At 72.7% G+C, this 56,114-nt stretch carries 55 protein-coding genes (1 of these 55 only partly in view); 30 read left to right on the forward strand and 25 right to left on the reverse strand.

The annotated features are described in order from the left end of the window. The 4 genes from BGP03_RS34800 to BGP03_RS34815 form a co-directional block, all read right to left on the reverse strand. A partial coding sequence (locus BGP03_RS34800; protein ID WP_299738926.1) for an iron-containing alcohol dehydrogenase occupies nt 1-578 on the reverse strand: 578 nt, incomplete at its 3' end. 225 nt (nt 579-803) lie between these two features. Next, nucleotides 804-1,919 carry an XdhC/CoxI family protein gene (locus tag BGP03_RS34805; protein ID WP_296377594.1) on the reverse strand — a complete coding sequence of 372 codons (1,116 nt, stop codon included), beginning with the start codon at nt 1,917-1,919 and terminating at the stop codon, nt 804-806. Next, nucleotides 1,912-3,054, reverse strand: coding sequence for a VWA domain-containing protein (locus BGP03_RS34810; RefSeq protein WP_296377593.1), 1,143 nt, complete (start codon nt 3,052-3,054; stop codon nt 1,912-1,914). Before BGP03_RS34810 ends, BGP03_RS34805 begins: the two co-directional genes overlap by 8 nt. A gap of 3 nt (nt 3,055-3,057) precedes the next feature. Continuing rightward, a complete protein-coding gene (locus BGP03_RS34815; RefSeq protein ID WP_296377592.1) occupies nt 3,058-3,954 on the reverse strand; it encodes a MoxR family ATPase in 897 nt (298 codons plus the stop codon). A gap of 505 nt (nt 3,955-4,459) precedes the next feature. On the opposite strand from BGP03_RS34815, the gene BGP03_RS34820 reads away from it, so the two are divergent. Continuing rightward, nucleotides 4,460-5,083, forward strand: coding sequence for a transglycosylase family protein (locus BGP03_RS34820; protein ID WP_298801060.1), 624 nt, complete (start codon nt 4,460-4,462; stop codon nt 5,081-5,083). Nucleotides 5,084-5,137: 54 nt separating this feature from the next. Here the strand turns inward: BGP03_RS34820 and BGP03_RS34825 are convergent, their stop codons facing one another. From BGP03_RS34825 to moaC, 3 genes are read right to left on the reverse strand one after another with little or no spacing between them, the layout of a single operon-like run. Further along, nucleotides 5,138-5,569, reverse strand: coding sequence for a molybdenum cofactor biosynthesis protein MoaE (locus BGP03_RS34825; protein ID WP_296377590.1), 432 nt, complete (start codon nt 5,567-5,569; stop codon nt 5,138-5,140). Next, nucleotides 5,566-6,042 carry a MogA/MoaB family molybdenum cofactor biosynthesis protein gene (locus BGP03_RS34830; RefSeq protein WP_296377589.1) on the reverse strand — a complete coding sequence of 159 codons (477 nt, stop codon included), beginning with the start codon at nt 6,040-6,042 and terminating at the stop codon, nt 5,566-5,568. Before BGP03_RS34830 ends, BGP03_RS34825 begins: the two co-directional genes overlap by 4 nt. Further along, complete coding sequence (gene moaC, locus BGP03_RS34835) at nt 6,039-6,545, reverse strand: cyclic pyranopterin monophosphate synthase MoaC (protein WP_298801066.1); 507 nt, start codon at nt 6,543-6,545, stop codon at nt 6,039-6,041. Before moaC ends, BGP03_RS34830 begins: the two co-directional genes overlap by 4 nt. A gap of 362 nt (nt 6,546-6,907) precedes the next feature. On the opposite strand from moaC, the gene BGP03_RS34840 reads away from it, so the two are divergent. Then, nucleotides 6,908-7,525 carry a transglycosylase family protein gene (locus tag BGP03_RS34840; protein WP_298801059.1) on the forward strand — a complete coding sequence of 206 codons (618 nt, stop codon included), beginning with the start codon at nt 6,908-6,910 and terminating at the stop codon, nt 7,523-7,525. Here BGP03_RS34840 and BGP03_RS34845 read toward each other — a convergent pair. Beyond that, nucleotides 7,497-8,090: an NTP transferase domain-containing protein gene (locus tag BGP03_RS34845; protein WP_296377599.1), complete on the reverse strand. Its 594-nt coding sequence runs from the start codon at nt 8,088-8,090 to the stop codon at nt 7,497-7,499. The two genes, BGP03_RS34840 and BGP03_RS34845, sit on opposite strands and share 29 nt — an antisense overlap. After that, complete coding sequence (locus BGP03_RS34850; RefSeq protein WP_296377587.1) at nt 8,090-8,269, reverse strand: hypothetical protein; 180 nt, start codon at nt 8,267-8,269, stop codon at nt 8,090-8,092. Before BGP03_RS34850 ends, BGP03_RS34845 begins: the two co-directional genes overlap by 1 nt. Nucleotides 8,270-8,364: 95 nt before the next feature. On the opposite strand from BGP03_RS34850, the gene BGP03_RS34855 reads away from it, so the two are divergent. Further along, the gene (locus tag BGP03_RS34855; RefSeq protein ID WP_296377586.1) at nt 8,365-10,602 is read left to right on the forward strand and encodes a helicase-associated domain-containing protein; all 2,238 of its coding nucleotides are present in this window, start codon (nt 8,365-8,367) and stop codon (nt 10,600-10,602) included. Here BGP03_RS34855 and BGP03_RS34860 read toward each other — a convergent pair. From BGP03_RS34860 to BGP03_RS34875, 4 genes are read right to left on the reverse strand one after another with little or no spacing between them, the layout of a single operon-like run. Next, nucleotides 10,599-11,198, reverse strand: coding sequence for an ATP/GTP-binding protein (locus BGP03_RS34860; RefSeq protein WP_296377585.1), 600 nt, complete (start codon nt 11,196-11,198; stop codon nt 10,599-10,601). The two genes, BGP03_RS34855 and BGP03_RS34860, sit on opposite strands and share 4 nt — an antisense overlap. Further along, a complete protein-coding gene (locus BGP03_RS34865; RefSeq protein ID WP_296377584.1) occupies nt 11,179-11,838 on the reverse strand; it encodes a DUF742 domain-containing protein in 660 nt (219 codons plus the stop codon). Before BGP03_RS34865 ends, BGP03_RS34860 begins: the two co-directional genes overlap by 20 nt. A 59-nt stretch (nt 11,839-11,897) precedes the next feature. Then, nucleotides 11,898-12,320 carry a roadblock/LC7 domain-containing protein gene (locus BGP03_RS34870; RefSeq protein ID WP_296377583.1) on the reverse strand — a complete coding sequence of 141 codons (423 nt, stop codon included), beginning with the start codon at nt 12,318-12,320 and terminating at the stop codon, nt 11,898-11,900. Further along, nucleotides 12,317-15,994 carry a nitrate- and nitrite sensing domain-containing protein gene (locus BGP03_RS34875; RefSeq protein WP_298801058.1) on the reverse strand — a complete coding sequence of 1,226 codons (3,678 nt, stop codon included), beginning with the start codon at nt 15,992-15,994 and terminating at the stop codon, nt 12,317-12,319. The genes BGP03_RS34870 and BGP03_RS34875 overlap by 4 nt, the downstream gene beginning before the upstream one ends. A gap of 452 nt (nt 15,995-16,446) precedes the next feature. Here BGP03_RS34875 and BGP03_RS34880 point away from each other — a divergent pair, with 452 nt between their 5' ends. The 9 genes from BGP03_RS34880 (at nt 16,447) to BGP03_RS34920 (ending at nt 25,824) form a co-directional block, all read left to right on the forward strand. Beyond that, entirely contained in the window at nt 16,447-18,108 is a 1,662-nt protein-coding gene (locus BGP03_RS34880; protein WP_296377581.1) for a DNA repair helicase XPB, read from the forward strand. Between the two features lie 369 nt (nt 18,109-18,477). After that, nucleotides 18,478-19,668, forward strand: a complete 1,191-nt coding sequence (locus BGP03_RS34885) for a GAF domain-containing protein (protein ID WP_298801056.1) — start codon at nt 18,478-18,480, stop codon at nt 19,666-19,668. Nucleotides 19,669-19,682: 14 nt separating this feature from the next. After that, nucleotides 19,683-20,288: a response regulator transcription factor gene (locus tag BGP03_RS34890; protein WP_296377598.1), complete on the forward strand. Its 606-nt coding sequence runs from the start codon at nt 19,683-19,685 to the stop codon at nt 20,286-20,288. Between the two features lie 122 nt (nt 20,289-20,410). Beyond that, the gene (locus BGP03_RS34895; protein ID WP_296377579.1) at nt 20,411-21,220 is read left to right on the forward strand and encodes an ABC transporter ATP-binding protein; all 810 of its coding nucleotides are present in this window, start codon (nt 20,411-20,413) and stop codon (nt 21,218-21,220) included. Further along, nucleotides 21,217-22,017: an ABC transporter ATP-binding protein gene (locus BGP03_RS34900; protein WP_296377578.1), complete on the forward strand. Its 801-nt coding sequence runs from the start codon at nt 21,217-21,219 to the stop codon at nt 22,015-22,017. The genes BGP03_RS34895 and BGP03_RS34900 overlap by 4 nt, the downstream gene beginning before the upstream one ends. After that, nucleotides 22,017-22,895 (forward strand): branched-chain amino acid ABC transporter permease, encoded by an 879-nt coding sequence (locus tag BGP03_RS34905; RefSeq protein ID WP_298801054.1) that lies wholly within the window; start codon nt 22,017-22,019, stop codon nt 22,893-22,895. Before BGP03_RS34900 ends, BGP03_RS34905 begins: the two co-directional genes overlap by 1 nt. Next, on the forward strand, nt 22,888-24,042 hold the full coding sequence (locus BGP03_RS34910) for a branched-chain amino acid ABC transporter permease (RefSeq protein WP_298801053.1): 1,155 nt from the start codon (nt 22,888-22,890) through the stop codon (nt 24,040-24,042). Before BGP03_RS34905 ends, BGP03_RS34910 begins: the two co-directional genes overlap by 8 nt. Then, on the forward strand, nt 24,042-25,301 hold the full coding sequence (locus tag BGP03_RS34915) for an ABC transporter substrate-binding protein (protein ID WP_299738938.1): 1,260 nt from the start codon (nt 24,042-24,044) through the stop codon (nt 25,299-25,301). Before BGP03_RS34910 ends, BGP03_RS34915 begins: the two co-directional genes overlap by 1 nt. A gap of 304 nt (nt 25,302-25,605) precedes the next feature. Next, complete coding sequence (locus tag BGP03_RS34920) at nt 25,606-25,824, forward strand: PspC domain-containing protein (RefSeq protein WP_296377574.1); 219 nt, start codon at nt 25,606-25,608, stop codon at nt 25,822-25,824. A 3-nt stretch (nt 25,825-25,827) separates the two neighbouring features. Here the strand turns inward: BGP03_RS34920 and BGP03_RS34925 are convergent, their stop codons facing one another. Both BGP03_RS34925 and BGP03_RS34930 read right to left on the reverse strand, forming a co-directional pair. Next, the gene (locus BGP03_RS34925; RefSeq protein WP_296377573.1) at nt 25,828-27,033 is read right to left on the reverse strand and encodes a low temperature requirement protein A; all 1,206 of its coding nucleotides are present in this window, start codon (nt 27,031-27,033) and stop codon (nt 25,828-25,830) included. A 142-nt stretch (nt 27,034-27,175) separates the two neighbouring features. Then, nucleotides 27,176-27,754 carry a TIGR03086 family metal-binding protein gene (locus BGP03_RS34930; protein ID WP_298801051.1) on the reverse strand — a complete coding sequence of 193 codons (579 nt, stop codon included), beginning with the start codon at nt 27,752-27,754 and terminating at the stop codon, nt 27,176-27,178. Nucleotides 27,755-27,816: 62 nt separating this feature from the next. Between BGP03_RS34930 and BGP03_RS34935 the strand changes: the two genes are divergently transcribed. From BGP03_RS34935 to BGP03_RS34945, 3 genes are read left to right on the forward strand one after another with little or no spacing between them, the layout of a single operon-like run. Then, nucleotides 27,817-28,809: a WYL domain-containing protein gene (locus tag BGP03_RS34935; protein ID WP_296377571.1), complete on the forward strand. Its 993-nt coding sequence runs from the start codon at nt 27,817-27,819 to the stop codon at nt 28,807-28,809. Then, nucleotides 28,806-29,075, forward strand: a complete 270-nt coding sequence (locus tag BGP03_RS34940) for a type II toxin-antitoxin system prevent-host-death family antitoxin (protein WP_298801049.1) — start codon at nt 28,806-28,808, stop codon at nt 29,073-29,075. The genes BGP03_RS34935 and BGP03_RS34940 overlap by 4 nt, the downstream gene beginning before the upstream one ends. Next, nucleotides 29,072-29,509 carry a type II toxin-antitoxin system VapC family toxin gene (locus tag BGP03_RS34945; protein ID WP_298801048.1) on the forward strand — a complete coding sequence of 146 codons (438 nt, stop codon included), beginning with the start codon at nt 29,072-29,074 and terminating at the stop codon, nt 29,507-29,509. The genes BGP03_RS34940 and BGP03_RS34945 overlap by 4 nt, the downstream gene beginning before the upstream one ends. Before the next feature lie 252 nt (nt 29,510-29,761). Here BGP03_RS34945 and groL read toward each other — a convergent pair whose 3' ends face one another. Next, the gene (groL, locus tag BGP03_RS34950) at nt 29,762-31,393 is read right to left on the reverse strand and encodes a chaperonin GroEL (RefSeq protein ID WP_296377568.1); all 1,632 of its coding nucleotides are present in this window, start codon (nt 31,391-31,393) and stop codon (nt 29,762-29,764) included. Between the two features lie 193 nt (nt 31,394-31,586). Between groL and glp the strand changes: the two genes are divergently transcribed. The 4 genes from glp (at nt 31,587) to BGP03_RS34970 (ending at nt 37,241) form a co-directional block, all read left to right on the forward strand. Then, the gene (glp, locus tag BGP03_RS34955; RefSeq protein WP_296377567.1) at nt 31,587-32,801 is read left to right on the forward strand and encodes a gephyrin-like molybdotransferase Glp; all 1,215 of its coding nucleotides are present in this window, start codon (nt 31,587-31,589) and stop codon (nt 32,799-32,801) included. A gap of 422 nt (nt 32,802-33,223) precedes the next feature. Then, entirely contained in the window at nt 33,224-33,952 is a 729-nt protein-coding gene (locus BGP03_RS34960) for a phosphatidylserine decarboxylase (RefSeq protein WP_296377566.1), read from the forward strand. Nucleotides 33,953-33,955: 3 nt separating this feature from the next. Next, nucleotides 33,956-34,957, forward strand: a complete 1,002-nt coding sequence (locus BGP03_RS34965) for a phosphatidylcholine/phosphatidylserine synthase (protein ID WP_296377565.1) — start codon at nt 33,956-33,958, stop codon at nt 34,955-34,957. Between the two features lie 25 nt (nt 34,958-34,982). After that, nucleotides 34,983-37,241, forward strand: coding sequence for an AAA family ATPase (locus BGP03_RS34970; RefSeq protein WP_298801047.1), 2,259 nt, complete (start codon nt 34,983-34,985; stop codon nt 37,239-37,241). Here BGP03_RS34970 and BGP03_RS34975 read toward each other — a convergent pair. Beyond that, complete coding sequence (locus BGP03_RS34975) at nt 37,238-37,915, reverse strand: LytR C-terminal domain-containing protein (RefSeq protein ID WP_296373000.1); 678 nt, start codon at nt 37,913-37,915, stop codon at nt 37,238-37,240. The genes BGP03_RS34970 and BGP03_RS34975 overlap by 4 nt on opposite strands. A 107-nt stretch (nt 37,916-38,022) precedes the next feature. After that, entirely contained in the window at nt 38,023-38,322 is a 300-nt protein-coding gene (locus tag BGP03_RS34980; protein WP_296373002.1) for a DUF3263 domain-containing protein, read from the reverse strand. A gap of 139 nt (nt 38,323-38,461) precedes the next feature. Between BGP03_RS34980 and BGP03_RS34985 the strand changes: the two genes are divergently transcribed. Both BGP03_RS34985 and BGP03_RS34990 read left to right on the forward strand, forming a co-directional pair. Next, nucleotides 38,462-39,034, forward strand: coding sequence for a peptide deformylase (locus BGP03_RS34985; RefSeq protein ID WP_296373004.1), 573 nt, complete (start codon nt 38,462-38,464; stop codon nt 39,032-39,034). Between the two features lie 52 nt (nt 39,035-39,086). Next, complete coding sequence (locus tag BGP03_RS34990; RefSeq protein WP_296373006.1) at nt 39,087-40,004, forward strand: trypsin-like peptidase domain-containing protein; 918 nt, start codon at nt 39,087-39,089, stop codon at nt 40,002-40,004. A gap of 133 nt (nt 40,005-40,137) precedes the next feature. On the opposite strand, the gene BGP03_RS34995 is transcribed toward BGP03_RS34990, so the two are convergent. Both BGP03_RS34995 and BGP03_RS35000 read right to left on the reverse strand, forming a co-directional pair. After that, a complete protein-coding gene (locus BGP03_RS34995) occupies nt 40,138-40,299 on the reverse strand; it encodes a hypothetical protein (RefSeq protein ID WP_298801046.1) in 162 nt (53 codons plus the stop codon). Between the two features lie 202 nt (nt 40,300-40,501). Beyond that, entirely contained in the window at nt 40,502-40,942 is a 441-nt protein-coding gene (locus BGP03_RS35000; RefSeq protein WP_296373008.1) for a nitroreductase family deazaflavin-dependent oxidoreductase, read from the reverse strand. A 67-nt stretch (nt 40,943-41,009) separates the two neighbouring features. Between BGP03_RS35000 and thiD the strand changes: the two genes are divergently transcribed. The 5 genes from thiD (at nt 41,010) to BGP03_RS35025 (ending at nt 46,613) form a co-directional block, all read left to right on the forward strand. After that, nucleotides 41,010-41,840, forward strand: coding sequence for a bifunctional hydroxymethylpyrimidine kinase/phosphomethylpyrimidine kinase (gene thiD, locus BGP03_RS35005; protein WP_298801065.1), 831 nt, complete (start codon nt 41,010-41,012; stop codon nt 41,838-41,840). A 51-nt stretch (nt 41,841-41,891) separates the two neighbouring features. Then, nucleotides 41,892-44,183 carry a xanthine dehydrogenase family protein molybdopterin-binding subunit gene (locus BGP03_RS35010; RefSeq protein WP_298801044.1) on the forward strand — a complete coding sequence of 764 codons (2,292 nt, stop codon included), beginning with the start codon at nt 41,892-41,894 and terminating at the stop codon, nt 44,181-44,183. Continuing rightward, complete coding sequence (locus BGP03_RS35015) at nt 44,180-44,737, forward strand: (2Fe-2S)-binding protein (RefSeq protein WP_296373012.1); 558 nt, start codon at nt 44,180-44,182, stop codon at nt 44,735-44,737. The genes BGP03_RS35010 and BGP03_RS35015 overlap by 4 nt, the downstream gene beginning before the upstream one ends. Continuing rightward, nucleotides 44,734-45,546 carry a xanthine dehydrogenase family protein subunit M gene (locus BGP03_RS35020; RefSeq protein WP_298801043.1) on the forward strand — a complete coding sequence of 271 codons (813 nt, stop codon included), beginning with the start codon at nt 44,734-44,736 and terminating at the stop codon, nt 45,544-45,546. Before BGP03_RS35015 ends, BGP03_RS35020 begins: the two co-directional genes overlap by 4 nt. Before the next feature lie 92 nt (nt 45,547-45,638). After that, complete coding sequence (locus BGP03_RS35025; RefSeq protein WP_298801042.1) at nt 45,639-46,613, forward strand: serine/threonine-protein kinase; 975 nt, start codon at nt 45,639-45,641, stop codon at nt 46,611-46,613. 112 nt (nt 46,614-46,725) lie between these two features. Here BGP03_RS35025 and mftM read toward each other — a convergent pair whose 3' ends face one another. The 5 genes from mftM to BGP03_RS35050 form a co-directional block, all read right to left on the reverse strand. Then, on the reverse strand, nt 46,726-47,475 hold the full coding sequence (gene mftM, locus BGP03_RS35030) for a mycofactocin oligosaccharide methyltransferase MftM (protein ID WP_296373018.1): 750 nt from the start codon (nt 47,473-47,475) through the stop codon (nt 46,726-46,728). Nucleotides 47,476-47,639: 164 nt separating this feature from the next. Continuing rightward, nucleotides 47,640-49,169 (reverse strand): VWA domain-containing protein, encoded by a 1,530-nt coding sequence (locus BGP03_RS35035; protein ID WP_298801041.1) that lies wholly within the window; start codon nt 49,167-49,169, stop codon nt 47,640-47,642. A gap of 2 nt (nt 49,170-49,171) precedes the next feature. Continuing rightward, nucleotides 49,172-50,383 (reverse strand): MoxR family ATPase, encoded by a 1,212-nt coding sequence (locus BGP03_RS35040; protein ID WP_298801040.1) that lies wholly within the window; start codon nt 50,381-50,383, stop codon nt 49,172-49,174. A gap of 80 nt (nt 50,384-50,463) precedes the next feature. Continuing rightward, nucleotides 50,464-51,756, reverse strand: a complete 1,293-nt coding sequence (mdo, locus tag BGP03_RS35045) for an NDMA-dependent methanol dehydrogenase (protein ID WP_296373024.1) — start codon at nt 51,754-51,756, stop codon at nt 50,464-50,466. Between the two features lie 170 nt (nt 51,757-51,926). Next, a complete protein-coding gene (locus BGP03_RS35050) occupies nt 51,927-53,033 on the reverse strand; it encodes a GNAT family N-acetyltransferase (protein WP_296373026.1) in 1,107 nt (368 codons plus the stop codon). A gap of 120 nt (nt 53,034-53,153) precedes the next feature. Here BGP03_RS35050 and mftA point away from each other — a divergent pair, with 120 nt between their 5' ends. The 4 genes from mftA to BGP03_RS35070 all read left to right on the forward strand — a co-directional run. Next, nucleotides 53,154-53,255, forward strand: coding sequence for a mycofactocin precursor MftA (mftA, locus tag BGP03_RS35055; protein WP_296373027.1), 102 nt, complete (start codon nt 53,154-53,156; stop codon nt 53,253-53,255). Between the two features lie 4 nt (nt 53,256-53,259). Continuing rightward, complete coding sequence (mftB, locus tag BGP03_RS35060; protein ID WP_296373029.1) at nt 53,260-53,571, forward strand: mycofactocin biosynthesis chaperone MftB; 312 nt, start codon at nt 53,260-53,262, stop codon at nt 53,569-53,571. Then, nucleotides 53,568-54,794, forward strand: a complete 1,227-nt coding sequence (mftC, locus tag BGP03_RS35065) for a mycofactocin radical SAM maturase (protein WP_296373031.1) — start codon at nt 53,568-53,570, stop codon at nt 54,792-54,794. Before mftB ends, mftC begins: the two co-directional genes overlap by 4 nt. A gap of 68 nt (nt 54,795-54,862) precedes the next feature. Continuing rightward, nucleotides 54,863-56,114 carry the 5' portion of a mycofactocin system FadH/OYE family oxidoreductase 1 gene (locus tag BGP03_RS35070; RefSeq protein WP_298801039.1) on the forward strand. The gene runs 743 nt beyond the window's last position, so 1,252 of the gene's 1,995 nt are visible here — the first part of the coding sequence; its start codon is at nt 54,863-54,865; the stop codon falls past the right edge of the window.

Here is a 56,114-nt window from a genome sequence, read left to right on the forward strand (position 1 = left end):
ATGCCCTCGTAGTCGAGGATGCGCCCGCCGTTGGCCGCGAGCAGGGCGATGCCTTTCGCGGCGTCGATGACCGAGCCGCCGCCGATGCCGAGCACCACGTCGCAGCCGGCTTCGACGTAGCGCTCGTGGCCCGCTTCGATCTCGTGGTCCTTCGGGTTGGGCGTGACGTCGGTCCACACGACCGGCGAGAGGCCGGCCTCGCGGAGCTGGTCGAGCAGCTCCGACGGCCAGCCCGCCTCGGTGAGCCCGGGGTCGGTGACGACGAAGGGGCGACGCGCGCCGAGCCGGACCGCGGCATGGGCGGCCTCGGCGAGGGAGTTGGGCCCGAACACGATCTCCGGGGCGTGGAACTTCGATAGCCGCAGCGAGCCGGTGTCGCCCCCGACCGTTCGCTGTTGATCATCCGGACTGCGCCGCGCTAGCAGGACCGAATCACCGGCCCTTCGAGCTTCATCGACGAGGACCACACTGCCCTCCCGCACCACATCGTCCGCTGCCGCAGCCGAGGTGTCCCGGGCGACGACGTGACCCAGGCTACAAGAGCGGGAGGTGGCCGGGCAGGTGCGAACGGTGCGCACTGCATCCGATCGGGTGCGCCGACCCGCCGCCGGGACGGCCCTTCTCGTCCGGTCGGCGGGTCTGGGGCAGGTCACGGACCGACGCTAGCCACGGATGGGCGCAACCGGACCCTGCCCCGTGACGGGAGGTGGCCCTGTCCCATCGGGCAGGCAGACCGGTACCCCCCGACCGATGGCGCGGCCGGTACCGGTGCCGTGGTGTTGGTCGGCGAGATGACGGGCCCGTCAGCTCGCGTGGATGGGGCCCGCGCGGTGCGCGAGGCGGGTGCCGTCGCCGCCCCAGTGCTGGGCGATCATCTCGGCCGCGATCGACACGGCCGTCTCCTCCGGGGTGCGGGCGCCGAGGTCGAGCCCGATCGGGCTCGACATGCGGGCGATCTCGGCCTCGGTGATGCCGCGCTCGCGGAGCCGCTCCAGCCGGTCGTCGTGGGTGCGCCGCGACCCCATGGCCCCGATGTAGCCCACCTCGGGCAGCCGCAGGGCCACCTCGAGCAGCGGCACGTCGAACTTCGGGTCGTGGGTGAGTACGCACAGCGCGGTGCGCTTGTCGATGCGGCCGGCCTCGGCCTCGGCGGCGAGGTAGCGGTGCGGCCACTCGACGACCACCTCGTTGGCCCCGGGGAACCGGGTGGCGGTGGCGAAGACCGGGCGCGCGTCGCAGACCGTGACGCGGAAGCCGAGGAACGTGCCCATCCGCGCGACGGCGGCGGCGAAGTCGATGGCCCCGAACACGATCATGCGGGGCGGCGGCGCGAACGACTCGACGAACACGTCGAGGCCCTCGCCGCGGCGCTGGCCGTCGACGCCGTAGTGCAGGATCGCGTTGCGCCCGGCGTCGAGCAGGCCGCGGGCGTCGTCGCGGACGGCGTCGTCGAGGCGGGACGAGCCGGTGCTGCCGTCGACGCGGTCGGCCCACACGATCAGCCGCCTGCCGAGCTTCTCCGACGGCCCGCCCACCACCGTGGCGACGGCGACGGGCGTCTCGTCGCGGATGGCCTGGGCCACCGAGCCGAGCTGGTCGTAGGTACCGGGGCCGACCTTCTCCACGAAGATGTCGATGATGCCGCCGCAGGTCAGGCCGACGGTGAAGGCGTCCTCGTCGGACACGCCGTAGCGCTGGAACACCGGACGGCCGTCGCCCAGCACCTGCTGCCCGAGCTCGTACACCGCGCCCTCGACGCAGCCGCCGGACACGCTGCCGACAGCCTCTCCGTCGGGCCCGATGAGCATCGACGCGCCGGGCTGGCGGGGGGCCGAGCTGTAGGTGCCGACGACCGTGGCGAGCGCCGCGGTCTCCCCGTTCTTCCACCAGCCCTCGAGCCGGTCCATGACGTCACGCATTGCGGATCACCTCGAGAAGCTCTTCCAGGGTGGCCAGACTGTGCCCGGCCAGCAGTTGGTCCAAGTACGGCAGGGCCGCAACTATTCCACCCTGCACCGGGGCGTAGCCGTCCTTTCCCGCGTGCGGGTTGACCCAGACCACCTTGTGGGCCAGCCGGGACAGCCGCTGCATCTGCACGCCGAGCAGGTCGGTCTCGCCGCGCTCCCAGCCGTCGGAGAACACGACGACCACCGCGCGGCGGGCGGCGCCGCGCTGCCCCCACCGGTCGACGAACGCCTGCACCACCTCGCCGAGGCGGGTGCCGCCCGACCAGTCCGGGATGGCCTTGCCCGCGGCCGCCAGCGCGCGGTCGGCGTCGCGCATCCGCAGCTCACGCGTGATGCGGGTGAGTCGCGTGCCGAGCGTGAACGCCTCCACCGCGTTCGGCGACCGGCGGACGACGACGTGCGCGAAGCGCAGCAGCGCGTCGGCGTAGGGCTCCATCGACCCGGAGATGTCGACGAGCAGCACGATCTTGCGGGGCCGCCGCGAGTGGTCGCGGTGCAGCATGTCCCGCACCTCGCCGCCGTTGTGCAGGGCGGCGCGCAGCGTCCGGCCCGGGTCGGCCGGCCCGTGCCGCGACGGGCGCAGGCGCCGCGACGGCCGGGTGGGCGGCTCGGGCCGCAGCAGCGCCAGCAGCCGGCGCAGGTGCTCGCGCTCGCCGGGGGTGAGCTCGGCGAGATCGCGGTTGCGCAGCACCTCGCTGCCGCTGGCCCGCGCGTGCACCTGCGGCGTCTCGCGGTCGTCGTCGCCGTCCTCGGACTCCTGCGACTGGGACGGCGTCAGCGCGGCCAGTCGGGGCGGCGGGGGCTTGCGCTCGTCGACGATGCGGGTGCGGCCGCCACCGCGCGGCGGCGTGAACCAGGCGTCGAAGGCCTGGTCGTAGCGCGGCAGGTCGTCGGGGTCGGAGCAGAGCGTGAGTCGGCCGGCCCAGTAGGTCTGCATCCGGCTGGTGACGTCGAGCGTGTCGAGTGCGCCGAGGAACGTCGCGACGCGGTCGGTGGTGATCGAGAGCCCGGCGTTGCGCAGCACGACGGTGAAGCCGACGAGGCCCTCGACGGGGTCGTCGGTGTCCGGGATCTCGGTGGTGGTCACGGCTCAGGACGCGAGCAGCGTGTCGAGCTGCTTGCGGACGCGGTCGGCGTCCTCGCGGTACTTGAGGACGGCGCCGAGGGTGGCCGCGGCGCTGTCGACGTCGAGGTGCCGGGCGCCGACGAGCTGCAGGGCGCGGGCCCAGTCGATGGTCTCCGCGACGCCGGGAGGCTTGAGGAGATCGGCCTGGCGCAGCGCGCGGACCGCACCCGCGACCTGGGCGGCGAGCCGCTCGGGGATGCCGGGCAGCCGCGAGTGCAGGATCTCGATCTCACGCTGGAGGTCGGGGTGGTCGAGCCAGAGGTAGAGGCAGCGGCGCTTGAGGGCGTCGTGGACCTCGCGGGTGCGGTTGGACGTGAGCACGACCAGTGGCGGCGTGGTGGCCCGGACCTCACCGACCTCGGGGATGGTGACGGCGTACTCGGTGAGCACCTCGAGCAGGAACGCCTCGAACTCGTCGTCGGCGCGGTCGACCTCGTCGATCAGCAGCACGCTCGGAGTGGTCTGCAGTGCACGCAGGATCGGGCGCTGCAGCAGGAACTTCTTGTCGTAGAGCGAGGACTCGACGGCGTCGACGTCGAGCTTGTCGGCGCCGGCCGCGGTCTCCAGCGCGCGCAGGTGCAGCAGCTGGCGCGGGAAGTCCCAGTCGTAGAGCGCCTGGGAGGCGTCGATGCCGTCGTGGCACTGCAGCCGGATCAGCTCGGCGCCGGTGATCTCGGCGAGGGCCTGCGCGAGTGCGGTCTTCCCGGTGCCGGGTTCGCCCTCGCAGAACAGGGGTCGGTTCATCCGCATGGCGAGGAACGTCGCCGTGGCGAGCCCGTCGTCGGCGAGGTAGCCGGTGGAGCGCAGGGCGGCAGCCAGCGCTGTCGGCGAGTCCGAAGGGGCCGGTAAGCGATCGTTCACCCCCCCAGCATGACTGACCAGGGGGTCGGTCAGCCACTGCGGGTGTCCGGGCCTCCACCACGACGTGATCGGGCTGTTACTCAGCGTCGACTATTCGGTGTGATGGATTCGGTAATACTTCCAGTTTGGTTCTATTGGAAAAACCGTGATCAAGCCGTGATCTCATGCCCGTGACCTGGGGGTACCTGGGTATCGTCCCGTTAATGTGTTCGTTACCGTGACGATGGTCACGCATCAGAAGTTTGACGTTTTCCCGGCACCGCCTCGTAGCGTCGACGGCCGGTCGCCTCGAGAGGGACGGCCGAGAATGCATCCGGAACCGTCGCACCAGGCCCTGACCCGCGGTTTCCGGTCCGTCGAGATGGAAAGACGGGTCAGGGCCGGGGTCGCAATTTCCCCGACCGCCCCACGGTCGAGGAACACGGACCGGGACCGCACGTCAGGGCACACCCAGCCCGCTGACGAGCAGGTTCTCCCCGACGGCTGCGATAGGAGAAACCCCAGAATGACTTCTCGACCTGCACTCAGCTCGGGCCGAAGTCTCGTTCGTCTGATCGTCGCCGGTGCCGTTGTCGTCGGTACCCCGCTCGCCGTCGCCGGCACGGCCAACGCTGCTCCCGTCTCCGTCTGGGACGCCGTTGCCCAGTGCGAGAGCGGTGGTAACTGGAACATCAACACCGGTAACGGCTACTACGGTGGCCTGCAGTTCAGCGCCAGTACCTGGAAGGCATTCGGTGGCGTCGGCTCGGCGTCCAGCGCCAGCAAGGCCCAGCAGATCGCCGTGGCCGAGCGCGTGCTCGCGGCCCAGGGCTGGGGCGCGTGGCCCGTCTGCTCGAAGAAGGCCGGTGCCACCGGTTACGCCTCCTCGCCGAGCACGGTCGTGCGCGCCTCCGCGCCGGCCCCGAAGGCCGCTCCCGCTCCGAAGGCTGCTCCGGCTGCTCCGGCAGCCCCGGCCGCCCCGGTGGTCAAGAACGGCGCCGACTACACCGTCGTCGCGGGCGACTCGCTGAGCAAGATCGCGGCGGACCAGAAGATCGCCGGCGGGTGGAAGACCATCTGGGACCGCAACACCGATGTGCTGAAGGACCCGAACGTGATCCAGGTCGGTCAGCAGCTCGACCTGCGGTGATCTCACCGGTCGCGGTCGCCCCACCCCAGTGGCGGTGACCGCGACCGGGGTGTTTCAGGCGCTGTTGACCCACTCGTCGTCACCGTCGGCGAACGACTGGTGCTTCCAGACCGGAAGCAACTTCTTGATCTCCTCGACCAGCTCCGAGCAGGTCGCGAACGCCTCCCGGCGGTGATCGGCGGCCACGGCGCACGCGAGTGCGACGTCGCCGATCGCGAGCTTCCCGACCCGGTGGCTCACCGCGACGGCCCGCACGCCCTGCGCCCGGGCCGCGACGTCGGCGGCCACCTCGGCCACGATCGTCGCGGCGGTCGGGTGGGCGCTGTACTCCAGGCCCAGCACCGAACGGCCACCGTCGTGGTCGCGCACCACCCCCGCGAAGGTCACGACGGCGCCGGCCGCGGCCTGTTCCACGAGCGCGGCGTGCTCGGCGACGTCGAGCACGTCCTCCCCGACCGCGGCCCTGAGAACCACTGCACCGGTCATCGGTGATCGCCTCCACGTAGCTGGTCCACGGCATGATCCAGGACTTCGGCCAGCACCGACAGTCCGTCCCGAACTCCCCCTGTCGATCCGGGGAGGTTGACGACCAGCGTGCGGCCCGCGACGCCGGCCAGCCCCCGCGACAGCACGGCCGTCGGCACCGTCGGCGCACCGACCGCGCGGATCGCGTCCGCCAGGCCGGGCACCTCGTAGTCCAGCACCGCACGGGTCACCTCGGGTGTCGCGTCGGTGGGGGAGATGCCGGTGCCGCCCGTGGTGATGACGACGTCGACGCCGTCGGCCACGGCCGTCCGCAGAGCCTCCCCGACGGGCTCGCCGTCGGGGACGACGACGGGGTCGGGTACGTCGAAGCCGCGCTCGCGCAGCCACTCGACGATCAGCGGCCCGCCCCGGTCGGCGTACACCCCGGCAGCGGCGCGGTTGGAGGCGGTGACGACGCGCGCGGTCCTCGTCATTCCCTTCCCTCCGGACGGGTCCAGGACCCGGTCTTCCCGCCGTCCTTGCGCTCGACGCGCACGCCGTCCATCACCGCGGCGGGGTCGACGGCCTTGACCATGTCGTGCAGGGCCAGCCCGGCCACCGCGACGGCGGTGAGGGCCTCCATCTCGACGCCCGTGCGGTCGGTGGTGCGGACCGTGGCCCGGATGTGCACGCGGTCGACGTCGGTCTCGAGGTCGACCGTCACCCCCGACAACGCGATCGGATGGCACAGGGGGATGAGGTCCGGGGTGCGCTTGGCCGCCATGATCCCGGCGATGCGGGCGGTGGCCAGCGCGTCGCCCTTGGGCAGGCCGTCGCGTTTGAGCAGCTCGACCACCTCCGCGGTGGTGCGCAGCGTGCCGGTGGCCACCGCGGTGCGGGCCGAGACGTTCTTGTCCGTGACGTCCACCATGCGGGCGGCCCCGGTGGCGTCGACGTGTGTGAGCTCCACCGTTGCGAGCCTACGGGGTGAGCACATCAGAGTGAGCTGCGTCACACGTACGCAACCCGTCCTCAGTGGATGCGGACGTCGTGTTTCGGTGCTGTGAACTGCCCTGAAGCCCCCCGATTAGGCCGTTCGGACCACACGATCGGGAGGTGGCACTCTCGGCGCGTCGGACTTGCGCTTCCCGGAACCGTACGTAGCGTGCCTCACGGCCCACCAGGACCCCCCAGGTCCCGGTGGACCCTGGAACCGCAGCGCTCCCCTGTCCGGTGGTTCCGGAACCCCAGTCGCCTCACGAACCCCAGCGTGGGACAGGAACGGATCACCCGGCGGTCCCCAGCCCGCCGGAACGCCACTCCCCAGGCGGATCCGCGCGCAGCGTCCGGAGATGTCCCATGGCTCGCTGCCCCAGGACCCGTTATCGCGGTCGTCATCGCGCCCCCAGCAACACCGGTCGGGTCATCGCCCGCACCGCCCTTGCCGGCGCCGTGGCCGGCGCCCCGCTGGTCACCATGGTCCCGGCCGCGAACGCCGCCACCGACACCACCTGGGACAAGCTCGCCCAGTGCGAGAGCGGTGGCCGGTGGGACATCAACACCGGCAACGGCTTCCAGGGTGGCCTGCAGTTCACCCCCAGTACCTGGCGGGCCTTCGGCGGCACCGTGTACGCCCCGGCCGCCCACCAGGCCACGCGTGCCCAGCAGATCGCCGTCGCCGAGAAGGTACTGGCCAAGCAGGGCTGGAACGCCTGGCCGTCCTGCTCGAAGAAGGTCGGCGCCAGCGGCGGCTCCACCGATCGTGGCGTGCCCTCGGACACCGTCCGGCTCAGCGCCCCGACGAAGGCCCCCGCGAAGGCCACGACCGGCAGCTACAAGGTCAAGAGCGGCGACACCCTCGGCTCCATCGCCGCGGCCAACAGGGTGGCGGGGGGCTGGAAGGCCATCGTCGCGAAGAACCCGGCCCTCGCCGGGAACCCGAACGTGATCACCCCGGGTCAGATGCTGACGCTCTGAACCTCGCCAGCGCCTCCGGGGTGTCGACGTCGTCGGGATCGGCGACGTCACCGCACTCCACCAGCTCCAGCGCCGGGTGGCCAGCGAGATAACCGCGGGCCCCGGCGTCGCCCGACGCCGAGGCGGCCACGGCCGTCCAGTGAGACCGTCCGATGAGGACGGGGTGCGCCGGTCGCCCGTCGTAGGAAGCACGGCGCAGGTCGTCGGGGGCTGCGCCGGCCCCGAGCCGGGCGACCGCCGCAGCCGTGACGCCGGGCAGGTCGACGAGGTGCACGAGCGCCGCGGGCGTGTCCACCCCGCTGAGGGCGGACAGGCCCGCGCGCAGCGACGCGCCCATGCCCTCGGCCCAGTCGAGGGCCTCGACGACGGTGACGCCGGGCGGCAGGACGGCCCGTACGTCGGCCGCCGCGGCGCCGACGACCACCACGAGCGGCGCGCAGCCGCCGTCGGCGAGCACGCGCAGCGTACGGCGCACGAGCGGCTCGCCGTCGAGCTCGACGAGGGCCTTGGGGCCGCCCATGCGCCGCCCCGCGCCGCCCGCGAGCAGCAGCCCGGTGGGGGCGATTACTTGTTGATGATCGTGACGGGGTGCACGTAGGGCACCTCTTCCAGCGGGAACTCCAGGTCGCCGAACGGCGAGAGCGAGCCCTGCACCGGCGCAGCGAGCTCCGAGACCGGGTGCTCGCCGTCGGGCAGGTCGGGCCACGTCGGGTCGATACGGCCCTCGGGCGCTGCCTTGGCCACGGTGTCCTCCTTGCGGGGTGGAAAAGTCCTTACCTCCGAGTATTCCGTACGGCGCGCCAGGCGTCGCCATCGCGGCGGCGACTACCCTGGAGCCGATGCCCACCTCGCTGGTCGACTGGCTGCGCGCCCAGGACGACGGGACGCTCGCCACTCTCCTGCGGCTGCGCCCCGACCTGGCCGTGCCCCCGCCCGCCGACCTGACGGTGCTCGCCACGCGCGCCGGCATCCGCGCCTCGGTGCACCGTGCTTGTGACGATCTCGACACCGTCGCACTGGCGGTCCTGGAGGCCCTCGTCCTCGCCGACGCCGACAGCGCGCCCGTCCCGCGGGCCGAGGTGGCTCGGCTGCTGGGTCCCGACATGCCCGCAGCGGCCCTGAGAGCCTCGCTGAGCGCTCTCAGGGAGCGAGCGCTGGTCTGGGGGTCCGATCCCGAGCTCGCGCTCGTGCCGGCCGCACGGGAGATCGTGCCGCGCTTCCCCGGGGGGCTCGGCCGCCTCGCCACCGGGCCGGCCGGCTCGTCGGAGCTGCCGGAGCTGCTCGCCGCCGTCGAACCCGACGAGCGGCGCGTGCTCGACGCCCTCGCCGCAGGCCCGCCGATCGGCCGCAGCCGGGGCGGCTCCGCCCCGCAGAGCCCGGTCGGGCGGCTGCTGGCCAAGGGCCTGCTGCTGCGCGTCGACCCGGAGACCGTCGAGCTGCCCCGCCAGGTGGGCATCGCCCTGCGCGGGAAGCGCCCGATGGGCACGCTCACGCTCACCTCACCCGACCTCGCGGTCCGCGACCGCGGCGCCGACGTCGTCGACCGCACCGCCGGTGGCGCCGCCCTCGGCGTGCTGCGCCAGGTGGAGCTGCTCATCGCGTTCTGGGGGCGCACCCCGCCCCCGGTGCTGCGCTCGGGCGGGGTGGGCGTGCGGGAGCTGCGTCGCGCGGCCAAGGAGATGGACGTCGACGAGACCACCGCGGCCCTGCTCGTCGAGCTCGCCGTGGCCGCGGACCTGGTCGGCCCGAGCGACGGCATCGGGCCCGACTGGGTGCCCACCACCCAGGCCGACGTCTGGGCGGTCGGCGGGCCCGAGCTGCGCTGGTCGCTGCTCGCGCGCACGTGGCTCGACCTGCCGCGGTTGCCGGGGTTGGTGGGCCGCAAGGACGACGCCGGCAAGCCGATCAACGCCCTGTCCGACGCGGTGCGCCGCCCGCTGGCCCCGCGCGACCGCCGCCGGGTGCTCGGGGGCCTCGCCGAGCTCGGCCCGGGCACGGCCGTCGGCTCGGCCACCGCGCTGGCCGACGTGCTCGCCTGGCGCGCCCCGCGCCGCGGGGGCCGGCTGCGCGACGAGGTCGTCGGCTGGGCGCTCGCCGAGGCCACCACGCTCGGCGTCGTCGCCCTCGACGCGATCTCCACGCCCGGCCGCGCCCTGCTCGAGGACCAGGACGGGATCGTCACGGCGCTGCGCGCCACGCTGCCCGCCCCCGTCGACCACGTGCTGCTGCAGGCCGACCTCACCGCCGTCGCCCCCGGCCCGCTGGAGCCCGAGCTGGCCCGCGAGCTGGACCTGATGGCGGAGGTCGAGTCGGCCGGTGGGGCCACCGTCTACCGGTTCACCGAGGCCACCGTCCGGCGTGCCCTGGATTCCGGGCGCAGCGCCGCCGACCTGCACGAGCTGCTCGCGAAGCGGTCGGCCACGCCGGTGCCGCAGGGGCTGACCTATCTCGTCGACGACGTCGCGCGCCGCCACGGCCGGTTGCGCGGCGGCGTGGCGTCGTCGTTCCTGCGCTCCGACGACGATGTGCTGATCGCGGAGGTCCTCGCCCACCCCGACGCGATCGGCCTGGAGCTGCGCCGCATCGCGCCCACCGTGGTGGTCAGCCCGCTGCCGCTGGTGGAGCTGCTCGACGGGTTGCGCGCCGCCGGGTTCACGCCGGCCGCGGAGGACACCGGGGGCGCCGTGCTCGACCTGTCGGACCGCGGCCGCCGCACCGCGCCGCGGTTCCGCGGCAGCGAGCGGGTGGGCGCCCCGCCGGAGCCCGACGCCGACCAGCTCGCGAAGCTCGTGGCCCGGATGCGCTCGGGCGACACGCTCGCCGGCGTGCGCCGCAGCGCTGCCGCCTTCGCCAACGGCTCCACCCTCGACCTGCTCCGCGACGCCGTCGCCGCCCGGCGCAGCGTCTGGATCGGGTTCGTGGACAGCCACGGCCGGCAGGGAGAGCGCGTGCTCGAGCCCACCAGCGTCGGGGCCGGCGTGGTGGAGGGCCGCGACGGGGCCGACGGTGCGCTCCACCGCGTGCCCCTGCACCGGATCACCAGCATCGCGCTGGTGGAGGGCCGGGACCGGCGCTAGCGGGCCCCGGCCGTCATCCGGTGGTGCATGGCGTGCTCCACCAGCGCGATCAGCGTCTGCTTGGTGGACGCACGGTTGCGGGCGTCACAGCTGACGATCGGCACGGTCGGATCGATGGACATGGCCTCGCGGACGTCCTCCACGCGGTGCTGCAGCAGGCCGTCGAAGCAGTTGAGCCCGACGACGTAGGGCAGCCCGCGGTCCTCGAAGAAGTCGATGGCGGCGAACGAGTCGGCGAGCCGGCGCGTGTCGACCAGCACCACGGCGCCGATCGCCCCGCGCACCAGGTCGTCCCACATGAACCAGAACCGGTGCTGCCCGGGCGTGCCGAACAGGTACAGGATCAGCTCGGAGTCCAGGGAGAGACGACCGAAGTCCATGGCCACCGTGGTGGTGGTCTTGTTCGGCGTGGCCGACAGGTCGTCGTGCCCCGCGCTGGCCTCGGTCATGACGGCCTCGGTGGTCAACGGGACGATCTCGGAGACCGAGCCGACGAACGTCGTCTTCCCGACACCGAACCCCCCGGCCACCACGATCTTGGCCGAGATCGTCGCCGCGGTGGCGATCGCATGAGGCCTAGAGCCGACGGAGTCCACTCAACACCCTTTCCATCAGGGCGAGGTCCGGCGCGTTGCCGGCGCTGCTCGCGGTCTGGTGCACGGTCACCACGCCGAGCCCGGCCATGTCGCCGAGCAGGACCCGGGCGACGCCCAGCGGCAGCGACATGAGCGCCGCGACCTCGGCGACCGAACGGGTCTGCTCGCACAGCTCCGCGACGGCACGGTGTTCGACCTGCAACATGCCCATCTGGTCCCGGCCGCGCTGGCTGGTGGAGACGAGCGTCTCGATCGCCAGCTCCAGGCCGGACTTGGTTCGTCCGCGCGTCCACGTGTAGGGCCGCACCGCGGAGGCCCCGACCCCGTTGCCGAGCTGCTCGGGCTCGACGACGCGCATGTCGATGGGACCGGTGGTCTGCGGGTGCGGAACCGACGACCGCGGCTGCGGCGGCGTCACGTATCCGTACATCTCGTCGTTCGGCATCGGGCTGGACGTCGGCGGTGACACGGGCTCGGAGCGGGCCTGCTCCGAACCCGGGGTCGGATCGCCCTCGTCACGGCGGCGTCCCCACCGACGTCGGCGCGGCGAACGCCCGGCGTCGAAGCTGAAGCCGTTCATCACGTCGGCGAAAGTCGGCTCCGAGGGTTGCCGGCGCTCGTCGTCGGGACCGGAGGTCATCGGACATCACCTGCCTTCTCTTACCGTCGTGGGGGGCGTGCCTCGGTGAAGCGGGTGGATCAGGGGCCGAACGAGCCCTGCAGCTCCGCGCGGAGCTCCGGGGTGAGCAGCTGGCCGACCCGGTCGACCAGCAGCGTCATCTCGTATCCGATCAGGCCGATGTCACAGCTCGGTGACGCCAGCACGGAGAGGCACGAACCGTCGCTGATCGACATCAGGAGCACGATGCCGCGGTCCATCTCCACGACGGTCTGCACCACGCCGCCCGCGTCGAAGCAGCGGGCCGCGCCCTGGGTGAGGCTGATCAGCCCCGACGCGACGGCGGCGAGCTGGTCGGCGCGGTCGCGGGGGAGCCGGTCGGAGCTGGTGAGCAGCAGGCCGTCGGCCGAGACCACGATCGCGTGGGCGACACCGGGCACCCGCTCCGCGAAGTTCGTGACCAGCCAGCCGAAGCGACTCGGCTGGTTCTGCGGTGCGGTCATGACTTCTCCTCGTGGTTCGTGCTGGTGTCGTCGGTGTCGGTGGCGGTTCCGGCCTCGCCCCGGGCCATGGTCTCGCGTCCCTGGCGGACACCCTGCTGGTAGCTGGCGAGACGGCCGCGGATCGTCTCGGCGCTGCGGGAGGCCGCGACGGGCGGGGACAGCACGGCGGATCCGGCGCTGCCGGGCACCAGCCGGGCCCGGGGCCGCCGCTTGGGCAGGCCCGCCGAGGTGAGCTCGTCGGGGCGGTCGGACTCGATCCCGTTCGCCGCCCGCCAGCCCTCGTCGGCCGCGCCGGCGAACGCCGCTGCCCCGGCCACCCCGGCGTCGGCCGCGCCGGCCCGGACAGGGGCCGGCTCGGCGACGGGCCGGGGCTCCGCGACGGGCTCGACGCGCCCCGCCTGGACGGGGGCCGGGGTGGGCCGGGCCACCGGTCGCGGCGCCGGGGCCGGCGGCCGCTGCGGCATGCGCGGCGGCTCGACCGCCGACGGCGGCCGGACGTCGGGTCGCGGAGCCAGGGGCGGTGCCGTCGGAGCGGGCGCCGGGGCCGGAGCCGGCCGGGCCTGCGCCTCGGGCGTCGACTCGGCGTCCTCGGTCTCCCACGTGACGGGGACCGGCCGGTTCGACCGGAACCACGCCGAGGCGATCTCCTCGAAGATCGGCGTGGTCTCGCCGCGCTCGAAGCCCGCCTGGACCTCGGCGGCCGCACGTCCGGGCTCGGCGATGTTCGGCACGCTCGGTGCGAACAGCTCGTCCGGGCGCCGGGCGGGGAAGCCCGCAGGTGCCTGGGCGACCGGCTGGGGGGCCGGGGGAGCCTGCGGGGCCGGAGCCTGCGGGGCCGGGCGGGGTGGCTCGGTGGCGGCAGGCTGCGGGGCGGGCGCGGGCTGGGGTGCCGGGGCGGGCTGGGGCGCCGGCTGCGGGGCCGTGCCCTGACGCACCACCGGCATCGGCGTGGTCGGGGGCGAGACGACCGGTGGACGGGCGACGGGCGGAGCGGGAGGCCCGGCCCGGTCACTGCGGTGCTGGAGGTCGGCGCGCTGCCCGTCCAGCGGGCTCCGCTCGTCGGTGGGATCCGACCGCTCGTCGCTCTCGCCCGGTGTGGGGTCCTGGTCGTCCGACTCGTGGTCCTGGGCGCCGGCGACCGGACGGCCCGCGAACGGGGCCGGGGCCAGGAAGGCCTGCGGGTGCACCCCGTTGGAGCGCGTGCCGTTGCCGTTGCCGAGGTGGGCGTCGTGGTCGTCGTCCAGGTCGGCGTCGTCGACGGGGTCCTGCTCCGCCGCGGCGGCCATCCGCTCGCGCTCCGCCGCCGCCTCCTGGTCGCGGCGGGCCTGCTCGGCGACCTCGCGGGCGCGCCGCTGGTCGGCGGCTTGCTTCGCGGCCACGGCGTCGTCGTCGGCGCCGTCCGGGCCGTCCGACGAACCGGACGCGGGCAGCTCGGGCGGGGGGCCCTCGGGACGCAGCGAGGAACCGGGACGCCTGCTCGGCAGCGCGGTGCTCCCGCCGGTGTGGCCGGCGCCGTTGGCGCCGTTGGGGGCGCCCGTGCCGAACAGCGGGCCCTCCGTGCTGTCGAAGACCCCGGCCGGGTTGGCCGGGCCGTCGGTGCCCGCGACCAGCGCCGACAGGGAGCCGGGACGACCGGCGCCGTTGGCGCGCTGCGGAGGCACGTCGCCCCCGCGCCCGCCCTGGGCCGGGACGCCCGCGGGCTGCGGGATGCCGATCGGGCGGCCGGACTCGACCGGCTCGCTGGCCGGGATGAGGTAGGCGGGAACCGTGACCGATGCGGTGAGGCCGGCGCCGGGACCACCGGCGGCCGACGTGCTGAGTCGCACCCCGATGCCGTGCCGGGCGCCCAGGCGACCGACCACGAACAGGCCCATGCGCCGCGACGCCGAGACGTCGACACTGGACGGGCCGCCGAGGCGCTGGTTGGCGTCGCTCAGCTCGTGGTCGATCATGCCGACACCACGGTCGGCGATCTCCACGATGATCGACCCGTCGGACGTGCGGGTGGTGCTCATGACCACCTGCGAGTCGGGCGGGGAGAAGTTGGTGGCGTTGTCGAGCAGCTCGGCCAGCAGGTGGACGAGGTCGGACCCGGCGCGGCCGACGATCGAGGCCGTGGGCGGGGCCTGCACCACGATGCGCTGGTACTGCTCGACCTCCGAGACCGCGGCGCGCAGGACGTCGACCATCGGCACGGGCGCGATGTTGCGCTTGGCGAGGTCGGTGCCCGCGAGGACCAGCAGGTTCTCGCTGTTGCGGCGCATACGGGTGGCGAGGTGGTCGAGCTGGAAGAGGTTGGACAGCTGGTCGGCGTCCTGCTCGTTGCTCTCCAGCTGCTCGATGAGCTGCAGCTGGCGCTCGACGAGGGCCTGGCTGCGGCGCGAGAGGTTGACGAACATCGCGCTGACGTTGGACTGCAGCGCGGCCTGGTCGGCGGCCAGGCGTACGGCCTGCCCGTGGACCGCGTCGAAGGCCCGGGCCACCTGGCCCACCTCGTCGCGGCTGTTGAGCGGCACCGGGTCGACCGTGACGTCGGGCGTCTCGCCCGCCCGCATGCTCTCGACGGCCTGCGGGAGCCTGCGCTCCGCGACGTCGAGGGCCGCGGTGCGCAGCACGCGCAGCGACCGGATCAGGCTCCGCGCCACCAGGATCGCGATGGTGATGCCGACGAGCAGGCCCAGCATCAGGATCACCGAGTTGATGCCCGCCAGGTTGCTCGCCTTCGCCTCGGCCGCCTTGCCGGCCGCGACGACGTCCTGCCGGATCCCGTCGGCCACGCCGTTCGCGGCGGTGAGCTCGGTGGTGTAGGCGTTGTCCAGATCGGCCGGGGCCGAGACGATCGGCCGGTTGGGCGGCGTGTTGACGATCGCCGTGGCGACCGCCTGCCGTGTCGTCTCGGCCTGGGGCGGCAGCAGCGGGCCGAAGCGGGCGAGCTGCTCGGCCGACAGCGACGCCTGGTAGTCGGCCGCGAGCGCGGCGAGCCGGACGTCGGTGGCGGCCACGATCTGCGGGTCGCCGGGGAGCTGCAGCTGCGTGGCGCGGATCGCGGCCCCGAGGACGGTGTGCTGCAGCGCGAGCTGCTCCTTGGCGTCCTGGGCCGAGCCCAGCGCACCGATCAGTGCCGCCGTGTCCGGCGTGCTCACCTGGCCGAGCAGGGCGGCGTCCAGCCGGTCGAACGAGCTGATGACCTGCGTGTAGCGGTCCCGGACCTGCTGCGCCGCGACCGCAGGGTTGTCGGTGACGTCGCGGCGCAGGGCCGTGAGGCCGTCGACCGTGGTGGTGGCCTGGTCGAGCGCCGCCGCGGAGACGGGCCCGAGCGTGCCGGCACCACGGGCCGCGGCGAGCGAGCCGGAGGTGACCGAGTCGGACTGGCCGAACCCGGTGCTCAGCGCGTTGCGGTCGCCCGCGCGCTTGCCCGCGACGAAGAGGACGGCCGCGTCCCGTTCCTGGCGCAGTGCGTCGGCGGCCGATCCCACCTGGGACTGGACGCCGAGCAGGGCGCTGCCCTGGCCGAGCTGGGCTGCGGCCCCTGCCTGGTCGGAGATGCGGAGCACCCCGAGGGCGAGGGCCAGCAGGGCCGGCACGAGGCCGACGATCACCAGCTTCCAGGCCAGAGTCCAGTTACGCGGGTTCAACCGCTCGGACCAGGTGGGCCCGGTCTCGATGCTGGTCACGTCAACGTCCCCCTGAGGATTGCCGGCGACGATCCGCCGAACTCTGGCACGGCGAGGCAGCCCTCCGCGAGGGTTGACAGGACGAGCTGCGCTCCAGCGGCGGTGGATGGCCGGGAACAGGGGAGCATCACCATCGAAACCATCGGATCGATCCGTCGCACCTTCTGTTCGGGAGCGGCCCGGTCGGGTGGTCCCGGCCCGCGTGGCTTGCCACGATCGGGAAGCGACACGCACCCGCTGGGGACGGGCAGTGGCCGTGAGGACCCGATAGGATCGGGGCGGCACACGTGCGCTCTCGGTCGAGGCCGGGGAAGTATAGCCCGGGCGCGACGCCGCACCCACTTCCGAGGTACTCAGAGTGCCCGGTCGACTACCGCGGATCATCCACCGCGCTCCCCTCCGGCGGCTGCGCCCGTGTGTCCGGAGCCACAAGAGCAGGAAGAAGGACAGGCATGACCGACGGTCCCCTGATCGTCCAGTCCGACAAGACGCTGCTGCTCGAGGTCGACCACGCCGACGCCCAGGAGGCGCGGATGGCCATCGCGCCGTTCGCGGAGCTGGAGCGGGCCCCCGAGCACGTCCACACCTACCGCGTCACGCCGCTCGCGCTGTGGAACGCCCGCGCCGCCGGCCACGACGCCGAGCAGGTCGTCGACGCGCTGGTCCGCTTCTCCCGGTACGCGGTGCCGCAGCCGCTGCTCGTCGACGTCGTCGACACGATGGGCCGCTACGGCCGCCTGCAGCTGACCAACTCCCCGGTGCACGGCCTGGTCATGGTCGCGTTGGACCGTGCGGTGCTGGAGGAGGTGCTCCGGCAGAAGAAGATCGCCCCGCTGCTGGGCGCGCGCGTGGACGACGACACCGTGATCGTCCACCCGTCCGAGCGTGGCCACCTCAAGCAGGCCCTGCTGAAGATCGGCTGGCCCGCCGAGGACCTCGCGGGCTACGTCGACGGCGAGGCCCACCCCATCGAACTGGCCGAGGACGGCTGGAACCTGCGCGACTACCAGCGCCAGGCCGTCGACGGGTTCTGGGCCGGCGGCTCGGGCGTGGTCGTGCTCCCGTGCGGCGCCGGCAAGACGCTCGTCGGCGCGGCGGCGATGGCGCAGGCCAAGGCCACCACGCTGATCCTGGTCACCAACACCGTGGCCGGGCGGCAGTGGAAGCGCGAGCTCGTGGCCCGCACCTCGCTCACCGAGGACGAGATCGGCGAGTACTCCGGCGAGCGCAAGGAGATCCGCCCGGTCACGATCGCCACCTACCAGGTGGTCACGCGCAAGACCAAGGGCGAGTACCGGCACCTGGAGCTGTTCGACTCCCGCGACTGGGGCCTCGTGATCTACGACGAGGTGCACCTGCTGCCGGCCCCGGTGTTCCGGATGACGGCCGACCTGCAGTCGCGCCGCCGCCTCGGGCTCACCGCCACGCTCGTGCGCGAGGACGGCCGCGAGGGCGACGTCTTCTCCCTCATCGGCCCCAAGCGCTACGACGCCCCGTGGCGCGACATCGAGCAGCAGGGCTGGATCGCGCCCGCCGACTGCGTCGAGGTCCGCGTCACGCTCACCGAGGCCGAGCGGCTCGGCTACGCCGTGGCGGAGGCGGAGGAGCGCTACAAGATGGCCTCCACCGCCCACACCAAGATCGCCGTGGTCACGTCGATCCTGAAGAAGCACCCGGGGGAGCCGACGCTCGTCATCGGCGCCTACCTGGACCAGCTCGACGAGCTCGGGGAGGCGCTGAACGCGCCGATCATCCAGGGCTCCACCCGCAACAAGGAGCGCGAGGAGCTGTTCCAGCAGTTCCGCCAGGGCGACCTGCCGGTGCTGGTGGTCAGCAAGGTGGCCAACTTCTCCATCGACCTCCCCGAGGCCAGCGTCGCCATCCAGGTGTCGGGCACGTTCGGGTCCCGGCAGGAGGAGGCGCAGCGGCTGGGCCGGCTGCTGCGGCCCAAGGGCGACGGCCGGCAGGCGCATTTCTACTCGGTGGTCTCGCGGGACACGTTGGACACCGACTACGCCGCGCACCGGCAGCGGTTCCTCGCCGAGCAGGGCTACGCCTACCGGATCGTCGACGCCGACGACCTCCTCGGACCCGCCATCCCCGACGTCGGCTGACTACACAGCGCTCGCGCCGGCCCGTGACCTGGTCTGAACAGGTGTGATCCCCCCACGGATGGGCGTCTGGAGATGCACCTGAATGCCGGCGGGTGGACACTGGTGCTACGTCGGAACAGGGAGTCGCCATCTCAACGGTCGGATGGATCGCCATCGGAGTCGCGGCCTGGCTGGTCGTGGCCCTGGTCGTCGGCGTCCTGATCGGACGGATGATCCGCAGGCGGGACGCCCAGACCCCGCGGGGGGCGGAGCCGTCGGAGACGTCGGAGACGCCGGGTGTGCCCGCCCCCAGCCCCGACTCGGTGGGCCGACGGCGCCGGGACTGAACCGGGGTGTCGCGGAGCGTCCGTTTCGTGCGATCGTCCGCCTGTGGCATCGACGGAGCGCGCCGCGCGCGAGCAGGTCAGTGACCAGGAGCACCTGCTCAACACGCTGCTGGCCGAGCGCGACGGGCTGCTCTCGGTTCTCGACCGGGTCCTCGCCCTGCACGGTGCCGCGCGCCTGATCCGGGACGCCGCCGGGGCCGACGCCGGTTTCGTCGCCGACGTCGACCGGCCCGGTTCGTCCGACGACGGGCAGGCCGTCATCCGGTGGCTGGCCGGCAACCGCACCGACGCCCTGCAGGACCTCGTCGTCCCCACGGGCCAGGGCGTCGGCGGCCGGGTGATGGCGCTGGGCCGGCCCGTGCGCGTCTCCGACTACGTCAGCTCGCCGAGCATCACCCACCAGTTCGACCTGCCCGTGCGGCGCGAGGCGCTGGGCGCGATGCTCGCCGTCCCGATCATCGACGGCGAGGGTCCGCGTCCCGTCGCCGTCGCCTACGCCGCGCTGCGGGGGCCGGGGTCGTTCGGCGACGCCGCCGTCGACGCGGTGCAGCGCATCGCCGCCGAGGCGGCGCAGGCCATCCGCCTGGCCGAGCGCGCCGAGGCCGGCCGCTACACGGCGGTGGCGGCCGAGCGGCAGCGCATGCAGGCGTCGCTGCACGACTCGGTGGGGGCGATGCTGTTCTCCATCGGGGCCCAGGTGCGCGACCTGCGCACCACGGTGCCCGACAACCCGCTGCTGCGCACCCGGCTGGGCCGGCTGGAGACCGACGTGTCCGCGGCGTCGCTGGCGCTGCGCGAGGCGCTGCTGGCGCTCTCGGAGTCCAGCCCGGAGCGGGCCCTGCCGATCGAGCTGGCCGAGCACTGCCGCAGCTTCGAGGCCCGCACCGGCACGACGGCGCGGCTGGTGCAGCTCGGCGACGTCCGGCCGCTCGACGTCGAGCGCACGACGCTGCTGGTCAGCGCCGTGCGCGAGGGGTTGCTCAACGCCGAGAAGCACGCCGACGCCTGCGCGGTGGTGGTCAGCCTCGGTGAGATCGACGGCGGGGTGCAGGTGGCCGTCGCCGACGACGGCCGCCACGCCGGGGACGACCTGGTGGGTAGCACCTCCGACGGCGCGGGCCTCGGCATCCGGCTGCTCGTCGAGAAGGCGGCCCGGCTCGGGGGGCGGGTGAGCCTCGTCCACGACGACGACGGTGGCACCACCCTGCGCATGTTCCTGCCGGGTGTGCGGTGACGCCGTCGCGGGTGATGGTCGTCGACGACCACCCGGTGGTGCGCGACGGCGTCGCCCTGCTGCTGCGCGGTGAGCCGTCGCTGGTGGTGGTGGGGTCCGCGGAGAGCGGCCGGTCGGCGCTGGAGCGCGCCCCCGGGCTCGGGCCGGACCTCGTGCTGCTCGACCTGCGGCTGCCCGACATGCTCGCCCCGGAGGTCGTGGTCGGGCTGCGGGAGTCGGTGCCCGCCGCGCGCATCGTCGTGTTCACCGCGCACGGCGACCACCACGGTGTGCAGGCAGCCCTCGACGCCGGCGCGCACGGCGCCCTGCTGAAGGACGCCGCGGCCACCGATCTCGTGTCCGCGCTGCGCCGGGTGCTGCGGGGCGAGCGGGTGTCCGATCCCCGGATGGTGCCCGGCGACGTCGGGCGTAGCGCGGCCCTGGCCCGCAGCGGGCTGACCCGCCGCGAGTACGAGGTCCTGCGGCTTGCGGCGCAGGGCCGCACCAACCCCGAGATCGCGGAGACCACGGGCCTCGCGCGCAACACGGTGAAGACCTACCTGCAGTCGGCGCTCCACAAGCTGGGCGCGCGCAACCGGGTGGAAGCCATCGGGAAGGCCGCCGAGGCCGGCCTCCTGTAACGGACAGTCATCTACTTCGCCTGCCCCTCTCCACCTGGGGGTGTTTGTCCCCTGTGATCGGCAACACGATGTGCGCCGGTCGGCCCGACGCAGGGCCGCACCCGGCGAAAGGACGCATCTTGGTGCTGAGTGTCCGAGGACTGTCGGTCCGGTACGGCCGTTCGGTCGGCGCGCTCGAGGGGGTGGACGTCGAGGTGCCCGGCGACGGGGTGCTCGCCGTGCTCGGTGGCAACGGGGCGGGCAAGTCCACGCTGCTCCGTGCGGTGTCGGGCACGCTGGGCCTGTACCGGGGGGCCATCACCGAGGGTGAGATCTCCTTCGACGGTGACCGCATCGACCGGCTCGACCCGGCCGTGGTCGTCCGCCGGGGCGTGGTGGCCGTGCCCGAGGGCCGGCAGGTGTTCGCCCGGATGACCGTCGAGGACAACCTGCGCGCGGGTGGGCTCGGCGCCGCGTCGGCGGCGGCGCGCACGGCCGCGCGCAGGCGGGTCGGCGAGCTGTTCCCCGTGCTCACCGAGCGCGCCTCGCAGCGAGCCGGGCTGCTCTCCGGCGGTGAGCAGCAGATGCTCGCGATCGGTCGCGCGCTGATGTCGGGCCCCCGGCTGCTGCTGCTCGACGAACCGTCGCTCGGCCTCGCGCCGCAGATGGTCGGGCGCATCGCCCGGATCATCCGGGAGATCCACGCCCAGGGCACCTCGGTGGTACTCGTCGAGCAGAACGCCACGATGGCCCTGCAGGTGGCCGACCACGCCGCCGTGCTCGAGGTCGGCCGCATCGCCCTGTCCGGTCCGGCGGCCGAGCTCGCGGCCAGCGAGGACGTGCAGCGGCTCTACCTGGGTGGGCACGCCGAGTCGCAGGCCCAGGCCGACGCCGAGGAGGCCGAGGCGCGGACCCACCGGGGCCGCCGGACGCTGTCGAGGTGGGTCGGATGACGAGCGCTCCCACGCTGCGCGAGGGCGTCGTCGACCTCGTCGTCGACGACGTCACCCTGCGCTTCGGCGGCATCACCGCACTCGACGGCGTCTCGTTCACCGTCGCCCCCGGCACGGTGCACGCGCTCATCGGTCCCAACGGCGCCGGCAAGTCCAGCTGCTTCAACGTGATCAGCGGCCTGTACCGGCCCACCGAGGGCCGGGTCCGCCTCGGCGAGCAGGTTCTGACGGACCTGCGCCCGCACCGGCTGGCGGCGCTGGGTGTCGGGCGGTCGTTCCAGAACATCGCGCTGTCGCCCGGCTCGACCGTGCGCGACAACGTCATGCTCGGCCGGCACTCGCTGACCCGCGGCGGCTTCCTCTCCGGCGGCCTGCGGCTCGGGTCGAAGACCGAGCGGAAGCACCTGGCCCGCGTCGAGGAGATCTGCGACTTCCTCGGCGTCGCCGACCGGCTCGACAGCCCCGTCAGCGCGCTGCCCTACGGCGTCGCGAAGCGCGTCGACATCGCGAGGGCGCTCGCGTGCGAGCCGATCCTGCTGCTGCTCGACGAGCCCGCGGCCGGGCTCGACGGCACCGAGACCGCCGAGATGGCCGTGACGATCAGCGAACTGCGCGACGCGCTGGGCATCTCGGTGCTGCTCGTGGAGCACGACATGGGGCTCGTCATGGGCATCGCCGACCGGGTCACCGTCCTGGACTTCGGACGGCTGATCGCCGACGGGGTGCCGTCCGAGGTGCAGTCCGACCCCGCGGTGATCTCGGCGTATCTCGGCGTGGGTGCCGAGGAGGAGAACTGATGGGCACGTTCGTCCAACTGCTGGTCAACGGTCTGGGCAAGGGCGCGGTCTACGCGCTGCTCGCCCTGGGGTTCGTGATCATCTTCAAGGCCACCGAGGTGGTCAACTTCGCGCACGGCTCGCTGGTGCTCGTGGGCGGCTACGTCGTGTTCGCGCTCAAGGACACGCTGGGCTGGGTGCCCGCGGCGCTGCTGGGCATCATCGGCGCCGCGCTGGTGGCGCTGCTGGTGGAGCGCGTATTCCTGGCCAACGCCCGCCGTGCCGACCCCAACAGCCTGGCGCTGCTCACCATCGGGCTCGACGTGATCATCACCGAGGAGATCGTGCGCCGCGTCGGCGCCGCGATCCCGTTCATCGGTGACCCCTACGACGCCCAGCCGCTCCAGGTCGCCGGCATCACGATCTTCCGCACGCAGGCGATCGCGCTCGTCGTCGGCGCGGTGCTCATCACCGCGTTCCTGCTGGCGTTCCGGTACTCCAGCTGGGGCGTCGCGATGCGCGCGCAGGCGGAGAACAAGGAGGCCGCGGCCCTGATGGGGATCCGCAGCTCCCGGGTGACGGCCACGGCGTGGCTGGTGGCCGGTGCGCTGGCCGGCGTGGCGGTGCTGTTCATGGCCACGCAGGACTTCTCCGGCGCCGGCCTGGGTCGCGGCACGCACGCCATCGCGCTCATCGCGTTCCCCGCCGCGATCCTCGGCGGGCTGGACTCGACGGCGGGCGCGGTGGTCGGCGGCATCGTCGTCGGGCTCACCGAGGCGCTGTCGGCCCAGTACATCTCGTTCGAGTTCTCCAAGAGCGCGGTGTTCCTGGTGATGCTGCTGGTGCTGGTGATCAGACCGTCCGGGCTGTTCGGGACGAAGGAGCTCAGTCGTGTCTGACACGATCACCGAGGCTCCACCGTCCGTGCCCCGGCCGGTGGCCGCGCCGAAGAAGCGCAACTGGATCAAGATCGCCGCCACCGTGCTGCTGGTGCTGTTCCTCGTCGCGCTGCCGATCCTCACCGGCTCGCAGGTGGCCTACCTCAAGGTGGCGCAGTACATCCTCATCGGCACGGTCGGCGGTATCGGGCTGACGCTGCTCGTCGGCCAGGCCGGACAGCTCTCGCTGGCCCACCCGTTCTTCCTGCTGGTCGGCGCCGTCAGCTACGCCGTGCTGGCCGGAGATCCGGCCGAGTCACCGGGTCTCGTCGGGCTGGGCTTCCCGCCGCTGCTCGCCGTGATCGGCGCCGTCGTGATCTGCGGGCTCGTCGGGTTGGCGTTCGCCCCGGTCGCGGGGCGGTTGCGCGGGATCTATCTGGGCGTGGCGTCGCTGTCGCTGGTGTTTCTCGGGTTGTGGCTCGGGCAGTCGCTGGAGCTGTTCACCGGCGGCACGTCGAGCGGGCGCCCGCCGCCCACGTTCGAGCTGTTCGGGTTCGCGTTCTCCACCACCACGCCCGCGCCGACCATCGCCGGTGTGCCGATCCAGAAGCAGCAGCGCCTCTGGTACCTGTTCCTCGTCTTCGCCCTCGGCGCCTACTTCCTGGCCCGCGGCGCGATCAACAGCCGGATCGGCCGGTCGTGGCGGGCCGTGCGTGACAACGAGGCCGCGGCCACCGCGATGGGCGTGAACGTCGCTCGCGTCAAGGCCGGTGCGTTCACGATCTCGTCGGCGTTCGCGGGGCTCGCAGGCGTGATGACCGCGCTGTGGCTCGACCTCGTCAAACCCGACGAGAACGAGTTCACCGGCAACTACTCGCTGACGGTCGCCATCGCGTTCCTCGCCATCGTGATCATCGGCGGGCTGGGCTCGGTGCCGGGCGCGGTGGTCGGCGCGATCGTGGTCTACGGGCTGCAGCAGTTCTTCCTGCTCGGCGCGAACCAGTTCGGCTGGTTCGCCGACGCCCAGTTCGGCGGCCTGTCGGCCGTGATCCTCAGCGCCTTCGTCTACGGCGCCGCCGTGGTGCTCGTCGTCCTGTTCGAACCCGGTGGCGCCGCGGCCATCGGCAGACGCCTGACCTCCCGTTTCACCCCCCGAAAGGAACGATGATGATCCTCCGGAGATCCGTGTTGGCCGGTGCGCTCGCCAGCACCCTGGTTCTGGCGGCCTGTGGCAGCACAGCCGACAGCGGTGCGGGTGGTGGCACCGGCGCCGGCGGCGTGAAGACCGACAAGGGCGTCACCGACTCCACCATCACGCTCGGCGTCATGGGTGACACCAGCGGCGTGTTCAAGAACCTCGGTGCGGCCATCAACGCGGGCAACCAGCTGTGGGCCGACGACGTCAACGCCGCGGGCGGGATCTGCGGCCGCCAGCTCAAGCTGGAGATCGTCGACCACGGCTACAAGGCCGACACGGCCAAGACGCTCTACCCGCAGCTGGAGCCGAAGATCCTCGGCATCGTGCAGCTGCTCGGCTCCCCGGTGCTCGCCGCGCTCAAGCAGAACCTCATCGACGACAACGTGACGGCCGCGCCGGCGTCGTGGTCGAGCCAGATCCTCAACAACCCGAACATCATGATGATCGGCACCACCTACGACCTCGAGCAGGTCAACGGTCTGGCCTACCTGCAGCAGCAGGGACTGATCAAGGACGGCGACACGATCGGCGCCATCTACATCGACGGCGAGTACGGCGGCAACGGGCTCCGCGGCGTCCAGTACTACGCCACCAAGCACAACCTGAAGGTCCAGGAGGCCAAGACCACCTCGACGGACAACGACCTGACCAACATCGTCACCGGGCTCAAGGGCGCCGGGGTCAAGGCCATCGCGCTGACGACCACGCCGGGCCAGACCGCGTCCGCGCTGGCGGCGAACAAGGCTCTGGGCCTGAACGTGCCGGTGATCGGCAACAACCCGACGTTCGACCCGGCGCTGCTCAAGAGCCCGGCCGCCGCGTCGCTGGACAAGCTCTACGTGGCCGCGTCGAGTCCGCCGTTCTCGTCGAAGACGCCGAAGGCGGCCCAGCTGGCCACCGAGTACAAGGCGAAGTACGCGGGATCGCCGCTGAACGCGGGTGTCGACGTCGGGTACGTCGAGGGGCTCGTGTGGCAGTCGGTGCTGACCAAGGCATGTGACAACAAGGACCTGAGCCGGGCCGGCGTGCAGACCGCGCTCAAGTCACTGACCTCGGTGAAGACCGACGGCCTCGTGGCCGAGCTGGACTACAGCTCGCCCGGCTCGCCCCCCACCCGAGGCGTCTACATCGCGAAGGTGGACCCGGCGGCCGAGGGTGGCCTCACCGAGGTGGCGCCGCTGTTCACCGCACCCGAGGTGGCCGACTACAAGGCCCCCTTCCAGACGTAGCCACGGGCGGGGCTCCTCCGTCTACCGTGATCCACGGACCGGGGATCCACTGTAGACGGGAGAGCCCGTGCCGGGCCTGTCGCGCGGGCTTCACCCGCCACCGTGGCGGGCCCGCCCGGTCGGCCACGCTCCCGTACAGACGCTGCTGGTGCTGTCCGACCCCGGTGCCGGCTGTGGTTCGGGGTCGTCACCGCGGTCGTGCCGCGGGGGTGGGCGGCCCTGAGCCGAGGCCGGGGTGGAACCAGGGTGGATGTCCGGGCCGACCCCGACGCGATGGCGCTGGGAGCGGAGCAGGCTCATAGCCATGGAAACCACGACCGACACGCCCACCACCCGCCCCTCCTTCCGGATCCACCGCAGCCGCACCGACCGCATGCTCGGTGGCGTCTGCGGAGGCTTCGCCGAGGCCCTCGACGTCGACGTCGCGCTGCTGCGCATCAGCCTGGTGGCGCTGACGATCCTCGGCGGCGGCATCGGCATCCCGCTCTACATTTCCGCCTGGATCCTGGCCCCCGAACGCTGAGGATCAGTGCCCGCCGTGGCGGATCTCGTGGCGCAGCTCGGCGTAGCGGTAGGTCTCGAAGCCGATCAGGGCCATGAGCACCACCGCCAGCACGGCCAGCGTCACGAGCGCCGCCAGGTTCGCCACCAGCGGGATCAGCACCAGCAGCAGCACCACCACGGCGATCCGCTCGACGTTGAGCGAGCCCGTCATCAGGTACTTGAACCCGACGTGGGCGAGCAGGTAGAGCGCGGCCCCGCCGTAGAGGGCGGCGAGCGGGACGCCGTAGATCGGGTCGGCGAGCGTGTGCTCGTCGACCCCCGCGACGTAGCCGATGGCCTTCTTCAGCCCCAGCGACATCATGATGATGCCGATGACCATCGGCAGGTGCAGGAACGAGTAGCCGTTGCGGGCCAGCGCGATCTGCCGGACGCCGTCCGCCGCGGCCAGTGCCCGTTCGGTGATCATCGACGTGACGTCGAAGTAGGCCCACCACAGCGCGCCCGAGATCGCGAGACCCAGCAGCACCGCGGCGATGATCGGCCAGCTCACGGGCACCTGGGCGATGCCGATACCGGTGGCGACGATCGACTCGCCCAGTGCCACCAGCACGATCAGGCCGTGGCGCTCGGCGAAGTGGCCCGCGGAGTTGAGCCGCCAGTTCGTGCCCGACAGGATCGTGCCGACGTAGTCGCCGACCAGCGCCGCGACCCACAGCAGGGTCTGGGTGACGCCGGTGGTCTGCGACGCCAGCAGCAGCAGTGCGGTGCCGATCACCATCGACGGGATGAACCGGTAGATCTGACGGCGCAGCACCGGGTCCTCACGCGCGACGATCAGGAACATCACGACGTGCACGACACGGAACCCGAGGTAGCAGAACGCGAAGACGGCCGGGCCGAACAGGCCGCCGGGGCCGTCGTCGAACGCCTCCGGGATGGTGATGGCCGCGACGAACAGCACGCCCATCGCGAAGAACATCGCCAGCCGGATCACGCCCTCGTCGGCCTTGGCGACGTTGCACAACCACGAGTAGCCGACCCAGCACCACCACAGGACGGTCAGGACCAGCGCGCCGCGGATGAGCCCCTCGACGCTGGGGGACTCGGCCATCAGATCGGTGATCTGGGTCAGCGCGAACACGAACACGAGATCGAAGAACAGTTCCAGCGGGGTGACGGACGCGCTCGCGCCGACCGCCTCCACCCGCGCGCGTCGGGGTGTCGCCATGCGGGGATCGTGCCGTACGTCGTCGGCGCGGGCCAGTGCGTCCCGTAGGACTACGGATGTCCGTCGCGACCGCGGGGCCCACCGCCGCGTGGTTGGGCGTGGCGTGTGCGGGGTACCTCGGGTGCCGGTCGGTGCTGGTGGTCTAGCGCCGGTGGCCCGACCAGTTGGCCAGCCGCTCGGTGGGGCCCGCGTCGGGGGCGGGCTCCACCACGGTGTCGAACGGGATCTCGCCCCCGCGCATCCCGGCCGGGAGGAACTGCCGCACGGCGGCCAGAGCGGCCCCGGCCAGCGCCGGATCGGCCTCGGGATCCTGGCCGGTGGCGACCGCGAGGTCCCAGCCGTGGACGAGGGCCTCGTTGAGGTAGCCCCGGATCGTGGCCCGGCCCGGCAGCGTGCCCCACGGCACGGTGGTGGGGCGGTCGAGCAGGGCGTCGTCGGACCAGACGGCCCGCATGCGCGCCGCCGCCGTGGCGAGCGCGGCGGGCCAGCCATCGTCGGGCACGCCCGTGACGACGGTGGGCTGCGCGTTCACGTCGCCGTCCTCGGCGGCCACCCGGATGCGGTCGACGGTGGCGACGATGTGGCCGAGCAGCTCGCGGACGTCGTACTCGGCGCAGGGGGTCGGGCGGTCGAATCCGTCGGTGTGGTCGACCAGGCCGGCGACCCAGGCGAGTGCGTCGTCGTAGAGGGGGCGGGGGTCGGTGATCTGCATCGTGGTCATGAGAGGGAGCCTGCTCCTCAATCACGACACCTCATGTCGTGTATCTCTGCCATTCTCGACGGGTGCGCGCCGACCGTCTGCTGTCCCTCGTCCTGCTGCTGCAGCACCGCGGCCGCATGTCGGCGGCCGCGCTGGCCCGCGAGCTCGAGGTCTCGACGCGCACGGTGCTGCGCGACGTCGACGCCCTGTCCACCGCGGGCATCCCCGTCTACGCCGAGCGCGGCCGGTCCGGCGGGTTCGCGCTGCTGAACGGCTTCTCCACGGACCTGACCGGCCTGACCCACGACGAGGCGCTGGCCCTGGTGGTCGCCGGGCGCGGCAACGAGGCCGGGATGGCGCCCGCGCTGGCCGCGGCGATGCGCAAGGTGGTGGCCGCGCTGCCATCCGCCCAGCGCGACAGCGCCACCTCCGGTGCGGACCGCATCCTCGTCCGCCCCGACGGCTGGCTCCGCGACCGCGCCGCCCCCGCGTCCGTGGACGAGGGCCGGATGGCGGTCGTCCGGCGTGCGGTGTTCGCCGGTCACCGGCTGCGGATCCGCTACGAGGCCAGGGGCGCCGAGCCGCGGTGGCGCACCGTCGATCCCGTCGGCCTGGTCAGCGGAGGTGGGCGCTGGTACCTGCTGGCCACCCGCGACGGCGCGGAGCGCAGCTACCTGCTGGAGCGGATGCACGACGTCGAGGAGCTCGACGAACCCGCGCAACGTCCGTCCGGTGTCGACCTGGAGCGGATGTGGGAGGAGCGCCGCGCCCGCTTCCTCGCCTCGGTGGTGCGGGCGGTGGTCCGGCTCCGCGTGCGCGCCGACCGCCTCCCCGACCTGCGGCGGGCGGCGCGGGTGGTCCGGGTGGAGGCGTCGCCGGACGGACGCCTGGAGGTCGAGGCCGAGTTCGGTGGCGACGCCCACGCCGCCGGCGTGCTGTGGACCCTGACCCCCGACGTCGAGGTCCTGACCCCGGAGCCGGTGCGCGCCCTGCTCACCGCCCGCGCGGCGGAGGCGGCAGCCCTCTACGCCAGGCGTAGCACCGGGTGCCACACCCCGGGTAGCGTGCGGACATGACCGCACAGCCGGAGATCACCCAACGCGATCTGGGCAACCGGTCCGAAGAGATCATGGATGCGGTCGAGAACGGGCAGGGCTTCACCGTCACCCGCGACGGCCGTCGCATCGGTGAGCTGATCCCGCTGCGGAGCCGACGACGGTTCGTCTCCCGCCAGGAGTTCGCCACGATGTCCGGCGGCGCCCCCACCATGGATCTCGACGCCTTCCGGGCCGATCAGGCCGCCGCTCTCGACGAGGAGCCGAACGACCCCTATGGCCGGTGAGCCGTACCGGCAAGGGGTTGCTCGACACGAACATCGTCATCCTGCGGAAGCTCATCGATCCGGCCGAGCTGCCGGACGAGATGGCGATCAGCGCGGTCACCCTGGCCGAGCTGTCGGCAGGTCCGCATCAGGTCCGATCCGCCGACGGCCAGCACGGCTACGACGAGTCGGCCGAGCGGGCCCGCCGGCTCGACGTGCTGCAGCGGGCGGAGCACGAGTTCGACGCGATCCCGTTCGACGACGATGCCGCCCGGACCTACGGACGCGTGGTTGCGGCCGTCGTCGCCGCGGGCCGCACCCCGCGCCGGAGGGTGGCCGACCTGATGATCGCCTCGATCGCGATCGTCCACGACCTGCCGCTGTTCACCACCAACCCCGACGACTTCGCGGGATTGGACGGTCTGCTCGAGGTCGTCCCGGTCAACCGTCCCTGAACCCGGCGCAGCGTCGGGCGCGCGCTGGTTCCGGTCACGACCGCAACCAGTGCGCGGTGATCATGAAGCCCACGGCTCGATCGTGAGGCCCGGCCACTGCTGCGCCCAGCGGGCGGTCCTCGCCTCGTAGGCACCGCGTCGACGAACCGTTCCTCGTCGCCGGCACCCTCGTCATTCTCCGGAACGCCGCAGGGGCGGCACCCGAAGTGGGTGCCGCCCCTGCGGGACGTGCTGTGGATCAGATGGCTGGACTCAGAAGTCCATGCCGCCCATGCCACCGGTGGGGTCGCCCCCGCCGGCCGGCGGGTTCTTCTCCGGCTTGTCGGCGATGACGGCCTCGGTGGTGAGGAACAGGGCCGCGATCGAGGCTGCGTTCTGCAGCGCCGAGCGCGTGACCTTGGCGGGGTCGATGATCCCGGCCTTGATCAGGTCCTTGTACTCACCGGTTGCGGCGTCGAGACCCTCGCCCGCGGCCAGGCCGCGGACCTTCTCCGCGACAACGCCACCCTCGAGGCCGGCGTTGATGGCGATCTGCTTGAGCGGAGCCTCCAGCGCGACGCGAACGATGTTCGCACCGGTGGCCTCGTCACCGTCGAGACCGAGACCCTCGAACAGGCCCGCACCGGCCTGGATGAGCGCCACGCCGCCACCGGCGACGATGCCCTCCTCGACGGCCGCCTTCGCGTTGCGAACGGCGTCCTCGATGCGGTGCTTGCGCTCCTTGAGCTCGACCTCGGTGGCGGCACCGGCCTTGATGACCGCAACACCGCCGGCCAGCTTGGCCAGGCGCTCCTGCAGCTTCTCGCGGTCGTAGTCCGAGTCGGTCTTGTCGATCTCGTTGCGGATCTGGGAGACCCGGCCCGCGATCTGGTCGGCGTCGCCCGCACCGTCGACGATGGTGGTCTCGTCCTTGGTGACGACGACCTTGCGGGCGCGGCCCAGCAGCGACAGGTCGGCGTTCTCCAGCTTGAGGCCGACCTTCTCCGAGATGACCTCGCCACCGGTGAGGATGGCCATGTCGGCCAGCATCGCCTCGCGGCGGTCACCGAAGCCCGGAGCCTTGACGGCGACGGACTTGAAGGTGCCACGGATCTTGTTGACGACGAGCGTGGCCAGGGCCTCGCCCTCGACGTCCTCGGCGATGATCGCGAGCGGCTTGCCGCCCTGCATGACCTTCTCCAGCAGCGGGAGCAGGTCCTTCACCGTCGAGATCTTGGAGCTGACCAGGAGGACGTAGGGGTCCTCGAGCTCGACCTCCATGCGCTCCGCGTCGGTGACGAAGTAGGGCGAGATGTAGCCCTTGTCGAAGCGCATGCCCTCGGTGAGCTCGAGCTCGAGACCGAAGGTCTGGCTCTCCTCGACCGTGATGACGCCTTCCTTGCCGACCTTGTCCATGGCCTCGGCGATGAGCTCGCCGATCACGGGGTCAGCGGCGGAGATGGAGGCCGTGGCCGCGATCTGCTCCTTGGTCTCGACCTCCTTGGCGGTCTTCAGCAGCTGCTGCGAGACGGCCTCGACGGCCTTCTCGATGCCGCGCTTGAGGGCCATCGGGTTGGCGCCGGCGGCCACGTTGCGGAGGCCCTCGCGGACCATCGCCTGGGCGAGCACGGTGGCGGTGGTGGTGCCGTCACCCGCGACGTCGTCCGTCTTCTTGGCGACCTCCTTGACGAGCTCGGCCCCGATCTTCTCCCACGGGTCCTCGAGCTCGATCTCCTTGGCGATCGACACACCATCGTTCGTGATGGTGGGCGCGCCCCACTTCTTCTCCAGAACGACGTTGCGGCCGCGCGGGCCGAGCGTCACCTTGACAGCGTCGGCGAGGGTGTTCATGCCGCGCTCGAGCCCGCGGCGCGCCTCCTCGTCGAAAGCGATCATCTTCGCCATGGGTGTGTAGTCCTCCGATTGGGATGACCGAAAAAGTCACTGTGCCGAGCGCGGTGCCCGCGACGGACGACCGGCAACCCTGCGCCGGTCTCACCTGCTCGACAACTGGCACTCTACCGTGCCGAGTGCCAGCCCCGGTTTTAGCACTCGATGCGGGTGAGTGCAAGCGGCCGGGATCCGGCACGATGCGGGTATGCCCAGGTCCGTGGAAGAACACCGCTCGGTCGTGGCGGCCCTGCTCCGCCCCACCGCCCATGAAGACGTGCCGCTCGCGCAGGCCCGTGGCCGCGTGCTGGCCGTGGACGTCGTCGCGGCCGTGTCGCTGCCCTCGTTCGACAACTCCGCCATGGACGGCTACGCGGTGCGGGCCGCCGAGCTGGCGGGCGCCTCGGAGGGCAGCCCCGTCGAGCTGCCGGTGACCACGGACATCCCCGCCGGGCGCACCGACGTGCCCGTCCTCGAGCCGGGCACCACGCACCGGATCATGACCGGGGCGCCGCTGCCCCCCGGCGCGGACGCGGTGGTGCAGGTCGAGCTGACCGACGGCGGTGTGGACCGGGTCCGGATCTCCGCGCAGCCCGAGGTGGGCGCGTTCCTCCGCCACGTCGGTGAGGACGTCACGGCGGGCGACGTCGTGCTCACCGCGGGCACCGTCCTGCACGCCGCCCAGATCGGCGTCGCCGCGGCCGTCGGATCGGCCACCGTGCCCGTGCGACGCCGGCCGGTGGTGCTGGTGCTGTCCACCGGGTCCGAGCTCGTGGCACCGGGCACGCCGCTGCGGCCCGGCCAGATCTACGAGAGCAACGGGCCGATGCTGGCCGCCGCCGTCGAGGACGCCGGGGGCGTGGCGGAACTGCTGCGCTTCGTCCCCGACGACGTCGAGGAGTTCCTGGGCGTCCTGCGGGACCGGGTGAAGGAGGGCGTCGACCTCGTCCTGACCTCCGGAGGGGTCAGCGCCGGCGCCTACGAGGTGGTGAAGGACGCCTTCACGGGGCGCGGGGTGGAGTTCGTCAAGGTGGCGATGCAGCCGGGCGGGCCGCAGGGGGCCGGATCGGTGGTCGACCTCGACGGGGTCGCGGTGGTGACGCTGCCGGGCAACCCGGTCAGCTCGCAGGTGTCGTTCGAGGTCTTCGTCCGGCCGGCGCTGCGGGCCGCGATGGGGCACCCCCATCCGGAACGTCCGGTCGTCACGGCCACGCTGGGTGAGCGCGTGAGCTCACCGGCCGGGCGGCGGCAGTTCCGCCGGGGCGTGCTCGACGCCGTGACGGGATCGGTCCGCGAGGTGGGCTCGTCGGCGTCGCACATGCTCGGGTCGCTCGCGCTGGCGGAGTGCCTGTTCGTCGTCCCGGAGGACGTGACGGAGCTCGACGCCGGGGCCGCTGTCGACGTCTGGTTGCTCGACGACTGACTCGACCGAGTAAATGTGGTGTACATCACACACGCCCGGTGCAACAATCGGCACTCGCGGAGCGTCTTACTGATGAGCGTTCCGCCGATCGGTGCAGATCGAAGGCATATGTCCTGATGATCTGGACGATCAAGCAGATGCTCAGCGATACTTTCCTACGACAGGGGCGCCCCACCCCTCGTCGCAAAGAGCCCACCGCCCGTCGCTGGGGAGCGGACGAGCGGTTCCACGGCCGGGGTCGTCGTCTCGGGGGATGGCGGCCCCGGCCCTTTGCGTTCTGCCAGGCCTCCGCGGAGGCCTAGCAGTGTGGCACACGGTGACGATGCCCCCGGTGCCGGCCGAGCCCGTGAGTCGCCCTCGCGTACCGTAGCCGCCGCCACGCGGTCGCCCGGGCCGCCACGCCGGAGGAGCAGCGCCCCCACATGCCCGATCAGCCGGCCCCGTCCGGATTCTCGGTCCCGCACGTCGCCCGACTCGTCCGGGAGGCCATCCCGCCGATGCACCCGGGAGGCAGGCCGCTCGTGCTCGGTGTCGCCGCCGTCGCCGGGCTCGTCCGGGCCGTCACGGGCCGCGGCGCGGTCCCCGGGGCGCTGGCCACCGCGGCCACCGCGGCGTTCTTCCGGGCCCCGCGCCGGGTGCGCCCGCCGCTCGACGGGGTGGTGCTGGCCGCCGCCGACGGCACGGTCGCCACGGTGTCCGACGTACTCCCGCCCGCCGAGCTCGACCTGCCCCGCGTGCCCACCCCGCGGGTCAGCGTCTTCCTCTCGGTCCTCGACGTGCACGTGCAGCGGATGCCGGTGGACGGCCGCGTCGTCGACGTCGCCTACCGGCCCGGCGTCTTCCTCTCCGCCGACCTGGACAAGGCCAGCGAGGACAACGAGCGCAACGCCGTGCTCGTCGAGTCCACCGACGGCGCCCGCATCGGGGTCGTGCAGATCGCCGGGCTGCTCGCGCGCCGCATCGTCTGCCAGGTGAAGGCGGGCGACGAGGTGGCCGCCGGGGAGACCTACGGCCTGATCCGGTTCGGCTCGCGCGTCGACACCTACCTGCCGCCCGGCTCCCGCGTGACCGTCGCGGTCGGGCAGCGGACCATCGGCGGCGAGACAGCGGTGGCCGAACTCCCCGCCTCGGATTCGCTCGGGGAGGTGTGACCCGTGCCCACCTACGCCGCAGGCGTCCGGCTGTTGCCCAACGCCGTCACGGTCCTCGCCCTCTGCTCGGGACTGTCGGGCGTCTACTTCGCGCTGGGCGGCCGGTTCGAGCTCTGCGTCGCGGCGGTCGGGTTCGCCGCCATCTGTGACGCCCTCGACGGTCGGCTGGCCCGGATGCTCGACGCCAGTACGCGCATCGGGGCCGAGCTCGACTCGCTGTCGGACCTCGTCTCGTTCGGCGTCGCCCCCGCGCTGGTGATCTACGTCTGGGCGCTCGAGGGCAGCCGGTTCGGCTGGGCCGTCGCGCTCGTGTTCGCCGTCTGCATGGCGTTGCGGCTGGCCCGGTTCAACACGCTGCTGGATGTCGAGGACGAGGCGCCCTACGTCAAGGAGTTCTTCGTCGGGGTGCCGGCGCCCGCCGCGGCGCTCGTGGCCGGCGTCCCGCTCTACGTGACGCTGCAGTTCGGCGCGGGCTGGTGGTCCGACCCGGTCGTCGTCGGGCTGTGGGCGCTCGTGGCGGCCGGGCTGATGGTGAGCCGGATCCCGACGCTGTCGTTCAAGACCGTCCGGGTCCGGCCGCGGTGGATCGCACCGGTCCTGGTGCTGGTCGGCCTCGTCGCGGCCGTCGTGGTCACCGCGCCGTTCCTCGGCCTGGCCGTCGCCGCGCTCGTCTACCTCGCGCTGACGCCCTACGCCGTCTACCTGCACCGCTGGATGCGCAAGCACCCGGAGGCCTGGAACGTGCCCGTGCGGGAGCGTCGCGCGGTCGCCCGGGCCGCCCGCTCGGCCCGCCGGCTCGGGCTGCGCCCGCCGCTGCGTCGGCGCGTCGCCGGTGGGGCCAGCGCGGTGGCGCGGGCGGTGCGCCGGTTTGGCGACGAGTCGGGCAACGGGGTGCCGCGCGGTCGCACCGTGCAGGGCCGTGCGCCCGGCCCCGCGCCGCAGCCCCAGCGCAGCAGTGCCGGCAACCGCCTGCGCCTGGGCCTGCGCCGGGCCCGCCGCCGCTGAGGGACGAACAGATAGCGTTCGCGGCGTGAGTGCGCCCTCGATCACCCTCGTCGCCCGGCTCGCCGCCTCCGCCGCCGACTCCCGGCGCGGAGTGGTGCGGCTGCATCCCGAGGTGCTCGACGCGCTCGGCCTGCGGTCCTGGGACGCCGTCACGCTGACGGGCGCGCGGGTCACCACGGCGCTCGTCGCGGCCGGTGACGGGCCGCCCGGCCAGGCCACCCTCGACGACGTCACGCTCTCCAACGCCGGGCTGTCCGACGGGGCCTCCGTCGTGGTCGCGCCCGCCGCGGTGGAGCCGGCGCGGCTGGTGCGGCTCACCGGGTCGCAGCTCGCGCGGGCCGCGCTCACCCCGGAGACCGTGCGGCTCGCGTTGCTGGGCAAGGTCGTCACCGGCGGGGACGCGGTGTCGCTGCTGCCGCAGGACATCGAGCCCGCCCCCGGTCTGGACGCCTCGGCCGCCCGGCGACGCGTGGCGGGGGCGCTGGGCGCCGCGTGGACCTCCGAGCTGCTGACGGTGGCCACCGTCGAGCCCGCCGGCGCGGTGGCGGTGCGGCCCAGCACCGTCGTGGGCTGGGAGGGTGGGGCGGTCACCGGCGAGGCCCCGGTGGCCGCTGCGGGAACCGTCCGGCCCGCGGCCGCCGCGGCCGCGGCCACCGGGCCCGGGAGCGGCACCTCCGCGACCCCGACCGCGCCGGTGACCCCGCCCGTCCCCGTCGAGGACCTCGTCGGCAACACCGACGCCGCGCGACGGCTCGTCGAGTGGCTGGAGCTGACGTTCGACCGGCCCGAGCTGCTGGTGCGTCTCGGCGGCACGGCGAAGCTCGGCGTGCTCCTCGTGGGGCCCGAGGGCGTCGGGAAGCTGACGCTGGTGCGCAGCACGGCCGCCGCCGTCGACGCGAGCTGCGTCGAGCTCGCGGCCCCCGGCGCGGCCGCCCTGGAGGCGAGAGCGGCGTCGGAGCGGGTGCACGAGGCGCTGCGCATCGCCCGCGACAGCGCGCGGAACGGCACCCGCACCGTGCTGGTGATCACCGACGTCGAGGCGCTGCTGCCCGCCGCCGAGCCCCCGCCGCTCGCCACGCTCGTGATCGACGCCCTGCGCGACGCCGTCATGACGCCCGGGCTCGCCCTCGTGGCCACCACGTCGGCGCCCGAGTCGGTGGACCCCCGGTTGCGTGGCCCCGACCTCGTCGACCGCGAGCTGGGCCTCGCGCTGCCCGACGTCCGGACCCGCACGGAGCTGCTGCGCCGGTTGCTGGCCGGTGTGCCGACCGCCGACGGGGTGGACCTCAGGGCGGTCGCCGAGCGTACGCCGGGGTTCGTGGTGGCCGACCTCGCGGCCGTGCGCCGGGAGGCCGCGGTGCAGGCCGCGCTGCGCCACTCCGGCGAGGGCGACCCCCAGGTCTGCCAGCAGGACCTCCTCGACGCCGTCGGCTCGGTGCGTCCGATCTCGATGTCGTCGTCCGAGACACTGCGCACGGGCGGCATCACGCTCGACCAGGTCGGCGACATGGTGGAGACCAAGCAGGCGCTCACCGAGGCCGTGCTGTGGCCGCTGCAGTACCCGGACTCCTTCGCGCGGCTCGGGGTGTCGGCGCCGCGCGGGGTGCTCGTCTACGGGCCGCCCGGCTGCGGCAAGACGTTCCTGCTGCGCGCGCTGGCCGGCACCGGCCAGCTCAACGTGATCGCCGTCAAGGGGGCGGAGCTGCTGGACAAGTACGTCGGCGAGTCGGAGCGGGCGGTGCGCGAGCTGTTCCGGCGCGCGTCGGACGCGGCCCCGTCGCTGGTGTTCCTCGACGAGATCGACGCGCTGGCGCCCCGGCGCGGGCAGTCGTCGGACTCGGGCGTGGCCGACCGCGTGGTGGCCGCCCTGCTCACCGAGCTCGACGGCGCGCAGCCGTTGCGTGACGTGATCGTCGTGGGGGCCACCAACCGGCCGGAGCTGATCGACCCCGCGCTGCTGCGCCCCGGACGGCTCGAACGGCTCGTCTACGTGCCGCCGCCTGACGCCGCGGCGCGCGCCGAGATCCTGCGCGCGGCGGGGCGCAACACCCCGCTCGCCGCCGACGTCGACCTCGACGCGCTCGGCGCCGATCTGGAGGGCTACTCGGCCGCCGACTGCGCCGCGGTGCTGCGGGAGGCCGCGCTCACCGCGATGCGCGAGTCGCTCGACGCGGTGTCGGTGACGGGCGCGCACATCGCGGCCGCCCGCAAGGCCGTGCCGGCGTCGCTGGACCCGGCCCAGCTGGCGTCGCTGGAGGGCTACGCGGAACGGCGGCCGGGCTAACCGCGCTTCTGGTAGTCGTTCGTGACGATGACGATCAGGCCGGGGCTGGCGTCGTCCAGGCCGACGAAGCGCGGCTCCGACCGCAGCCCGAACTCGCTGGCCATCGCCTGGGCGCCCGCCTGCTCGGCCGTGCCCGGGCGGTAGTAGACGGTGCTCGTCGGGATGTTGCCGTACGGGTAGTTCGCGACGGCGGTGACCGTCCAGCCCTCGTTGCGGAAGTCGTCGCCGGCGCGGGCGGCGAGGCCCTTGATGGTGCTGTTGTTGTAGACGCGCACCGGCGACTTGACCACGGAGGCGCCGCTGCCGCCGCCGGATCCGGCGGAGCCCGAGCCACCGGCCGGGCCCGATCCGCCCGAGCCGGCGGATCCGGAACCGCCCGAGCCGGCCGATCCGCCCGATCCCGAGCCGTCGGTGCCGGGCGCGGCGATGGCGTTGGTGGGGGTGGGCCCGAACGACGGGACGGGGACGTCCGCGCTGGGCGGGACGACCGCGGTGGGCGAGACGGGTGCGGTGGCGCTGGACGTGGGGGCGGGAGCGGCCGAGTTGGAGCCGTCACCGCCGCCGGTGACGAGGGTGCCGATGCCGATGACCGCGGCGACGGCCCCGACGCCGAGCAGTGCCAGGCCGCCGACCCGCAGCGGCGAGGATCCTCCCGAAGGAGCGGGTGCGGTCATGCCGAGTGCTCCTCGACCGGAATCGCGGCCGGGATCAGGAGTCGTGATGATGGTTGGCGGGTCACAGAGTCCTCCGGTGATCGTCGGCTGGCGCGATCATGGTGTCCCTACCAGGGCTCGATGCCCAGCCGACGCGCCGCACGGGTGCGCTGTCGACTTGCGCGCAGCCTGCGGAGCCGCTTGACCAGGAGCGGATCGGCGGCCAGCGCCTCCGGCTTGTCGACCAGCGCGTTGAGGACCTGGTAGTAGCGGGTGGCGGACATGTCGAACAGCTCGCGGATGGCCTGTTCCTTGGCGCCCGCGTACTTCCACCACTGCCCTTCGAACGCGAGGATCTCGCGTTCCCTGCGGTCGAGCTCGCGATACGGGCTCCCGGCGGGGAAACCGGGTTCGGTGGCGGACTCCATCACGCTCCTCGCGGCCTCGCTCCAGCCGAATGACACGCCTGTCATTCGCGGGGCCATTGAATCACGGGGGACCGACAACTCCGGGGCAGGGACGCGCCGCCCGTCCGGGGTGAATCCTCGCCGACTATCCTCGACGGCCGTGGCCGTCCGTCCCATCGTCATCATCGGTGATCCCGTCCTGCACACCCCCACCGACCCCGTCGAGACGTTCGACGAGGAGCTGAAGGCCCTGGTCGCCGACATGTTCGACACCATGGCGGCCGCCGAGGGGGTGGGGCTCGCGGCGAACCAGGTCGGCGTCCCGCTGCGGGTGTTCGTCTACGACTGCCCCGACGAGCAGACGCGCACGAGGCTGCGCGGCGTCGTGGTCAACCCGGTGCTGGAGACCTCCGAGCGGCCGGAGACGATGCCCGATCCCGAGGACGACGACGAGGGCTGCCTCTCGGTGCCCGCCGAGCAGTTCCCGACGGGCCGGGCCGAGTGGGCCAAGGTCACGGGCGTGGACCTGGACGGGGCGCCCGTCGAGGTCGAGGGCACCGGGTTCTTCGCCCGCTGCCTGCAGCACGAGACCGACCACCTCGACGGCCTGATCTACATCGACCGGCTCGTGGGGCGCAACCAGCGCGCGGGCCGCAAGGCCGTCAAGCGCAACGGGTGGGGCGTGCCGGGGCTGTCGTGGGACCCGTCGAAGGTGCACGCCGAGGACGTCTGAACCGGCGTACCGTCGTTCCTGCAACGGTGTAATCATCACGCAGGAGGCCGCCGTGGACGAGCTCGACTCCTACTCGCGCACGGTCAGCGCGGTCGCCGCGGAGATCACCGGCAAGGTGGCCGCGGTCCGGACGGGCCGTGGGTCCGGATCCGCCGTGGTCACCGGCGACGGCATCCTCGTCACCAACGCGCACGTCGTCGGCGAGGTGCGGCGCGGGCGGGCCGACTTCCTCGACGGCTCGCAGGTCGACGTGGTCGTGGTCGGCACCGACCCGCTCTCGGACCTCGCGGTGCTCCGCGCGTCCGGGCCCGGTGAGCTGCCCGCGCCCGTCACGCTCGGGGACGCCGACGACCTGGTGGTCGGGCAGCTCGTCGTGGCCGTCGGCAACCCGCTCGGGCTCGCGGGCTCGGTCACCGCCGGGGTGGTCAGCGCGCTGGGCCGGGCCCTGCCCACCCGCAGCGGCAGCGCCGGTCGCGTCGTGGAGGACGTGATCCAGACCGACGCCGCGCTCAACCCCGGCAACTCCGGCGGGGCGCTGGCCGACTCCCGGGCGCGCGTCGTGGGCATCAACACCGCCGTCGCCGGCGTCGGGCTGGGGCTGGCGGTGCCCGTCAACGCCACCACGCGGCGGATCATGGCCGCGCTGCTCGCCGACGGCCGGGTGCGCCGCGCCTACCTCGGTGTGGTCGGCAGCCCCGCCCCGGTGCCGGCCGCCGTGGCCGACCGCTACGGGCGGCGCAACGGGCTGCGGCTGGCCGAGGTGATCAGCGGCAGCCCCGCCGCGCAGGCCGGGCTGCGGGCCGGCGACCTGGTGCTCGACGTCGGCCGCCGTCCCGTCCAGGACGCGCAGGGCGTGCAGCGGCAGCTGTTCGGGGAGGCGATCGGGGTGCCGCTGCCGGTGACCGTGCTCAGGAACGGGGCGATGGTCGACGTGGTGGCGGTGCCGAGCGAGATGCGCTCGGCCCGGTAGCAGCTCGACCAGGGTGTCGGTCCACCACCGCTCGACCTGGTCCGCTGTCCGGCCGCGCTCCCGGGTGGCCATGTCGTGGCTCTCCGGCGGCCCTCCTGGTGGGCCTGTCCGAACGCCGGATGCTGAACGATGATCAGGTCGGGTCGTCTGACGGTGCCGGTGCGTCGGGCGGCGCCAGTTCGAGGTCGATGTCCATGTCCGGGAGGACCTCGATGCCGTCCGGGAGGTACGGCCGGAGCTGGTGAGTCGTTTCGAGCTCGGCGTGCTTGTGGTCGGCCACCGGACTCGGAGACATCAGCAGCCGCCCCTCCACCAGCTCGCTGTAGCCGAGCTCGATCTCCCCGATCCCGAGGTACTCCGCACGGTGAGCAGGTGCGGTGGCGCCACGGGCTGGATCGTCATCGGACCTCCTGCTCTGTCGGAGCGAAGTGTGGCACGCACCCCCGTCGCTCCGGGGGGAACGGGCGACCCCGGGACCGCCCGTTCCCCCCGGGTGCTCAGGCCTCGGACGGCTCCAGCACGAAGACCGGGATCTCGCGGTCGGTCTTCTTCTGGTAGTCGGCGTAGTCGGAGAACGCCTCCACCGCGCGGTCCCACCAGACGGCCTTCTCGTCGCCGGTGACCTCGCGGGCCGTGTAGTCCTTGGTGACGGTGTCGTCCTGCAGCTCGACGTGCGGGTCGGCCTTCACGTTGTAGTACCAGACGGGATTCTTGGGGGCCCCGCCCAGCGACGCCACGATGGCGTAGTTCCCGTCGTGCTCGACGCGCATCAGTGGCACCTTGCGCAGCTTGCCGGACTTGGCGCCGCGGGTGGTCAGCAGGATCACCGAACGTCCGCCGATGTCGACGCTCTTCGTCGTGCCGGTCTCGAAGATCTTCTCGGTCTGGTCACGGACCCACCCCACGGGGCTGATCTCGTACTCACCTTCCAATGGCATGGCTCCATCCAACACGGGTTACGGTCGACGTGTGGAACGCACCGTGGGCATCACCCCGCCGCGGGTGATGACGATCGCCGGCACCGACTCGGGCGGCGGGGCCGGCGTCGCCGCCGACCTGCGCGCCATGGCCGCGTGCGGTGTGCACGGCTGCGTGGCCGTCACCGCCGTCACCGTGCAGAACACGCTCGGCGTCTCCGGCGTGCACACGCTGCCGCCGGAGACGGTGGCCGCGCAGATCGAGTCCGTCGCCACGGACATCGGGCTCGACGCCGTGAAGACGGGCATGCTGGCCACGTCGGAGATCATCCGCGCGGTCGTCGGGGCCTGTGACCGCGTCGGCATCGGGGCCGACGGGCCCACCCCCTTCGTCGTCGACCCCGTGGCCGCCTCGATGAACGGCGACAAGCTGCTCGCCGACGAGGCGCTCGACGCCTACCGGTCGCTGCTGTTCCCGCGCGCCACGCTCGTCACCCCCAACCTCGACGAGGTGCGCCTGCTGGTGGGCATCGACGTGCACGACCGCGGGGCCCAGTACGAGGCCGCGAAGGTGCTGTTCGGGCTCGGCCCCCGGTTCGTGCTGGTCAAGGGCGGGCACCTCGCCGAGGATGTCGACGGCTGCGTGGACCTGCTCTACGACGGCCACACCTTCACCGAGCTGCCCGGCCCCCGCTTCGACACCGGCGACACCCACGGCAGCGGTGACAACCTGGCCTCGGCCATCTGCTCCGGCCTCGCCCGCGGTATGTCGGTGCCCGACGCCGTCGCGCTGGGCAAGCGCTACATCGTGGAGGCCGTGCGGCACTCCTACCCGCTCGGCGCCGGGCACGGGCCGGTGTCGTCGCTGTGGGCCATCCGTCCGTGGTGGACGAACCCGCCCCGTAGCGCTTTCAATTAACGGTGCTGTTGACTGCGCGGACGGTCGATCCGGGAGCTACGCTCGCGGGTGATGAGCATCATGGGCACACGAGTGGTCCGGACAGAGGATCCCCAGTTCCTCTCCCGAGGCGCCACCTACACCGACGACCTGATCGACGAGCGGCTGACGGGTGCCCTGCACCTGACGCTCGTGCGATCCCCGCTCGCGCACGCGCGCATCACCGCGATCGACGTCGAGGAGGCCCGCAAGGCCCCCGGCGTGGCCGCGGTGATCACCGGCGCCGACATCGACCTCCCCGCGGCACTGCTGTTCCCCGGGGCCGACAAGAACATGGTGCGGTCGTGGCTGGCCGCCGACAAGGTCCGCTTCGTCGGGGAGCCGGTCGTCGCCGTGCTCACCGAGGAGGCCTACCAGGGCCAGGACGCGGCCGATCTCGTCGAGATCGACTACGACCCGCTCCCGGCCGTCATCGACCTGCGGGCCGCCGCCACGGACGAGGTCCTGCTGTTCGAGGACGCCGGCACCAACACGTCCAACGGCATGGGCCTCGACGACGCGTTCGACGAGAACTTCTTCGACGGCTGCGACGTGGTCGTCACGAAGGAGATCGTCAACCAGCGCGTCGCCGCGGCCTCGCTCGAGACGCGCGCCGCGAGCGCCGTCTGGGGCGGGGACGGGCGCCTCACCCTCTGGTGCTCCACCCAGGCCGCGCAGGGCGCCAAGGCCGAGGTCGCGGGCTGGCTCGGCGTCGAGGCCGACCTCGTCCACGTCATCACCCCCGACGTCGGCGGCGGGTTCGGCGCGAAGATCGGCGCCGACCCCGAGTTCGCGGTCGTCGCCTGGCTCGCGAAGCACACCGGGCGTCCGGTGCGGTGGAACGAGACCCGCTCGGAGAACATGACCGGGATGGTGCAGGGGCGCGCCCAGCTGCAGACCTTCACCATCGGCGGCACCAAGGACGGCAAGGTGCTCGCCTACCGCCTCGACGTGCTCCAGGACGCCGGCGCGTACCCGCGTCTCGGCGCGGTCCTGCCGATGTTCACGCGGATGATGGCCCCCGGCGTCTACGACATCCCCAAGGTCGAGTCCCGCGCCCGCATCCTCGTCACCAACACCACGTCCATCGCCGCCTACCGCGGCGCGGGCCGCCCGGAGGCCACCGCGGCCATCGAGCGCGCCATGGACATGTTCGCGCTCGAGATCGGGATGGACGCCGCCGAGGTCCGCCGGCGCAACCTGATCCAGCCCGACCAGTTCCCGTTCACCACCAAGGGCGGCGCGCCCTACGACAGCGGTGAGTACGAGAAGGCCCTGGACATGGTCCTGGAGGCCTCGGGCTACACCGGCCTGCGCGCGGAGCAGAAGCGCCGCCGCGAGGCCGGCGAGGTCGTGCAGCTCGGCATCGGCGTCTCGGTGTTCGTCGAGATCACCGGCGGCGGCGCGTTCAGCGAGGACGCCTCGGTGCAGGTGCACCCGGACGGCACCGTCACCGTGCTCACCGGGACCTCGCCGCACGGCCAGGGCCACGCCACGGCGTGGGCGATGCTCGCCAACGAGCACCTCGGCATCCCGATCGACAAGATCACCGTCAAGCACGGCGACACCGACCTCATCCCCCGCGGCAGCGGCACGATGGGCTCGCGCAGCCTGCAGACCGGCGGCGTCGCGGTGTACAAGGCCGCGGGCGAGCTCGTCGAGCTGGCCAAGCAGCGTGCGGCCGACCTGCTCGAGGCCAACGTCGACGACCTCGAGGTCGTCGAGGGCCGCGTCGGGGTCAAGGGCACCGACAAGGGCGTCACCCTGGCGGAGCTGGCGGGCAAGGAGGAGCTGAAGGTCGACTCGGTGTTCGACTCCGGCGCCCCCACCTTCCCGTTCGGCGCGCACGTCGCCGTCGTGGAGCTGGACACCGAATCCGGCAAGGCCGTCGTCGACAAGATCATCACCGTGGACGACGCGGGCCCCGTGCTCAACCCGCTGCTGTGCGAGGGTCAGCGCCACGGTGGCATCGCGCAGGGCATCTCGCAGGCCCTGCTCGAGGAGGTCGTCTACGACGAGGACGGCAACCCGCTGACGGCCACGTTCGCCGACTACGGCTTCCCGTCCGCGGCGGAGCTGCCCAGCTTCACGCTGCTGGACATGGCCACGCCCACCCACCTGAACCCGTTGGGGGTCAAGGGGATCGGCGAGGCGGGCACCATCGGCGCCACCCCGGCGGTGCAGAGCGCGGTGGTCGACGCCGTCTCGCACCTCGGGGTGCGCCACATCGATATGCCGGCCTCCCCACTGCGGGTGTGGGAGGCCATCGAGGCCGCGCGGAGCGAAGGCGGAGCGCCCATCGACACTGCTAGGAGCACTTCGTGACCAAGGTCCAGATCACGGTCAACGGCGAGGCGACCGCCGCCGACGTCGAGCCCCGGCTGCTGCTCGCGCACTACCTGCGCGACACGGTCGGGCTCAAGGCCACCAACATCGGCTGCGACACCACGTCCTGCGGTGCGTGCACCGTCCTGCTCGACGGCGAGTCCGTGAAGTCGTGCACGCTGCTCGCGGTGCAGGCCGACGCGCAGGAGGTCACCACCATGGAGGGCCTCTCGGCCGACGGGGAGCACCTGCACCCCGTGGCCGCGGCGTTCCGTGCCGAGCACGGCCTGCAGTGCGGTTTCTGCACGCCCGGCATGGTGATGGCCACCGTCAGCCTGCTGAAGGAGAACCCGACGCCCACCGAGCGGGAGATCCGCGAGGGGCTGGAGGGCAACCTCTGCCGCTGCACCGGCTACCACAACATCGTCCGTTCGGTGATCGCTGCGTCGGGTCAGGACCCGGACACGGTCCAGGGCCTGAACGGGCACGCCGAGACCGCCCCCTCCGGTGGCGTCGAGGTCGCACCGGGCTTCTCCACCGGAAGTGACTCATGATCCCCGTCGGATTCGACTACGAGCGCCCCGACTCCGTCGACGGCGCGCTGGCCCTGCTCGCCGAGCGCGGTGAGGACGCCAAGATCCTCGCCGGTGGCCACTCGCTGCTGCCCGTGATGAAGCTGCGGCTCGCCGCCCCCGAGCTGGTGATCGACATCGGCAGGATCGCGGAGCTGCGCTACATCCGCGTCGACGGCGACGAGGTCGCCATCGGGGCGGGCACCCGGCATCACGACCTCGAGGCGTCGGCCGAGATCGCGGCCGAGGTGCCGCTGCTGGGAGCCGTCGCCCGCACGGTCGGCGACCCGCAGGTGCGCCACCGCGGCACCATCGGCGGCTCGCTCGCCCACGCCGACCCGGCGTCCGACCTGCCCGCGGCGGTGCTGGCCCTGGGCGGCACCGTGGTGCTGCGCAGCCCGCGCGGCGAGCGGAGCGTGCCGATCACGGACTTCTACACCGGCGTCTTCTCCACGGTGATGGAGCCCGACGAGCTGGTCGTGGAGATCCGCGTGCCCCGCACCGGCACGGCGGGGTGGGCGTACGAGAAGTTCACCCGCCGCGCCAACGACTGGGCCATCGTCGGCGTCGCCGTCGTCGACGGCCGGGTCGGGCTGGTGAACATGGGTCAGACCCCGCTGCGGGCCAGTGCCACCGAGGCGGCACTGGCGGGCGGGGCGAGCATCGACGAGGCCGCCGCGCTGGCCGCGGAGGGCACCGACCCGCCCGCCGACCTGGCGGGCACGAAGGCCTACCGGGCACACCTGGCGAGAGTCCTCACGAAGCGAGCCCTGACGACAGCGCAGGGCTGATCCCCCACGGACGAACGGCACTGTCGTCGGAACCTGTCCGACGACAGTGCCGTTCGTCGTTTGAATCTCCCCGGACGGGGTAACGAGAAGGAGTGACCCCGGGGGAGCACGCCACGTCCGAGCCCGATGATCACGCGATGGCCGGGCGGTACGAGCTCGGACCCGTGATCGGTGTCGGCTCCTCGGCCGTGGTGCGCCGCGGCCGCGACCGCCACGACGGCGAGCCGGTGGCCGTCAAGATGTTCCATCCCGGCTCCAGCGCGGCCGACCTCCGCCAGCAACGGCAGGAGGTCCGGGCGCTCTCCCAACTCGACCACCCCGGCCTCGTCGGGCTGCACGACGCCGGCAGCGAGGACGGTCGGCCGTACGTCGTCACCGATCTCGTCGAGGGCCCGACGCTGGCGGAACGGATCAAGGACGGCCCGCTCGCCGTGGCCACCGTGCTCCGGATCGCGGGCGACCTGGCCGACGCGCTGGCGCACGTGCACGACTGCGGCATCGTCCACCGCGACATCAAGCCCGCCAACGTCCTGCTCGGGGACGGCACACAGGCCCGGCTGGCCGATTTCGGCATCTCCCAGTCGGCCGACGGCACCGCCTCCACCGAGGCCGGCTGCGTGATCGGCACCGCCGCCTACCTCGCACCGGAGCAGGCCCGCGGCGAGGAGGTCGGCCCACCCGCCGACGTCTACGCGCTCGGGCTGGTGCTGCTGGAGGCGCTGACGGGGCGCCGCGAGTACCCCGGCCTGGCCGTCGAGTCGGCCACCGCGCGCCTGCACCGGCGTCCACTCGTGCCCGAGGGACTCCCGGGCGGGCTGACGCCGCTGCTGCGAGCCATGACGTCCGACGACCCGTCGGCGCGGCCGGAGGCGGCGGTCGTCGCGAGCCTGCTGACCCCGCAGCGCGAGCCCCGCCCCGTCGGGCGCCACCGCAGGCCCGAACGCAGCCGGCGGCCGGTGGTGCTGGCCGCCGCGGCCCTCGTGCTCGTCGTCGCGGGCGGGGGCACGGCGCTGGCGCTGCACGCCGCGCCGGACGGGGCCCCCGCACCGGTGGCGGGTCAGCCCTGAGGTCCGGTCAGCCCTGAGGTCCGGTCAACCTGGCGCCATGCGACCGCACGGTGATCGTTCCGAGACGGGGCTCGTCGTTGATCGGAAGACCCTGGCGCCCGTCTCGGAACGATCATGACGGCAGGTCGATCACCAGCCAGCCGCCGTGGTGCTCGGACACCTCGAACGGGAGCCCGGTGCTCCTGCCCAGCTCCGTGAGGTCGGCGGCGTCGAACGTGCGGACGTGGCCCCACGCCTGGTCGGGCTCGTCCTCGTAGGGTACGGCCACCACCACGCGGCGGCGGGCGACGCGCAGCATCTCCGTCAGCACGATCCGGTCGACGCCGCGGGGCAGGTGCTCCAGCAGGTGCACGGCGAACACGCTGTCGGCGCTGCCGTCGGCTAGCGGCACCGCGGTGGCGTCGCCGGCCACGGCGTCGAGCGTCAGGCCCAGTGCGGGGGCGACGCGGTCGAGCAGCCGCACGGTGCCTGTCGAGAGGTCGACGGCGGTGACGGCGTGCCCGTCGGCGGCCAGCCGCAGCGACAGGAACCCGAAGCAGCAGCCCAGCTCCGCGACGGAGCCGACGGCCAGCTCGGCGGCCCGGTCGTGCACCGGTGCCATGCCGGCGTTGGTGCCACCCGGAGTGCCGCCGGCGGCGAGCTCGTCGAGGGTGTTGCGGTAGAACGTGGTCCAGTCCGGGTCGACCGAGGCGATCACGGAGACGAACGTGCGCTCGAACGCGCCGGGCTCGATGAGGCCGGGGGCCACGAGGTCGTCGGCGATCCAGCCGGCCAGATCGTTGCTGATCTCGCCGCGGGGGATGCGGTGGCGCAACCGTCCGTCGGGGCCGAGGGTGAGGCGGGGCGGCGCGGTGGTCACCATGAGGTCCACGCTAGGCGCGCGTTCCGCTGCCGTCACCCCTCCCATCGACGGGGGCGAGGCCGACCTGACTCGGCCGAACGGGTGATCCAGATCGCCCCCCGCCCGTCACCGGGGTCGTGCGCGGATATCAGCGCTGGAACACCGTTATCCGCGCACGGGCCGCGTCAGCGGCCCACCAGCTCCGTCGCCATCTCCTGCGCCGCGGTCTCCAGGCCCGTCAGGTCCCGGACGACGCGCACCCGGGAGCAGTACTCGGCGTAGTCGGGCAGGTCGCAGCCGCCCAGGCCCCACGAGTACCGCGGCTCGGGCGTCAGCCAGATCGTCTCCCGCGCCCGGCGGGTGATCTCGCCGAACGCCTCCAGGTTCGGGTCGTTCCCGTTGCCCCGGCCGTCGCCCAGGATGATGACGGTGGAGCGCCGGTTGACCGCCGAGCTGAAGTCCTCGTGGAAGGTGCCGAACGCCTTGCCGTAGTCGGAGTTGGCGTCCACGTCGAGCACGTCGCCGCCGAAGATCAGCCCGAGCGCCTGCTCCACCGGATGGTCCTCGAACAGGTCGGTGACCTCCGCGAGGTCGGACACGAACGCGAACGTGCGCACCTGCCCGAACAGGCTCTGCAGCCCGTGCACCAGGTGCAGGGTGAACCGGGCGGTGGCCCGCACGGACAGCGAGACGTCGGCCAGGATCACCAGCCGGGGCTTGTCCTCCGAGCGCGTCACGGTGATCGGCGCGAACGGGATGCCGTCGAACCGCATGTTCTTGCGCATCGTGCGACCCGAGTCGATCCGGCCGCGGCTGGAGACCTTGCGCTTGTGGGTCAGCCCGCCGTGCAGGGTGTGGGCGAGGCGCCGCAGCGACTCCTCCAGCTCCATGCGCTCGTGCTCGCCGACGCGGTCGACCTCGCGGATCTTCTCGTTCTCGACACCCTCGACGACCCTGTGCTCCAGCGCCATCAGCGCCTCGAGGTGCTTCTTCAACGCCTCGGGCAGCCCGGCGAGCACACCGGTCATGCGGCGCCGCAACGCGGCCGCGTCGTCCTCGGTTCCCTCCTGCGACTCGCCCTCGGCGTCGTTGAGCCAACCCAGCAGCATCTCCTGCTGCGCGACGGACAGGTCGGCGTCGACCTTCGTGCCCTGCTGCTGGGAGATCTCCCCGGGCATGCCCGCGTTGTGCAGGCTGTCGGTCTCGATCTGGACGCGGTTGCCCTCGCCCTGGATGCCCTGGCTGTCCTTCGAGATCACGATCTCGTCGGTCATGGCGGCCAGGTCGATCTTGTTGGCCTCCTGGTGCAGGTTGTACTGCTGCGCCAGGTCGTCGGGGTCGAAGAAGTCGCGGATGTCGACGGGCTTGCCGTGCTCGTGGCCCTGCTGCGGGGTGTCGCTGGGCTCCTCGCTGAGCGTGAACGACTCCAGCACGCCCTCGTCCGACAGCTCCTCGTGGCCGTGCCCGTGGCCGTGCCCGGTGTCGGTCGGCCCCACCTTCACCAGCGCGAAGAACTGGTCGAAGATCTCGTCGAAGATCTCCTCGTCGCGCCGGTCCTTCACCAGCGCGACGCGCAGCGCGGCGCGGAGCTGCTCCTTGTCGCGCAGCATCCCCGGCTGGGAGGCGCACGCCATGGCGTCGAGGGCCTCGGGGATGGAGATGCGGACGCCGCGCAGCCGCAACAGCCGCACGAACCGGTGCAGTGCGTTCTCCACGGCTACAGAGCCCGCTTGCGGCCCAGACCGGCGCCGAAGCTGCGGGCGCCGCGTTCGGCCGGCACCTTCGGCGGCTTGATGGGGCTCGCGCCCCCGTCGCCGGAGAGCGGGTTGCTGCCGTAGGTGTGGCCGAAGCGGCCGGGGGTGTCCTTGGCGGCCCGGATCGCGCGACCGTCCACCTCGTCCCCGTCCTCGTCGTCGGTGCGGGCCCTGCGAACCGGCTCCGGGTCGTGCGCGTGGTCGTCATGGCCGCCGTGCCCGTGGCCGTGACCGTGGCCGTTCGTCTCGGGGACGGTGGCGTTCGGGTCGACGAGGCGGGGCAGCGCGCCGATCGCCTTGCGGACGTCCTTGTCGTACTTGACCACGACGGACGCGGTGTCGGACAGGATCGTCGCGGTCAGCTCCTCCACCCCGAGCACGGCCAGGGTGCGGGCCCAGTCGATGGTCTCCGAGATCGACGGCGACTTGCGCAGCTCCAGCTCCCGCAGCCCGCGCACGATGCCCACCAGCTGCTGGGCCAGGGCGTCCGGCAGCCCGGTGTTCTTGCTGCGGACGATCTCCAGCTCGCGCTCGGCCGTGGGGTAGTCCAGGAACAGGTGCAGGCAGCGGCGCTTGAGGGCGGCGGAGAGGTCGCGGGTGTTGTTGCTGGTCAGGACGACGTACGGCGGGGTCTTGGTGGTGAACGTGCCCACCTCGGGCACGGAGACCTGCCACTCGGCGAGGGTCTCCAGCAGGACGGCCTCGAGCGCCTCGTCGGCGCGGTCGACCTCGTCGATCAGCAGGACCACGGGCTCGGGCGAGCGGATCGACTCCAGCAGCGGGCGGGCGGCGAGGAAGCGCTCGGAGAAGAACACGCTCTCCTGCGCACCGATGCGGTCGACGGCCGACTCGAGGTCGGGCGCGTCCGCGACGACCTGGCCGATCTTCTCGCGGAGGATCTGGGTGTAGAGCAGCTGCTTGCCGTAGTCCCACTCGTAGAGGGCCTTCGTCTCGTCCTGGCCCTCGTAGCACTGCAGGCGCAGCAGCCGACGTCCGGTGGCGGCGGCGAGGGCCTTGGCGAGCTCGGTCTTCCCGACGCCGGCCGGGCCCTCGATGAGGAGCGGCTTGTCCAGCCGGGTGGTCAGGAAGACGGTGGTGGCCAGGCGGGTGTCGGCGATGTAGCCCTGCTCGGTCAGGGTCTCGATGACGTCGTCGACGGATTCGAACTGCGACATGCTGCTCCGTTCCTCAATACCCGTGCGGGCTGAGGGGCGCCGACCAGGTGGTCGACGCCCCTCAGGTTAAGCGCTCTGACTCAGGTGAGCAGGTCGTCCAGGTCGCCGTTCATGCAGTGGTCGACCACGGGGCGCACGGTCTCGAACGTGCACTCCTTCGGGTTGCCCGGGGTGCAGGCGTCGCCGAGGACGTGGTTGGTGATGCGGTCGACGTCCGCCGCGTCGCCCTTGATGACGTCCTGGGACTTGTAGTACTCGGTCGGGCCCTGGCCCAGCCGGTTCTTCGAGTACGAGTCCTGCGTGACGTCGACGAAGCGCTCCGGGATGCCCACGTCGCGCAGCAGCCGGATGGACGCGGCGAGCGCGGCCTCGGCGGCCTGCACGTCGGTCATGCCGTGGGTGTCGACGCCCATCGCGTCCGCGATCTCCGCGAAGCGCTTGTAGTGCACCGGCATGTTGAACGCCCACACGCGCGGCAGGGCGACGGCGTTGTTGAGGCCGTGGTGGGTGTCGTAGAACGCCGACACCGCGTGGCTGATCGAGTGGATGATCCCGAGGCCACCGGAGTTGAACGCCTGCGCCGCGATGTACTGCGCATTCATCATGCCCTCGCGACCCGCGTAGGACTGCGGGTTCCACACGGCCTCGCGGAGGCTGCGCGCGGTCAGCTTGATGGCGTGCAGCGCGTTGCCGAGCGACGGGTCGAAGTTGATCCGCGAGACGTAGGGCTCGGAGGCGTGCGCCAGCACGTCGAAGCCACACTGCGCGGTGAAGTCGACCGGGCAGCTGTAGTAGAGCACCGGGTCGTCGATGGCCAGCGTGGTGACGCTGGCGTCGTCGAACGCCACGTACTTGTGGGGGTTCTTGGGGTCCGTCGTCGTGTCGGTGATGACGTACGCCCACGAGGTCTCCGAGCCGGTGCCGGCCGTGGTGGAGACCGCGATGTGCGGCGGGTTCTTCGGGTTCTCGGACTTGTTGAAGCCCTCGAACTCGTTGACGTTGCGGCCGTCGTGGGCCACCGACACGCGGGCGCCCTTGCAGGCGTCGTGCGAGGAGCCGCCACCGATGGAGACGAAGCTGTCGCAGTTGTTCTGCTGGTAGAGGCCCACAGCGTCCATGACGTTGTAGTCCTTGGGGTTCGACTCGACCTTGTCGTAGAGCACGACCTCCAGGCCGTGGTACTTCATCGACTCGACGATCTTGTGGACGATGTCGGAGCCGCGCAGGCCCGACGTCATCACCAGCGTCTTCTTGAAGCCCAGCTTGAGGGCCTCCGGACCGATCAGCTCGTGCGCGCCCGGACCGAGCAGCGCCCGGGGGAACGGGTGGAACTCCTTGATCGGGAACTGCGGAAGCATCTCTTCGACCTGCATGGCAGCCCTTTCTGGTGCAGGGGGGTGGTCGAAGGCGACGGTAGGGGTGTTGTGGGCCGGTCAACGGAAAGACCGTCACGGGGACGGGGGGTAGACCGTCCGATCGGGCAGGTACCGACGGGGCACGACGGAGGGTGCGGCCGGTCACCGGCCCTGTGTCATCGGTTCTGTCATCGGCGCTGGGCGCTCCAGGACCTCGCGACCTGGGTGAAGCCGTGACGGGCGTACCAGTCGCGGGGCCAGTCGGCCGCGTCGGCATCGAGGGTGACCAGGTCGCAGCCGGCCCGGCCGGCCAGCGCGAGGGCCTGCGCCACCAGCGCGTTCCCGTGCCCGCGGCCCTGGTGGTCGGGGAGGGTCTCGACGGCGTCGATCATCGCGGTGGCGCCGTCGATCTTGAGGACGCAGCCGGCGATCACGTCGCCGAGGTCGTTGCGGACCGAGAGCAGGCGGGTGTCCACCGCCTCCTCGTCCTCCAGCTGGTAGCGGTCGTTCAGCTGCTGGATCGTGTCGCCGTCGACGCCCGGGATGGCCCGGCACCAGCCCTCGCTCCAGAAGGGGCGCATGTCCTCGATGCCGGTCTGTCCGACGAACGGGTTGAGCGGGCCGCCGGGCCGGGCGGCCATCACGGCGAGCTCCTCGATCTCCCAGCCGAGCGCCTCCAGCCCCGCGGCGGTGGGGGCGAGGTGCTCGCCGGTCAGCAGAGCCTTGCGGTGCGACAGGCCCGCGGCGCCGAGTACGCGGTCGGCGTCGGCGACGAGGGTGGCCGCGTCGACCTCACCGTCGACGACGAGCTGGTTGTGCTGGTGCGACAGCGGCACCGGCTCGGTCAGGACGGCGACCCCGCCCGTGACCGGCATCTCCGACGTCGCCACGCGCCGCAGCAGCGACGAGACGGCGAGGGTGCACCGGCCCGCGGTGTCGAGGACGGGCAGGGTCGGTGCGTCGAACCCGCCGTCCGGGCGTGGCCGGTAGGGCAGTACGCCCAGGACGGCGCTGATCGGGAGCCTGCCGTAGGCGTGCGGGAACCGCATCGACTCCGGATCGCCGGGCACCCCCGGTTCCCACGCGACGGGCACGTCGATGCGGTCCGGGTCGAGGACCAGCAGCGCCAGGTCCTGGCGGCCGTGGAACAGCCGGTCGGCCGGCAGGGCCACCTGCGCGGCGGTGGAGAGGTGGACGAACCCCACCTCGTACAGCGACGGCGGCACGACGGCGCCCTCGGCGAGGCTGCCCCGCCAGTCACCGGGCGAGATCAGATGCAGGAGGGGCTCGGTCACCCGCACAGTGTGGCGCGCGGCCCCTCCGATCGGACGGGTACACCCGCCGGGTCTTGTCTTTGGCACCGGGTGCCAATTAGCGTCTGTGGCGCCCGTTACCCACGACGTCAGGAGCTGCCCATGGCCCCCGCACAGGACGCCCAGTCCGCCCCCGAAGAGCCCGTGGTCGAGGAGACTCTCGTCGAAGAGGTCTCGATCGACGGCATGTGCGGTGTCTACTAGCACCGTGGCGGATGCCGGCGCCGGGCCTGCTTCGGCAGGTCCGGCGTTCGACCCCGAGCTGCCCTACCGGTGCAGCCCGAGCGTGGCGCTGCGCCCCGAGCCCTTCGGTGCCCTCGTCTACCACTTCGGCACCCGCAAGCTGTCGTTCCTGAAGACGCCCGAGCTCGTCACGGTCGTCTCCGGTCTCGAGAACCATCCCGACGTGCACGCCGCCATCGAGGCGGCCGGCGTCGAGGAAGCTCAGCGCCCCGCCTACCTGAAGGCCCTCGCGGGCCTGGCGGCCAACGGAACCATTCTTGCGAGGGAGACGCAGTGAAGCTGGTCGACCACTTCCAGTACGGCCTCAACTCCCCGATCTGCCTGACCTGGGAGCTCACCTACGCCTGCAACCTGGCGTGCGTGCACTGCCTGTCGTCGTCGGGCCGGCGGGACCCCAACGAGCTCTCCACGGCCGAGGCCAAGTCGGTCATCGACGAGCTGCAGCGGATGCAGGTCTTCTACATCAACATCGGCGGCGGCGAGCCGACCGTGCGGCCGGACTTCTGGGAGTTGCTCGACTACTCGATCGACCACAACGTCGGTGTCAAGTTCTCCACGAACGGCGTCAAGCTGGACAAGAAGCGGTCCGAGCAGCTCGCGCGCACCGACTACGTCGACGTGCAGATCTCCCTCGACGGCGCCACCGCGGCGGTCAACGACCACGTGCGCGGCCCCGGCTCCTACGACATGGCGATCCGCGCGCTGGAGAACCTCGCCGAGGCCGGGTTCGGGCAGCCCAAGATCTCCGTCGTCATGACGCGGCAGAACGTCGACCAGCTCGACGAGTTCAAGTCGATCGCCGACAAGTACAACGCCCAGCTGCGCATCACGCGACTGCGCCCGTCGGGCCGCGGCGCGGACGTCTGGGACGAGCTGCACCCGCTCCCGTCGCAGCAGAAGCAGATGTACGACTGGCTCGTGGCCAAGGGCGACCAGGTCCTCACCGGCGACTCCTTCTTCCACCTCTCGGCGTTCGGCGAGGCCCTGCCCGGGCTGAACCTGTGCGGCGCCGGACGCGTCGTGTGCCTGATCGACCCGGTCGGCGACGTCTACGCCTGCCCGTTCGCGATCCACGAGAACTTCCTGGCCGGCAACCTGCGCTCGCCCGGCGGGTTCCAGGAGATCTGGGAGCACTCGGAGCTGTTCACCGAGCTGCGCCAGCCGCAGACCGGTGGGGCCTGCGCCTCCTGCATGCACTACGACTCGTGTCAGGGCGGGTGCATGGCGGCCAAGTTCTTCACCGGCCTCCCGCTCGACGGGCCCGACCCGGAGTGCGTGCGCGGTTTCGGCGAGCAGGCCCTGGCGGCCCGCGACGCCGACCTGTCGGTGCCGAAGTCGGACGTCAACCACTCGCGGTCGGCGCCGCGGAACTCCCGCACGCCCAAGGCGCCGGTGATGCTGCAGATCGGCATGGGGCGTCCCGACAAGGCGTGCGAGACCAGCCCGCTGGTCGACAGCGGGGCGGACACGCGCCTGAGCCCGGCCGCTGCTCGGGCCTGAAGCCGGTCCCGAAACGCTGATCAAGGCCCCGATGTCGTCTGTGGAGATCCACTGGCGACATCGGGGCCTTGATCGTTGACGTGGGGGCGCTCGCCGGGCCGGTCCGGGTGGGTCCGCGGACCGCTCCCTCGCGGGTGGTGTTCGGGCCGCACCCCACCAACCTCGCCCGGCGCCGCGAGATCTCCGACCGGCACGTCGCCTATTACGCGCGACGGGCCGCGGGCGGATGCGGCGTGATCGTCACCGAGACGGCGTCGGTGCACGAGTCCGACTGGCCCTACGAACGCGCCCCGCTTTCCGTGGACTGCGTCGACGGATGGGCCGCGGTGCGGGAGGCGTGCCGTCCCGCGCTGGTGCTCGCCGGGCTCGGGCACGCCGGTGCACAGGGCAGCTCCGCGTACTCCCAGCAGACGCTGTGGGGCGCGTCGCGGATCGCGGACGTCGCCTCGCGCGAGGTGCCGCAGGTGATGGAGCAGGCCGAGATCGACGCGCTGGTGGCCGGGTTCGCCTCCGCCGCGGCACTCGCGGTGTCCGCCGACCTCGACGGCGTGGAGATCGACGCCGGGCAGTACGCTCTGCTGCGGCAGTTCCTCTCGGGCCTCACCAACCAGCGCGACGACGCCTACGGCCGCGACCGCGGGCGGCTCCTGCGCGAGGTGCTCGGGGCCGTCCGCAGGGCGCTCGGGGAGGACCGGATCCTGGCGCTGCGGCTGTGCTGCGACGAGCTGGCGCCGTGGGCGGGGATCACGCCGGGTCAGCTTCCCGACCTCCCGGGCGTCGACCTGGTGACGGTGGTGCGCGGCTCCGGCCTGACCACCCACGCCACCCGCCCCGACCTGCACACCGACCCCGGCTTCAACCGCGCCCTCTGCGCGTCCGTCCGCCACGCGCTGATCACGGCCGGATGGTCGCCGGAGCAGCGCACCGAGCCATTCTCTGCCCGTGATCAGCGCGGGGGGCCGGCCGTCGTGCTGCAGGGGAGCGTGGTCGATCCGGCCTTCGCCCAGGCCGCGCTCGAGGCCGGGGTGTGCGATCTCGTCGAGATGACGCGCGCCCAGATCGCCGACCCGGGCCTCGTCGCGCTCGTCCGCGCGGGTACGCCCGAGCGCATCCGGCCGGCCACCCTGTCCAACCAGCGCACCCACGTCCGCGACCCGCGCAACCCGATCGTCAGCGACGACGCCGAGCCGGACGCGGGCCACGAGATGGAGACCCCGGCGTTCCCCGTGGTCGAACCCCGCGACGTGCTCGTCGTCGGGGGAGGTCCGGCCGGGCTGGAGGCCGCGCGCGAGCTCGCCCGGCACGGTCACCGGGTGCGAC

It is taken from the genome of Pseudonocardia sp. 73-21, assembly GCF_001899645.1.
Classification (GTDB): domain Bacteria; phylum Actinomycetota; class Actinomycetes; order Mycobacteriales; family Pseudonocardiaceae; genus Pseudonocardia.

Excerpts from the sequence above, each read along its gene's own strand:
- BGP03_RS34805 (WP_296377594.1), bottom strand. The coding sequence starts at position 1,919 with ATGCGTGACGTCATGGACCGGCTCGAGGGCTGGTGGAAGAACGGGGAG.
- BGP03_RS34820 (WP_298801060.1), top strand. The coding sequence starts at position 4,460 with ATGACTTCTCGACCTGCACTCAGCTCGGGCCGAAGTCTCGTTCGTCTG.
- BGP03_RS34825 (WP_296377590.1), bottom strand. The coding sequence starts at position 5,569 with ATGACCGGTGCAGTGGTTCTCAGGGCCGCGGTCGGGGAGGACGTGCTC.
- BGP03_RS34830 (WP_296377589.1), bottom strand. The coding sequence starts at position 6,042 with ATGACGAGGACCGCGCGCGTCGTCACCGCCTCCAACCGCGCCGCTGCC.
- moaC (WP_298801066.1), bottom strand. The coding sequence starts at position 6,545 with ATGTGCTCACCCCGTAGGCTCGCAACGGTGGAGCTCACACACGTCGAC.
- BGP03_RS34840 (WP_298801059.1), top strand. The coding sequence starts at position 6,908 with ATGGCTCGCTGCCCCAGGACCCGTTATCGCGGTCGTCATCGCGCCCCC.
- BGP03_RS34855 (WP_296377586.1), top strand. The coding sequence starts at position 8,365 with ATGCCCACCTCGCTGGTCGACTGGCTGCGCGCCCAGGACGACGGGACG.
- BGP03_RS34865 (WP_296377584.1), bottom strand. The coding sequence starts at position 11,838 with ATGACCTCCGGTCCCGACGACGAGCGCCGGCAACCCTCGGAGCCGACT.
- BGP03_RS34870 (WP_296377583.1), bottom strand. The coding sequence starts at position 12,320 with ATGACCGCACCGCAGAACCAGCCGAGTCGCTTCGGCTGGCTGGTCACG.
- BGP03_RS34880 (WP_296377581.1), top strand. The coding sequence starts at position 16,447 with ATGACCGACGGTCCCCTGATCGTCCAGTCCGACAAGACGCTGCTGCTC.
- BGP03_RS34890 (WP_296377598.1), top strand. The coding sequence starts at position 19,683 with ATGGTCGTCGACGACCACCCGGTGGTGCGCGACGGCGTCGCCCTGCTG.
- BGP03_RS34900 (WP_296377578.1), top strand. The coding sequence starts at position 21,217 with ATGACGAGCGCTCCCACGCTGCGCGAGGGCGTCGTCGACCTCGTCGTC.
- BGP03_RS34905 (WP_298801054.1), top strand. The coding sequence starts at position 22,017 with ATGGGCACGTTCGTCCAACTGCTGGTCAACGGTCTGGGCAAGGGCGCG.
- BGP03_RS34915 (WP_299738938.1), top strand. The coding sequence starts at position 24,042 with ATGATCCTCCGGAGATCCGTGTTGGCCGGTGCGCTCGCCAGCACCCTG.
- BGP03_RS34920 (WP_296377574.1), top strand. The coding sequence starts at position 25,606 with ATGGAAACCACGACCGACACGCCCACCACCCGCCCCTCCTTCCGGATC.
- BGP03_RS34925 (WP_296377573.1), bottom strand. The coding sequence starts at position 27,033 with ATGGCGACACCCCGACGCGCGCGGGTGGAGGCGGTCGGCGCGAGCGCG.
- BGP03_RS34930 (WP_298801051.1), bottom strand. The coding sequence starts at position 27,754 with ATGACCACGATGCAGATCACCGACCCCCGCCCCCTCTACGACGACGCA.
- BGP03_RS34940 (WP_298801049.1), top strand. The coding sequence starts at position 28,806 with ATGACCGCACAGCCGGAGATCACCCAACGCGATCTGGGCAACCGGTCC.
- groL (WP_296377568.1), bottom strand. The coding sequence starts at position 31,393 with ATGGCGAAGATGATCGCTTTCGACGAGGAGGCGCGCCGCGGGCTCGAG.
- glp (WP_296377567.1), top strand. The coding sequence starts at position 31,587 with ATGCCCAGGTCCGTGGAAGAACACCGCTCGGTCGTGGCGGCCCTGCTC.
- BGP03_RS34960 (WP_296377566.1), top strand. The coding sequence starts at position 33,224 with ATGCCCGATCAGCCGGCCCCGTCCGGATTCTCGGTCCCGCACGTCGCC.
- BGP03_RS34975 (WP_296373000.1), bottom strand. The coding sequence starts at position 37,915 with ATGACCGCACCCGCTCCTTCGGGAGGATCCTCGCCGCTGCGGGTCGGC.
- BGP03_RS34980 (WP_296373002.1), bottom strand. The coding sequence starts at position 38,322 with ATGGAGTCCGCCACCGAACCCGGTTTCCCCGCCGGGAGCCCGTATCGC.
- BGP03_RS34995 (WP_298801046.1), bottom strand. The coding sequence starts at position 40,299 with ATGTCTCCGAGTCCGGTGGCCGACCACAAGCACGCCGAGCTCGAAACG.
- BGP03_RS35000 (WP_296373008.1), bottom strand. The coding sequence starts at position 40,942 with ATGCCATTGGAAGGTGAGTACGAGATCAGCCCCGTGGGGTGGGTCCGT.
- thiD (WP_298801065.1), top strand. The coding sequence starts at position 41,010 with ATGACGATCGCCGGCACCGACTCGGGCGGCGGGGCCGGCGTCGCCGCC.
- BGP03_RS35010 (WP_298801044.1), top strand. The coding sequence starts at position 41,892 with ATGAGCATCATGGGCACACGAGTGGTCCGGACAGAGGATCCCCAGTTC.
- BGP03_RS35020 (WP_298801043.1), top strand. The coding sequence starts at position 44,734 with ATGATCCCCGTCGGATTCGACTACGAGCGCCCCGACTCCGTCGACGGC.
- mftM (WP_296373018.1), bottom strand. The coding sequence starts at position 47,475 with ATGGTGACCACCGCGCCGCCCCGCCTCACCCTCGGCCCCGACGGACGG.
- BGP03_RS35040 (WP_298801040.1), bottom strand. The coding sequence starts at position 50,383 with ATGTCGCAGTTCGAATCCGTCGACGACGTCATCGAGACCCTGACCGAG.
- mdo (WP_296373024.1), bottom strand. The coding sequence starts at position 51,756 with ATGCAGGTCGAAGAGATGCTTCCGCAGTTCCCGATCAAGGAGTTCCAC.
- mftA (WP_296373027.1), top strand. The coding sequence starts at position 53,154 with ATGGCCCCCGCACAGGACGCCCAGTCCGCCCCCGAAGAGCCCGTGGTC.